At 38.0% G+C, this 42276-nt stretch carries 39 protein-coding genes and 3 pseudogenes; 19 read left to right on the forward strand and 23 right to left on the reverse strand.

The window, feature by feature from the left end; genetic code table 11:
* The first annotated feature begins 393 nt into the window (after positions 1-393).
* Positions 394-2178, forward strand: a complete 1785-nt coding sequence (locus J7J00_RS17085; protein ID WP_214792580.1) for a laminin G domain-containing metallophosphoesterase family protein — start codon at positions 394-396, stop codon at positions 2176-2178.
* A 175-nt stretch (positions 2179-2353) separates the two neighbouring features.
* On the opposite strand, the gene J7J00_RS17090 is transcribed toward J7J00_RS17085, so the two are convergent.
* Positions 2354-3250, reverse strand: coding sequence for a DMT family transporter (locus J7J00_RS17090; RefSeq protein WP_214792585.1), 897 nt, complete (start codon positions 3248-3250; stop codon positions 2354-2356).
* A gap of 417 nt (positions 3251-3667) precedes the next feature.
* On the opposite strand from J7J00_RS17090, the gene J7J00_RS17095 reads away from it, so the two are divergent.
* Complete coding sequence (locus J7J00_RS17095) at positions 3668-3826, forward strand: hypothetical protein (protein ID WP_214792588.1); 159 nt, start codon at positions 3668-3670, stop codon at positions 3824-3826.
* Positions 3827-3890: 64 nt separating this feature from the next.
* Here J7J00_RS17095 and J7J00_RS17100 read toward each other — a convergent pair whose 3' ends face one another.
* The 6 genes from J7J00_RS17100 to gloA2 form a co-directional block, all read right to left on the reverse strand.
* Entirely contained in the window at positions 3891-4715 is an 825-nt protein-coding gene (locus J7J00_RS17100) for an ABC transporter permease (protein WP_214792591.1), read from the reverse strand.
* Positions 4716-4735: 20 nt separating this feature from the next.
* Positions 4736-5551, reverse strand: a complete 816-nt coding sequence (locus tag J7J00_RS17105) for an ABC transporter ATP-binding protein (RefSeq protein WP_214792594.1) — start codon at positions 5549-5551, stop codon at positions 4736-4738.
* Between the two features lie 27 nt (positions 5552-5578).
* Positions 5579-6640, reverse strand: coding sequence for an ABC transporter substrate-binding protein (locus J7J00_RS17110; RefSeq protein ID WP_214792597.1), 1062 nt, complete (start codon positions 6638-6640; stop codon positions 5579-5581).
* Positions 6641-7005: 365 nt separating this feature from the next.
* Positions 7006-7698: a DUF1796 family putative cysteine peptidase gene (locus tag J7J00_RS17115; protein WP_309487194.1), complete on the reverse strand. Its 693-nt coding sequence runs from the start codon at positions 7696-7698 to the stop codon at positions 7006-7008.
* Positions 7699-7750: 52 nt separating this feature from the next.
* Positions 7751-7912: a hypothetical protein gene (locus tag J7J00_RS17120; RefSeq protein ID WP_214792603.1), complete on the reverse strand. Its 162-nt coding sequence runs from the start codon at positions 7910-7912 to the stop codon at positions 7751-7753.
* Between the two features lie 422 nt (positions 7913-8334).
* Positions 8335-8721, reverse strand: a complete 387-nt coding sequence (gloA2, locus tag J7J00_RS17125) for an SMU1112c/YaeR family gloxylase I-like metalloprotein (RefSeq protein WP_214792606.1) — start codon at positions 8719-8721, stop codon at positions 8335-8337.
* Between the two features lie 573 nt (positions 8722-9294).
* Here gloA2 and J7J00_RS28185 point away from each other — a divergent pair.
* From J7J00_RS28185 to yyaC, 3 genes are all read left to right on the forward strand, one after another.
* Positions 9295-9468, forward strand: coding sequence for a hypothetical protein (locus J7J00_RS28185; RefSeq protein WP_286201428.1), 174 nt, complete (start codon positions 9295-9297; stop codon positions 9466-9468).
* Positions 9469-9503: 35 nt separating this feature from the next.
* Positions 9504-10337 carry a tyrosine recombinase XerS gene (gene xerS / locus J7J00_RS17130; RefSeq protein WP_286201429.1) on the forward strand — a complete coding sequence of 278 codons (834 nt, stop codon included), beginning with the start codon at positions 9504-9506 and terminating at the stop codon, positions 10335-10337.
* A 531-nt stretch (positions 10338-10868) separates the two neighbouring features.
* Positions 10869-11402 carry a spore protease YyaC gene (yyaC, locus tag J7J00_RS17135; RefSeq protein ID WP_214792610.1) on the forward strand — a complete coding sequence of 178 codons (534 nt, stop codon included), beginning with the start codon at positions 10869-10871 and terminating at the stop codon, positions 11400-11402.
* Positions 11403-11495: 93 nt separating this feature from the next.
* On the opposite strand, the gene J7J00_RS17140 is transcribed toward yyaC, so the two are convergent.
* Both J7J00_RS17140 and J7J00_RS17145 read right to left on the reverse strand, forming a co-directional pair.
* Positions 11496-12806 (reverse strand): CitMHS family transporter, encoded by a 1311-nt coding sequence (locus tag J7J00_RS17140; protein ID WP_214792670.1) that lies wholly within the window; start codon positions 12804-12806, stop codon positions 11496-11498.
* Between the two features lie 249 nt (positions 12807-13055).
* Positions 13056-13919 carry a LysR family transcriptional regulator gene (locus J7J00_RS17145; RefSeq protein WP_034313052.1) on the reverse strand — a complete coding sequence of 288 codons (864 nt, stop codon included), beginning with the start codon at positions 13917-13919 and terminating at the stop codon, positions 13056-13058.
* Between the two features lie 147 nt (positions 13920-14066).
* Here J7J00_RS17145 and J7J00_RS17150 point away from each other — a divergent pair, with 147 nt between their 5' ends.
* A complete protein-coding gene (locus tag J7J00_RS17150; RefSeq protein ID WP_214792614.1) occupies positions 14067-15194 on the forward strand; it encodes a 2-methylaconitate cis-trans isomerase PrpF family protein in 1128 nt (375 codons plus the stop codon).
* 57 nt (positions 15195-15251) lie between these two features.
* Positions 15252-15398, forward strand: a complete 147-nt coding sequence (locus J7J00_RS17155; RefSeq protein WP_164468794.1) for a hypothetical protein — start codon at positions 15252-15254, stop codon at positions 15396-15398.
* 154 nt (positions 15399-15552) lie between these two features.
* Here the strand turns inward: J7J00_RS17155 and tcuA are convergent, their stop codons facing one another.
* Positions 15553-17064, reverse strand: coding sequence for an FAD-dependent tricarballylate dehydrogenase TcuA (gene tcuA / locus J7J00_RS17160; RefSeq protein ID WP_214792617.1), 1512 nt, complete (start codon positions 17062-17064; stop codon positions 15553-15555).
* 247 nt (positions 17065-17311) lie between these two features.
* Here tcuA and J7J00_RS17165 point away from each other — a divergent pair, with 247 nt between their 5' ends.
* The 3 genes from J7J00_RS17165 to J7J00_RS17175 all read left to right on the forward strand — a co-directional run bounded on the left by J7J00_RS17165 (position 17312) and on the right by J7J00_RS17175 (position 21065).
* Positions 17312-18172 carry a LysR family transcriptional regulator gene (locus tag J7J00_RS17165; RefSeq protein ID WP_214792620.1) on the forward strand — a complete coding sequence of 287 codons (861 nt, stop codon included), beginning with the start codon at positions 17312-17314 and terminating at the stop codon, positions 18170-18172.
* Between the two features lie 47 nt (positions 18173-18219).
* A complete protein-coding gene (locus J7J00_RS17170) occupies positions 18220-19344 on the forward strand; it encodes an AbrB family transcriptional regulator (RefSeq protein WP_214792623.1) in 1125 nt (374 codons plus the stop codon).
* A gap of 398 nt (positions 19345-19742) precedes the next feature.
* Positions 19743-21065, forward strand: a complete 1323-nt coding sequence (locus J7J00_RS17175; RefSeq protein WP_214792626.1) for a CitMHS family transporter — start codon at positions 19743-19745, stop codon at positions 21063-21065.
* Positions 21066-21144: 79 nt separating this feature from the next.
* Here J7J00_RS17175 and J7J00_RS28190 read toward each other — a convergent pair whose 3' ends face one another.
* Both J7J00_RS28190 and J7J00_RS28195 read right to left on the reverse strand, forming a co-directional pair.
* The gene (locus tag J7J00_RS28190) at positions 21145-21450 is read right to left on the reverse strand and encodes a hypothetical protein (protein WP_286201430.1); all 306 of its coding nucleotides are present in this window, start codon (positions 21448-21450) and stop codon (positions 21145-21147) included.
* 79 nt (positions 21451-21529) lie between these two features.
* Entirely contained in the window at positions 21530-21664 is a 135-nt protein-coding gene (locus J7J00_RS28195; RefSeq protein ID WP_286201431.1) for a hypothetical protein, read from the reverse strand.
* Between the two features lie 936 nt (positions 21665-22600).
* Between J7J00_RS28195 and J7J00_RS17185 the strand changes: the two genes are divergently transcribed.
* From J7J00_RS17185 to J7J00_RS28910, 4 genes are all read left to right on the forward strand, one after another.
* Positions 22601-25006 (forward strand): M14 family metallopeptidase, encoded by a 2406-nt coding sequence (locus J7J00_RS17185; RefSeq protein WP_214792629.1) that lies wholly within the window; start codon positions 22601-22603, stop codon positions 25004-25006.
* Positions 25007-25727: 721 nt separating this feature from the next.
* Positions 25728-25883: a hypothetical protein gene (locus J7J00_RS17190; protein WP_214792632.1), complete on the forward strand. Its 156-nt coding sequence runs from the start codon at positions 25728-25730 to the stop codon at positions 25881-25883.
* A gap of 24 nt (positions 25884-25907) precedes the next feature.
* Positions 25908-26156 carry a site-specific integrase gene (locus J7J00_RS17195; RefSeq protein WP_214792635.1) on the forward strand — a complete coding sequence of 83 codons (249 nt, stop codon included), beginning with the start codon at positions 25908-25910 and terminating at the stop codon, positions 26154-26156.
* A gap of 99 nt (positions 26157-26255) precedes the next feature.
* On the forward strand, positions 26256-26450 hold the full coding sequence (locus J7J00_RS28910) for a tyrosine-type recombinase/integrase (protein WP_214792676.1): 195 nt from the start codon (positions 26256-26258) through the stop codon (positions 26448-26450).
* 642 nt (positions 26451-27092) lie between these two features.
* Here the strand turns inward: J7J00_RS28910 and J7J00_RS17205 are convergent.
* The 3 genes from J7J00_RS17205 to J7J00_RS17215 are packed head-to-tail and all read right to left on the reverse strand — an operon-like array spanning position 27093 to position 30759.
* A complete protein-coding gene (locus tag J7J00_RS17205) occupies positions 27093-28169 on the reverse strand; it encodes a Ger(x)C family spore germination protein (protein WP_214792638.1) in 1077 nt (358 codons plus the stop codon).
* Positions 28166-29260, reverse strand: a complete 1095-nt coding sequence (locus J7J00_RS17210) for a GerAB/ArcD/ProY family transporter (RefSeq protein ID WP_214792641.1) — start codon at positions 29258-29260, stop codon at positions 28166-28168. Before J7J00_RS17210 ends, J7J00_RS17205 begins: the two co-directional genes overlap by 4 nt.
* Positions 29261-29280: 20 nt before the next feature.
* The gene (locus J7J00_RS17215; protein WP_214792644.1) at positions 29281-30759 is read right to left on the reverse strand and encodes a spore germination protein; all 1479 of its coding nucleotides are present in this window, start codon (positions 30757-30759) and stop codon (positions 29281-29283) included.
* 136 nt (positions 30760-30895) lie between these two features.
* Here J7J00_RS17215 and J7J00_RS17220 point away from each other — a divergent pair, with 136 nt between their 5' ends.
* Entirely contained in the window at positions 30896-31036 is a 141-nt protein-coding gene (locus J7J00_RS17220) for a universal stress protein (protein WP_214792647.1), read from the forward strand.
* 376 nt (positions 31037-31412) lie between these two features.
* The gene (locus J7J00_RS17225; protein WP_214792650.1) at positions 31413-31652 is read left to right on the forward strand and encodes a hypothetical protein; all 240 of its coding nucleotides are present in this window, start codon (positions 31413-31415) and stop codon (positions 31650-31652) included.
* Between the two features lie 686 nt (positions 31653-32338).
* On the opposite strand, the gene J7J00_RS17230 is transcribed toward J7J00_RS17225, so the two are convergent.
* The 5 genes from J7J00_RS17230 to J7J00_RS17250 all read right to left on the reverse strand — a co-directional run bounded on the left by J7J00_RS17230 (position 32339) and on the right by J7J00_RS17250 (position 37550).
* On the reverse strand, positions 32339-33955 hold the full coding sequence (locus J7J00_RS17230; RefSeq protein WP_214792654.1) for an FMN-binding glutamate synthase family protein: 1617 nt from the start codon (positions 33953-33955) through the stop codon (positions 32339-32341).
* Between the two features lie 39 nt (positions 33956-33994).
* Positions 33995-34624: an NAD(P)H-binding protein gene (locus J7J00_RS17235; protein ID WP_214792658.1), complete on the reverse strand. Its 630-nt coding sequence runs from the start codon at positions 34622-34624 to the stop codon at positions 33995-33997.
* Positions 34625-34967: 343 nt separating this feature from the next.
* A complete protein-coding gene (locus tag J7J00_RS17240) occupies positions 34968-35204 on the reverse strand; it encodes a hypothetical protein (protein ID WP_214792679.1) in 237 nt (78 codons plus the stop codon).
* A 456-nt stretch (positions 35205-35660) separates the two neighbouring features.
* Positions 35661-36470: a nucleoside hydrolase gene (locus J7J00_RS17245; RefSeq protein ID WP_309487195.1), complete on the reverse strand. Its 810-nt coding sequence runs from the start codon at positions 36468-36470 to the stop codon at positions 35661-35663.
* A gap of 435 nt (positions 36471-36905) precedes the next feature.
* Entirely contained in the window at positions 36906-37550 is a 645-nt protein-coding gene (locus tag J7J00_RS17250; protein ID WP_214792661.1) for a YczE/YyaS/YitT family protein, read from the reverse strand.
* 63 nt (positions 37551-37613) lie between these two features.
* Between J7J00_RS17250 and J7J00_RS28915 the strand changes: the two are divergent.
* A pseudogene (locus tag J7J00_RS28915) lies at positions 37614-37742 on the forward strand (winged helix-turn-helix transcriptional regulator); the annotation flags it as partial.
* 293 nt (positions 37743-38035) lie between these two features.
* Here J7J00_RS28915 and J7J00_RS17255 read toward each other — a convergent pair.
* Positions 38036-38233, reverse strand: coding sequence for an IDEAL domain-containing protein (locus tag J7J00_RS17255; RefSeq protein ID WP_148359007.1), 198 nt, complete (start codon positions 38231-38233; stop codon positions 38036-38038).
* Positions 38234-38247: 14 nt separating this feature from the next.
* On the opposite strand from J7J00_RS17255, the gene J7J00_RS28920 reads away from it, so the two are divergent.
* Entirely contained in the window at positions 38248-38415 is a 168-nt protein-coding gene (locus J7J00_RS28920; RefSeq protein WP_214792664.1) for a helix-turn-helix domain-containing protein, read from the forward strand.
* A gap of 295 nt (positions 38416-38710) precedes the next feature.
* Here J7J00_RS28920 and J7J00_RS17265 read toward each other — a convergent pair.
* Positions 38711-39910: pseudogene (locus tag J7J00_RS17265) on the reverse strand (IS110 family RNA-guided transposase).
* 359 nt (positions 39911-40269) lie between these two features.
* On the opposite strand from J7J00_RS17265, the pseudogene J7J00_RS17270 reads away from it, so the two are divergent.
* Positions 40270-41549, forward strand: a pseudogene (locus J7J00_RS17270) (IS110 family RNA-guided transposase).
* 445 nt (positions 41550-41994) lie between these two features.
* On the opposite strand, the gene J7J00_RS17275 reads toward J7J00_RS17270, so the two are convergent.
* Complete coding sequence (locus J7J00_RS17275) at positions 41995-42189, reverse strand: DUF6366 family protein (protein ID WP_214792667.1); 195 nt, start codon at positions 42187-42189, stop codon at positions 41995-41997.
* Between the last annotated feature and the right edge of the window lie 87 nt (positions 42190-42276).

The following is a 42276-nucleotide window of genomic DNA, read 5'->3' on the forward strand; positions in this document are numbered from 1 at the left end:
AGTTTGTCTACAGTCTGAAGACAGCTTATGGCTGTCTCTTTTTTTGCTTTTTCTTCGTTTTGTCCAATAACTCCAATTACCAGTATGCTTGTTTTCCTACCTCCCCATCTGAAGTTCAAATTACTGCAAACAAAACCCTTCATATTGATTTAGATCTCTTTTGACAATTAGTTGTCAAAAGAGATTGTACACATCAGGACTTATCTCCTAATGTCTTTTAAAAGAATAAGTCTTTTTTACCCATCCTTAATAAGTTATCGAGAAGATAAGCAAACTATACCATATTGCAGCTATACGGAATCTACCTAGGCTTAGTTCGCTACAAATTAATCCAGGTAGTTAAAAAGGATAAATGTATATCGCTTAATCAAAATTTAATGGGGTGAATGTTTTATGAGAATGAAAAAAGCAATAATAGGTCTCTCACTCTTATGTATGATTGTTCCTGGTATTGCCAAATCGGCTGATTCCGTTGCTGAAAATAATCGAAGCAATATCGTAGCAAATTGGAAATTCACAAAACAACATGTTAAAAGCGGTTCAATCGATAAAGGTAATTTAATTATAGAAGATACAAGCAAACATGGAAACGATTTAGAGTTAGTGACGATAGGTGATCCTGCCTCACCTGAATTAAAGAATATGATTCAATGGTCTGAAGAAGATTATCATGATCAAGAAAAAGTGGATAGCTTGAAGTTCGCTAACTATGAAAACGCCCCTTCAGGAAGGTATTTCAAAACCAAAAGGAATGCACCTATCAATTCGGAGAAATTCGATAAGGGTTTTACCATTGAAGCGATTTTTAAGTTGCCAAGTGATTCCAAGAGTGCCATGGGGCTTTTTTCTAGACAAGGACAGGCGGCCGATCTTAATAAAATGGAAGGCGAGAGAAAAATTCTTTCTGCTTTAACTGTATCCAGTGATCAAAAAATCCACTGGACAAGTCATCCATCTAATTTAAATTATAATGTAAGCAATTGGTCTCGATCTTTAAACGCTGATGAATGGTACCATTTGGCAGTTGTTAATGATGGTAACACGACGACTTTAACTTTGAATGGCATAAGTGATTACGGAAAATCAGAAAAAGTAATAGGTATTGCAGCAGTTAATGGTAAAGGCTGGAACATCGGAGCATCTGAGTGGGGAAATAAGTTTAATGCACTATTCAAAGGGAATATCCAGGAATTACGAATTGCTAGGAAGGCTTTAACCGAAAAAGAATGGCTTGTGCAGGATGCCCGTGACGATGAACCATTCGAAGGATCAAACAAAGCTTTACCCTTTCTAAAGAATAAAAAGAATTATAATTTTCTTTTTGTACCAGATACCCAGAAATATTCAAGCCAAAATCCAGAGATATTTAATAGCCAAATGAACTGGATTTCCAATAACACCAAGAAGAACAATATCATCATGAATACATTTGTTGGGGACATTGTCGATAGTGATTTAGAAAAACAATGGCAGAATTCCCTCGGGGCCATTTCCCTTTTGGATAAAAAGGACGTTCCATATATGATGGCGGCAGGGAATCATGACTATGCGGCCGGAGACCCTTTCTTAACACATTATGGGCCGCAGCGTTTTTTGAATAAAAAATACTATAAGGGGTCGTCTCACTCTGGGTATAGCTCATATGCAATCGCTAAGGCAGGGAGTTATGAATACTTAGTTTTAATAGTGGATATGAAAAATCTGCATAAAGACCTGGAATGGTCAAAAAAGGTTCTAGATCAGCATCAAGATAAACCGACAATCCTCGTCTCACATGATATTATATTTCCGAAGGTTAAGGATGATAAAACCATCGCCGTCGAGTCGTCTAATGGCCGACTGATTTGGGATGAACTTGTAAAGGACCATAATCAAGTGTTCATGACGGTTAATGGCCATTATTTTGGGATAGCACATCGGGTAAAACAAAATTCAGCAGGAAATGATGTCATTCAAATGCTGGTCAATTACCAAACGAATTATCGAGGGGGTAATGGCTGGCTAAGACTTGTAGAATTTGATGAAAAGAAAAATGTATTGGTATTCCGAACCTATTCGCCCTTTGTCGACGAAATGTCTAAAAAAGAAAAATCCTATATCGATTATAAATTTTTAACAGGTGAAAATAATTCATTTAAATTGGATTGGGACTTTAAAAATAGATTTAATTTTAAGTAATTAAAAGAGGAGGAAAAAAACAATTCCCCAGGTGTAACTGATTGATCTCAGCAACCTGGGTGAATTCCTTTATTGGGTGCCCTCCTATGTGTTGAGTCGTTCAAGAAGGATAAACGTTCATTCTTCATGATGAATTTAAAATGCTGCGATTTTTACCAGTTGGTTTAAACAACTATCATGCTGCTTTTTTCATTACTGATTTATACTTTCCGAACCCATTAACGACAAGAACCCCTAATATCGCAATTCCGCCGCCAATGACTGAAAGAGTACTAGGCACTTCCCGCAGCCAAACCCAAGCGGCGAAAATGGCAATCACAGGTTCAAGGTATAACAAACTGGAAACGGAACTGGCTTTTCCTAATGATAGTGCGACTGCCCAAGTTACATAACCGATGGCTGCAGGGAAAATACCAACAAAAATCGCTGATAAATGACCTTCCATTGTAGCATGTTGAATTTCTTGAAATAGACCAGGAAAAAATATGAAAAAGGGTATTGTACCGATCCATGTGAAATAGGCTGTCAATTCAATCGGATTATAGCGGCTAAACAGTGGCTTTTGGAAAACAAAAAACACTGCAGAAGCAATAGCAGACATCAGCACTAAAAAGGCACCTTCAGAAATATTCAGGGAAGGGCCTGCAGTACCTAATGTTATGAAGGTGATCCCTATGAATCCTATACCTAAACCAATCCATCCGAATAGGCCGAGGCGTTCTTTTAAAACGATCGCAGCAATGATCGCGATGAAGACAGGTGCTGAACCAATCAGCATTCCAGCCGTTCCCGCCGAAACGGTTTGTTCCCCGAATGTAACCCCAATATGATAAATACTAATACCAATAAATGCAAGGATCGATATCCTCAGCAAATCCTCTTTTTTCGGGAGTCGAAATTTCACCCCAGGCCATAGAGCATAAAGGACAAAAATCCCTGATGCTATAAGATAACGAACAAGTACCAAATGGCCGGCTGAATACCCGCCATGTAAGCTTGCACGAATAGCAGCGAATGTAGATCCCCAAATAATAACTGTAATAGATGCCAATAAAAACGCCTTAGTGTTCAAAACCTATTCCTCCCAACCATTCACTATAAACTGAAGGTATCATGGATACGTGAGAACTTCAATAAAATTCTATCTCGCTGTGAAGTGGCACAGTAAAATAACGAATCAGAATACATTCTGAGATGTAATCATCGCTGAAGAAATTCTATTCCATATGGGATTGGGTTGGAAATCTTCATTTAAAGATGGATTAGGTTTGAAAAGCATGCTAAACCAAAAAGTTCTATCTAAAAGTTAAAACAAAGTTTATTGGAGCGGATGTGCGAGACTCTTGCGGGAAAAGCGTGTCCAGGGGAGACCCCGCAACCGAGGGCGGACCGCCTGCGGAAAGGGAGTTCCTGGAGGCAACGTTCAAATTGTACAAACCCTAAAAACTGGGTTCTACCTAAATTTTTAAACAAGACTGGATTATCCTTAATGTTTTTTCACTGTAATCCTTATTGGATTGATGAATTTGCGACACTCCTGCCGAATTACTGGCTAGCCGAGACACCGCAGCCGCTTGCGGCAAGGAGGCTTGGCAGACAGTCGGCGGAAAGGGAGCGGATTTCTGAAATCAACTGGAACGTTTTTTAATAAAAAAACTGTAGCCAAACTCGATTTTCATTGAGTTTGGCTACAGTCTGCATAATTAATTTAATTATCTATTCTCTGGTTTCCAAGATGAAAAGCGTCTTTCAATAATGCCTAATAATGAAGTAAGAATGATTCCCGTAATCGTAATGACCAACACTCCAACAAACATACGATCTGTTTGTAGATTTTGACCATTGCTTGTCAATTGATATCCGATACCAGCTGTCGAAGCGAATAATTCACCTACAACTACAGCAATTAATCCTTGACCAATACCTAAGCGAATACCGTTTAAAAGGAATGGTACCGTCGAAGGCAAAGCGATTGTTTTAAAAATTTGAAATTCACTTGCACTAAATGTTCTTGCTGCTTTTATTAAGTTTTGATCTAATGTTAGCATAGCTTTTTGAGCGCTCATCACTATTGGAAAGAAGGCCATCAAAAAGACTATAACAATTTTTGATGCTGGTCCTATTCCGAATGCAATTATGATCACTGGTAAAAGGGCGACTTTAGGGGTTACATATAATCCTGAAATGAAAGGGTTAACGACTGCATTAAAGTTAGAATTCCAGCCCGATAACACACCAATTGGAATTCCAAAAAGTATGGCTAAAACAAAGCCTGCAATAAATTCGTAACCACTTACTTTCATATTTTCCCAAAAAGAAGCTTCTTGGACCATTATAACTGCCGCTTGGGCAATTTCAATTGGTGAGCTAATGAACAATGGATTTATCCATTCATTTTGAGAAGCTACTTCCCAAAGCAACAGAAATATAAAAACAGAAGCAACACTGATAAAAAATGACTTCTTTTCTTTTTTTATTTTCTTCGCCTTTTTTATCTTTTGCTTTGATTGTGTAAGTTGGATAGTACCCTTCGTCATATTATTCTCCTTTCCCTTTATTATTTTTCTTTATTATCGAAACCTTGTTTTGAAGACTCCTGTTCAATAATGGACCATATATGATCTACAAACTCTAAAAATTCCGGGCTACGCTTCACGCGGAGATCTCTAGGTCTAGGTATATCAACATCCACAACCTCCACTACACGTCCTGGTCTTGCCCCAAAAACAAAAACTCTATCAGCTAAAAATACCGCTTCATCAATTTGGTGTGTAATAAAAAGACTTGTCTTTTTTGTCTCATCCCATATTCTAAGTAACTCACCTTGCATAAATTCCCTGGTTTGTGCGTCTAATGCCGAAAATGGTTCATCCAGTAATAGTAATGACGGGTTTACCGTTAATGCTCGAGCCAAGTTTACCCTTTGCTGCATCCCTCCTGACAATTCGTGGGGATAATGATTTTCATAACCTTTTAAACCGACCATTTCAATAAATTCTTTGGCCTCTTTCTTTTTCTCTGCGGTTACTTGCTTTTGCAGTTCAACTCCATAGAGAACATTTTCCAAAACTGTTCTCCAAGGTAATAGACTAGGGTTTTGAAAGACCATTGCCCTGTCCTTGCCGGGACCATCAATTTTTTGCTGATCTAATAGAATTTCTCCCTTACTCGGCTTCAGTAATCCAACTACAGTATTTAAAAAAGTGGTTTTTCCACAGCCGCTCGGCCCTACAATACATATAAATTCACCCTCTTTGATATTTAAGTTTATATTCTGCAGGGCAATCACTTCTGCACCAGTTTTATTGTTTACGTAAGTAACATCCAAAAAACGAGTGGACAATTTGAACTTTTCAAGTTGTGCATTTTCCATCTTGACTATCATCTACTTTCTAGCTAATTATTTTTTAAAAGCTTCTTCTATATAACTATTTGTCCAAATAACATCTTCAGTAGTATCCTGTTTAGTAGAAACGCCTGACAACTTGCCAAATTCAACTAATGGATCCTGGGCATTATCCCAAGCTTCTTGATTCATTTCTCCATAGCCTTTAAAAGTGTTTTTCAATCCTATAATTGATTCCTCTAGAATATCAACATCAATTCCATCAAAATAAGATACGATTGATTCGGCTGCCTCTCTTGGATGATTACGTGTGAATTCCATACCTTTCCCTATTGCCCGAACTACTTTCAAAGATGTTTCGTGATTTTCTTCTAAATATACTTTTTTAGCAAAAACAGCTTCCCAGACCATATTCCCATACATTGGCTCTTCACTTGTATTAATTACAATTTCACCAACATCTTTACTTTCCGCTTGTAAACCCATTGGAGGTGATGCTATTCCCCCGTCAACAATCCCCTCCTGCATACCGCCAATCTTCGATCCATCTCCTGCTAATTTGACGGCTTTAAGAGTTATGGGATCAACACCATGCATTTGCATTAAATATCGGGTGTATACGTCTCCAGAATCGCCAACAAGGTTTGTACCAATAGTTGCGCCGTTCAATGAAGCAACTCTATCTTCAAGTGAAGATTCTTTAGAAACATTCTTTTTCTTTTGATATTGTTTAGAGAGAGTAATTTGATAGGTTAGCGCTGAATTTAAAGATTGAATCGCCATTAAATCTTCACCTTTGTCAAGAGGAGTGAACATACTTCGAGGACCTGATACCGCAAACTGAGCTTCTCCTGATAATACAGAAGCGATTACTTGTGCTCCTCCACCACCAGATACAATCTCAGCTTCAATTCCTTCTTTTTCAAAAAATCCTTGCTCAATGGCTACATACAAAGGGGCAACTGACAATAACCGTGCAGGTTCCGTAAAAGTAAGCTTTACCGCTTTCCCTCCTGAACTCCCCTTATTTTCTGTAGTAGTTTCGTCACTTGAACTGCATCCAGATACTATAAACACCAAACAAAGCAGAACGAACGCCAATTTATTCTTAAACATATTACTTACCTCCTAAATCAGATATATTTTTAGTTAATTGAAAATTGTCCATACAAAGATATTACTATTCCTCCTTATTTTTGTTTTATATACCAAACATAATTTCATATACATATCAATTCTAAATCAGCTGTCCTGGTATGGTCAATTGTAATTTTGGAAAATTTAGATAATTCAACGGATTACTGAACAAAAAAAACACTCTTTTAGAATCATGAGTGTCCTTTAACTCTTAAGATAAAATTTTCTGCTTCAGTAAAAATAACTCTTCTGTTTCATCCTTCAAAAAACGAAAAAGACTAAGTTGTCAGTCCATTAATGCCTCACCAAATTTAAAAGTTTGAATAAAAGAAGCAAAATCAATACTAAGAATATGTTTTCGTTAAGGTCAGTCCATTATAAACATAATCCCACATAGAATCATCATTAGGACCATCGCTTGGTACTTGCATTGTACAAATGCCTTTGATTCCCCAGTCGACTTCATTAACACCTTTTAACCCTGCTATTGGATCAAGGAAGAGGATATTGAAATTCCCCGGTATCATTTCGGATAAGACGGATTGTAATTCAATTGCATCGCGAACGGTAACTGGCCCCCATCTTACAAATAAGACGGATTTGCTATTTGAAATTTTTTCAATAAACTTATTTATTCGGTAATTAAGTTTTTCTTTGTACGCAGGGTAAAGATGAGTCCAATCTTGATTAGGTATTATCGGAAAATCATGGACTGAAATAATATTATAATAGGTATCTAGGATAAAATGCGCGTTTTGTTGCTTACCGCCTTCTCCAGAAAAAACCACATCTCCATCATCAAGATAAGAAGCGATGCCATCTACCTGCTTCATTTTGTTTACATTCATAAATCCGGCAAATCTGTTCTTCAATAATCTGCTTACATCCGGGAGTGAGTTAGAAACGACCCAATCAAGTGGAAATGAAAACCGCCTTAAATTATGCCTCCTTAAATTAAGGGAAGGTCCACACCAACTGCCAAGACTAATGATTACATCATAAGATCCTTTTATATCTTGTAATTTCAATTCAGTCATCCTCTCTACTAATTTCCCTATTTCATCAAATCCTTATGGTAGGTAACTAATTTTATTTCCAGTCTTTTTCACTTTGTTCTGGAATTATATAGACAATCCAGCCATAACGAATTTTCAGTTCGTCAGCCATTATTTCGGCAGTTTCTTTATCAGGAAATGTACCTGTTATTAAGCGGAAACGGTTATTTTCCGCGTTAATTATTTTTTCTTTCATTGCTTGTACCTCCTTTTTTATATCTTATGAAGCTTCCTGGAAATCTGTATAGTACTTAATAGATTACTAACAGCCCTTTTTATGTCCATGAAAAATCAAAGAAGCCCTACTTTGATAAAGTGGACTTGTTGGGAGCATAAGGAATTATGGGAAATGCAAACTAAATTAACGGAGAAGTGAATGACTAATCTAAATACTGTTCCCGTTCCACCTTTTATTGTAGGGTCAATAACCTTTTTAAATAGTGCTGGAATCGTGAATCTACCGAATGACACTAGTGTAGCGATATTGTATTTCAACCTCTTTTCAGCTATTGAATTTAACCAAATTAACAAGAGTTTTCTTCCCTTCCCAAAGTTTTACCCCTCAAAAAACTTCATGCCCTAAAGCTTCAAGCATTTTCCTTACTAAGCTTGTAATTGCTACTTTTCATATATTTCAAGAGGCAAATCATCCGGATCGAAAAAAAAAGTAAACCTTTTTCCTGTTAACTCATCAACACGGATAGGTTCGACTGGAATGTTTTCTTTTTCTAAATCTTCAATCGCTTGATTAATATCATCCACTTCAAAGGCAAGATGCCTAAGCCCTCTTGCTTCAGGATAACTTGGACGATTGGGGCTATCAGGAAAAGAGAACAATTCCAGCTGATATTCCCCTCCAACCATTAGATCCAATTTATACGATTTCCTTTCTGTCCGATATGTTTCATTCTCGATATCACACCCTAAAATATTCACATAGAAGTTTTTTGATTTTTCATAATCGGAACAAATAATTGCTACATGATGTATTTTTTTTACCTTCATTTGTTTCCTCCCTAAGAACATTGGTTAGTTTTAAAATTTATTTTAACAAAGTTATCCATTGATAAAAACTTAGATTTCAGCGCTTCCTTCGGAATCTACTGCACCATACTGGTACATCCATTTCCCTTTCACCTGGATATAGGTCTTTACACTCGTACATTCAGATTAATTGCAGCACATTAGAAAATAAAAACTGATATACATTTCAAACACTTCAACCTTTTTCCTAGCGAAAAAAGCGATACAGTGCCGAGAACAAATTCCCTTCAAAAAGTAATAACAAAATCATGTTTGGATTTTAACCGAACGCTAATTTAAAAAGACTAATACAGATCTATATCGTACTCGAAAAAGAGATGAATATATATTGCATTTGTTGAATGTATGGTCGGGTTATTTTTAGTTGGTTTAGTTTATTAAAAGATAAAAGGAGAGTACATATTATACAAGGCTAATATGTGCTCTCCTAAGGGAGAGACAATGATAAAAAACATTAAACTATGCCCTATACCAGACAACAAGTTCATTAACAGGAACAGCTGGTTAAGTCCATGCCTTTCTAAATCGTTTAATATGTCGATAATAAATTGGATACCCGGTCAGCATCCACTCTTTAATTACGTTCTTGATAATAAATTATTTTTGGAGTGGTTGAAAGCTGAAGGCATTGCTGAGCAGGAGCATATTAAGGATATTCCTCTGTCGGTGCTGGAAAAGTTAAAATTAGTCGAGGCCAACCCTTTATAAAATTTTTGGAACGGAGAAATATCCCTATCAATAAGATGGAAACAAAAAAAGCGGAAAAGGTGTCAGTCAATCGGAAAATTTCTACATTACGTTCCCTTTTCAAGTATTTAACGACTCAGACAGAAAACGGTGACGGCGAACCTTACTTCTATCGAAATGTCATGTTGAAAATTGAAGTGAATAAAGTGAAAGAGACATTGGGAGCGCGTGCTTCCAGAATATCGACAAAGATTTCCCACAATGATGAGGATGCTCGGTTTCTTGAATTCGTGAAGCATGACTATGAAAAGGAGCTACCTGAAAAGTCCAGAAAACTCATATATTTTAAAAGGGACAAGGAACGTGATTTTGCGATCTTATCCCTCTTCTTAGGAAGCGGTATCCGGGTGAATGAGTTATCCAACTTAGGGCTACGAGACTTGGATTTCGAAGAAAAACAAATACACGTTTTACGTAAGGGTGGTAAAAAGGATGTAGTAGCAGTCTCTCCTCCTTCTATGCAAGACATAAAAGATTACCTAGCTGTGAGAACGGAACGTTATAGAGGCTCAAATGATGATACGGCTTATGTTTTTTTGACTAGGATGAATGATGGAGCCACCCCTCTTTCCAACCGTGCCATTGAAGCTCTAGTAAAGAAATATACGAAGACCTTTAAGTCCAATAAATCGATGTCGCCATACAAATTGAGGCATACCTATGGGACGAACTTAATGGAGCATTCAGGTGACATCCATTTGCTGATGACTCAACTTGGTCATACTTCAACCACAACGGCTGCCCTATATACAAACCCTGAGCAGGAGAAGGCTAAAAAGGCTGCGAAACTGATGGGAGAGAGAAGAACCAATTATCGCGAAAAGGATTAAATGAAATGGAGGAAATTCTCTAGTCTTCTCTTTTTTTAGTATGTGTGTAGAAATGAAAACATAAGATATCATAAGATACCATCTATCCTTCTGCCACTTGGTAAGGTCGATAAATGCCTGTAAGAATTTCTAAGAATAGCTCATTACAAAGGGCGTATGTTAAACTAAAAAAAGTATAATAAAAAAGGAGCCTTAACCCCCTCCTACTCTCTAAATCAATTATATAGGTTCCTAGAACGCTGATTATGTTAATTAACTTTGTATATGGTGTACTTGGTTGTAGTTTTAAAATAAAGTCGTTCCGTTTTCTAGTTGTAAACCTACTCCCACTTCCTCGCCAAATAAATTAAAGGGCATGTTTTGAATTACTGCCATTTTTCAGAGTGTTAAATACTAATAATTAAAAAAGAACTATCATTCTCAAGCATATGCTTATATTTACATGCATGATATCTTTTTTGTTCGTATATATAATCGAACAAAGGGGAATTAAGATGAGTCTAATTTACAAGAAGAGGAGCAATTTGTTCTGTGGAACCAAAAGGCGAAGAAATAAACTGCTTAGCATTAAAAGTCAAAGAGATTATTCAATCTTCAGGATGTCAAAATGAAGATGTAATCTTTCTGTGCATTGGTTCAGATCGATCAGTAGGGGATTCATTAGGCCCTTTAGTCGGGACAATGCTTAAAGAACATACGGTGCCTTATCGTGTTTACGGTACTTTGGAAAATCCCGTTCATGCATTTAATTTAAAAGACACGTTGAAAAAAATTAAAAAACAATTCAAAAAGCCTCTTATTTTTAGTGTGGATGCTTGTTTAGGGGATCAAAACCAGGTCGGTTATGTTTTCTTGAAGGATGGACCTCTTGTCCCGGGGAAAGCTTTAAAAAAAGTATTGCCGGAAGTGGGAGATTATCATATTACAGGAATGGTCAATTATATAGATCCGCTGCCAACCATGCAATTTTTAAATGACACTCGTCTATACACGGTTATGAACCTTGCGAAAACAATCGTAAAAATAATTACTCAAGCTACTGGCGAGACTTCTGGAATTAAATAAAAGAATGGGCTGTGCCAAAACCACTAATAATAAGTGGTTTTGGCACAGCCCTACTTTGTTTAAGTTCGAAGAATTTATTAGATAACATTATACTTAAATAATAGCCCCTGTCAAGATAGCAACAATGATAAGGATTAATGAACAAATTAGAGCCCATTTAAATGCATACCGCTGTAGTTCCCCGATATCTGTCTTTACCATCCCTACTAGTAAAAGAGTCGATGCCACGAGTGGACTTAAGAAATGTACAGGCTGGCCCAGTACTGAAGCTCTGGCAATTTCTAAAGGACTCACTCCATAAGCTTCTCCTGCTTCGGCAAGAATTGGCAAAACACCAAAGTAGTAAGCATCATTGGATAAAACGAACGTAAATGGCATGCTGGTGAACGCAACGACCATCGGTAAAAAAGAGCCTAAAGAATCCGGAATGATGGCCACTAATGAATTTGCAATGGCGTCTACCATTTTCGTTCCGGAAAAGATCCCTGTGAAAATACCAGCCGCAAATACTAATGTGACTACGGTTATAGCGTTTCCTGCATGTGACACGATTCGCTCTTTTTGCTGTTCTAGATTAGGGTAATTAATGATTGAAGCAAGCACAAACCCGATTAGAAACAACACAGGTACCGGTACGAAGCCCATTACAAGAACGACCATAACTGTGAGCGTCAACAAAAGATTTACCCATATTAATTTAGGGCGCTTTAAATCGTCTTGTATGGCGGAAGCTACCGCTGCTTCAGCAAGAGCTCCTTTCATTTCAGGTACAGCTTTGATATGAACAACACCAAGCCTTTTGCGCTCTTTTTTCCCAAGTACATAAGCGGTAAAAAGAATAGCTGCAATACCTGCGAATAGTGTTGGGATAATCGGGACAAAGAATTCATTTGCATCGAGACCTAAAGATGCTATTGCTCTTGTTGCAGGTCCTCCCCAAGGAGTCATACCACTCATAATACTGACAGCCAGCATAGAAATAGTGGCAAGAATAAGTGGATTCATACCAAGTCGTAAGTAAAGAGGCAGCATAGCGGAAATCGTAATCATATGAGTCGTGGTACCATCACCATCTAAGGCAACGGTCATTGCGATTACTGCTGTTCCTATCGCTATTTTAACCGGATCCCCTTTTACGGCTTTTAACATAGTTTTAATAAGTGGATCAAATAATCCAGCGTCAATCAGAACTCCGAAAAACAAAATAGCGAACAATAGCAAAGCGGCTGAAGGTGCGACAACCTTTATTCCATCGAGCATCATATCTCCGAGCTCTGGACCAAATCCGCCAATTAATGCAAAGATAATTGGAATGACCACAAGAGAAGTAACAGGTGATAACCGTTTAGACATGATTAAATAAGTAAAGACAATGACCATTGAAATTCCAAGTAACGTAAGAATATGAATCCCCTCCTATTAAAGAAACCGCTTACAAATCAAATAAAAAGTTTGAATAGTTAAAAAATATTACATAATATTTTCTGTTTCCCAGTTGCTTTGTTTTCTATTTTTAGAATAGTTCATATCATTAAATAAGTGAAATACATATTTTTTGTACTTTTTCGAAAAAAAAACTTATAATCCATTTTATTAAATTAAGAAATCGAAAAAGCACAATGAAATTTTCAATAATTTCATTGTGCTTTTTCGTTAAAGATTGGAATTTTTATTCAAGAAATCAATAAAGTTTTTGACAGTAGAGAGTTTTAAAGAATCCTGGTTATACATTAACCATGTATTTCTTAACACCGGCTTCCCATTTTTGTAGGATAACCCGTATGTATGCAAGTTATCTGAAGGCTGCAGGCATATTTCCGGCAGAATAGAAACACCAAGATCATTTTTGACCATCTCTTTGCACGTCTCCTGCCGATCTGTTTCCATAGTTACAAATGGTGGCTCCGGGAATCTATCATGCCACCAGCCATTTATTAAGTTTTTTAAAGAACTGTCGGTTTTATAATTTATGAATGGAAGTTCTGGCAAATTATCCAAGTCTACCTCTTTCTTAGAAATTAAACAAAGTCTTTCTTTATGCAGTAGCGATTTGATTCCATACCATTCATAGTTTCCACGCAGAATGCCTAATTGAACACTAGATGAATCCAGAAGATGCATGATTTCTGTACTCCAGCCTGTATTCACATTAAATTGTACATGAGGATATTGTGTTGAAAACTTTTTCAATATTTCTGGTAGTTTATATTGGGCAAAGTTGCTGGAAACGCCAAGCCTTAACGTTCCTCTTACCTCATTTTTCATATTCAGCATATAATCTTTCGTTTTTTGCAACTTTTTCACCATTTCTTCCGCATAGCCCGCTAAATGTATCCCTTCGGAAGTAAACTCAATGCCTCCTTTTATTTTGAAAAATAAGTTCGTGCTAAATTCTTTTTCTAAATTTTTAAGCCGGTACGTTAACGCCGGCTGCGATATATATAAACGCTCTGCGGCACGGCTAATGTTTTTTTCTTCATATAGTACCCTTATCGCAATCCAATCTTTTTCGTCCACTTAACCATCTCCCACTTTTTGATTATAAGTTTTTTTATCATTTTTATTAAAAAAATATGTATTTTACTTATGAATGAACTTATCATACTATATTTTCAAAGGAACAGGTAGTGCTATAAATATTGGTTGAGAAAAGGTGGTTATACAATGAAAGTACCAGTAGTTGTAATGCGCGGCGGAACAAGTAAAGGTGTGTTCCTTAACTTTGAACATATGCCTTCGAATCGCTCACACTGGGAAGGTTTCTTACTTGACGTGATGGGCAGTCCGGATCGGAGACAGATTGATGGTCTTGGAGGAGCGAATTCATTGACAAGTAAAGCAGCGATTATCAAAAAATCGGATTCACCAGAATTCGATGTGGAATATACATTTGCGCAGATCAGCATCGATAATCAAATGGTTGATTTTAAAGGAAATTGTGGTAATATTTCATCTGCTGTAGGACCTTACACAATTGAGCACGGATTAGTTCCGGCAAAGGAACCTGTTACAACGGTGAGGATTTTTAACACGAATACACAGAAATTGATAATTGCAGAAGTAGAGGTTGAAAATGGACAAGTGAAAAAAGAAGGCAGCTGCTCAATTCCAGGCGTGCCTGGTAAAGGATCACCTATCTATCTTTCTTTTACTCGTGCTGAAGGAGCAGTTACAGGAAAACTTTTCCCTACAGGAAATCCGATTGACATGATTAAAACGAAGGATCGACTGATTCAAGTTTCAATCATTGATGTTGCCAATCCACTTGTTTTTGTAAAGGCACAGGATATTGGTCTAAACGGAAGCGAATTGCCCACTGATTATTCACAGGAAAAATTAAATGAACTAGAAGAAATCCGGTCGATTGCAGCTGAAATGTGTCAATTTTCCGATAAGAAATCAGCAACTGTCAAATCTCCTGCTGTGCCTAAAATGACCCTGATTGCTCCTCCTATGGATTACGTCGATCTAAACGGAGCAGTAAGAAAAGCGTCAGAGATGGATTTGATGATCAGAATGATGTCGATGCAAAAGCCCCATCAAGCGCTTGCTATTACAGGAGCCATCTGTGCAACTGCAGGAGCTTACTTACAGGAAACGATTTTATCTGAGATGGTGAACATTAAACAGGAAATTTTTCGATTAGCCCACCCGGCGGGGATAATGGAAACAAAAGTTGATTTTTTGGCAGGACACATACGCGCTATTAAAGTGGTACGCACAGCGAGAATCATTTTAGAGGGATACGTGTACACGAAAAAAAATTACGAGCTTTCCTATCAATTAGCTTGATTTGAATTGATTTGCAAATTACAGCAAAAAAATCATCTATCACTTGGAGGCTTTTCAATGTGGGTCATCACTGTCTTTTTAAAAGGAAATATTAAAATTTTTGAATTTGACACAGAAAAAGAAGCGAAGGAACTATTTAAAAATATGAAAGGCACTAAAATTCTTTCCGAAATAGTTTACTTCAATGATCCTTGTTTTGTATAAGTGAGTTTTAATCAATGCATAAAGACTTTTAATATTTGAAGTACCAAACAGCCAAGAACTTTTTTAAGCCTTGGCTGTTTTTCATTCTTCTATTTAATGTATCCCTAGAATTTTTGAACACATTTTTATCTAATTAACTATGCAAGAAAAAGACTCAATGATTATTGATCGCTTCAACCTTTTCTTGAATATAGTGGGCTGCGGATGAACCAGCTAATTTCCCAAAGACTGCTCCAGACATTAACCCGGATCCACCAGGATAGTTTTCATAAAAAATCCCCCCAATCATTTCACCAGCCGCAAAGAGACCTTTTATCGGTTGTTCTTCTTTGTTTAACACATGACCCGTAGCATCTACATGCAAACCACCGAACGAGAAGGTGATTCCGCACGTTACAGGGAAAGCATAGAATGGCCCTTGCTCAATTCGAAGTGCCCAGTTGGATTTAGGAGGGGTAATTCCTTTCGTTCCTTTGCCATCTTTCTCTGCGGGTCTATACTCGCCATCTTGAACGGCACTGTTATATTCTTCGATCGTTTTAAGGAATTGTGTTTGATTGACCGGCAGTAAACTTGCCAACTCTCCAAGTGTATCTGCTTTATAAATAGTCGCTTCTTCAAGGTCATATTCTTTACGCAGCATCGGGCGTACCTGTGCATCATAAATTTGATATGCCACATGTCCAGGCTGTTTTAATACCCCACGGCCGTATTTGGCATAGGTGTAATTTCGCAAATCTGCTCCTTCATCAACAAAACGTTTCCCTTCATTATTAAGCATGACGCTGTACGGATAAGAATGCTTTTTAAAAATATCTCCTGGCTTCGTGAAGTCTCCTACTTTTGGAGCGTTATAATCTGTCCCAATCGAATGACATCCAGACCACTGCCCAAATTTTTGAGCCCCGATTGCCATAGCCATGGAAATGCCGTCTCCTGTGTTGAACTCGGTTCCACGAACAATTGCCGCTTCCCATTCTTCACCAATATTTTCACATCTCATTTTCTTATTGGCTTCAAAGCCGCCACAAGCTAAAATCACACCGGATGTCTGAACTGTTACCATTGTATGATCTTTCTCAACAACGACACCGGATATTGTGTTATTCTCTGATACAAGCTCCACAGCACGTGAATCGTACCAAACGTCAATGCCAATTTCTTCTGTCCGCGCAAAGAGCTGTCTCATTAAACCAACGCCTTTATCTTCCGTTTTGATAGGCAGTCCTCCCCAGAAATTGCGCTTGCCATCTTGTACGAAAGATTGATTTTCATAATTCAATTCAAATTTTATTCCCTGATCACGCATCCACGCAATTGTTTCATAAGATTTAGTAACCAGCTGTTTTGCTAATTCAGGATTACTCTGTCCACCTGTTACTCGCATTAAATCATCTAAATAATCAGATTCAGTGTATTCAGGCATAACAATTAACTCGGCTTCTGCGTCTGTTAATTCAGGTATTACTTTTCTGATTGCGTCTAAATTATTATAGGCAACACGTATGGCTCCATCTGTGAAGAAAGAGTTTCCTCCACGCTTTTCCAATGGTCCTCGTTCTAATACAAGAACTCTAGCTCCGCCCTCTTTTGCTGAGATTGCGGCACATAAAGCTGCGTTTCCTGCCCCTACTACAACTACATCATAATTTTGTGTATTTACCATTTTTACCCCTCCTGTTAAGTAGTGATAACTCTTAATGTAAATAATAAGTGAAAATAATGAATAAAAATAATATTGTTTTTTTATTCATTGCCATAAAAAAAATTTATGAAAAAATGCAGTAAACGCGAACTATAGTGAGTCTATTGCTTTACATTCATTAGTTGTATTATACTTTTAGAAATCAAATAAATTATTATTATTTATAATTACCCATAAATATTTTTTATGGTTAAAGGAGAAAAATTTTATGGATGAAAAAGACTGGCTTATTTTAATTACTCTCTACGAAGAAAGAAATATAACAAAGGCGGCACAACGACTATTTATTTCTCAGCCAGCTTTATCCTATCGTATAAAACAGCTGGAAAAAGAGTTCAAAACAAATTTAATCTCTAGAGGCAAAAGAGGTGTCGAGTTTACAGTTGAAGGGGAATACCTCGTTCAATATTCGAAAAATATGCGTAAGCAATTAGGAGCTGCAAAAGAACATATTTCAAATTTGGATAAAAAAGTGAAAGGAACTTTGCGATTGGGTGTATCTGGCTTGTTTGCCCGTTATAAACTACCAGTATTATTAAAAGAATTTCTAACCATATATCCAGAGGTTGAAATTAGTTTGAAAACTGGATGGAGTTCTCAAATTCATCAAATGCTTCAAAAAGAAGAAGCACACCTCGGGATAGTTAGAGGCCCTTACAAATGGCAGGAAAATAAAGTGTTATTTCAAGAAGAAAAGATTTGTATTGCCTCCAGTAAAAAAATTGATTTAAAAGAACTTCCTTTTCTTCCTAGAGTTAATTATCAGACAGACCAATCGTTAAGGAATACTATTGAAAACTGGTGGCAGGAAACATTTGCGGTACCACCTAAGATTTCAATGGAGGTAGATCGGATTGAAACATGTAAAGAACTGGTTCTTAATGGTTTAGGATATGCCATTTTACCAGAAATCTGTATTAAACCTGAGGAACCACTGTATACTTTCCCCATTGTATTAAGCGATAATAGCTATTTGCTTAGAGAAACTTGGGTTTTTTATCGGGATGTGACTATGGATTTGGCACAAGTAAAAGCATTTATTGATTTTCTTAATGATTCTAAACAATAGAAATAAGACGAATCGAAATAAAACTAGTACAAAGGAAGAGAATTAATATGAAAAAGTGGGATTTAAATAATGCTAGCAAGACAATCCAATTTTCAGCTGCACTTCTAACTGCTTTTATTGGAGGCAGCCTTTTCTCTCTTATCAGGTTGCCAATCCCCTGGCTTCTAGGTCCAATGGCAGCCCTATTAATTGCATCACGTTTCAAAAACGTTAAATTAATTTGGCCCGTTTCGATGAGAAATACTGGATTAATTATTGTAGGTTATTCAATTGGCATCTCTTTTACCAAGAGCTCACTGTCTGACATGATTAGTCACCTTCCCTCAATGTTGATCCTTACAACCTTAATTGTCCTTGTATGTGTATGTTCAGCTTTTGTTATGTCAAAATACTCCGGCGTTGACTATCCTACCTCCTTAACAAGTAGTATACCTGGAGGTTTGTCACAAATTGTTGTGTTTGCAGAAGAAATGAAAGGCATTGATATTACGACAGTAACCTTTTTCCATGTTACAAGAGTGATAATGGTTGTTTTCTTAGTTCCCCTTTTAATTTTCAGTCCTATTTTTGCAGCGAAAAGTACCAATGACTCATCTAAAATAATGGATAACGTTATTCCAGAGTGGAGTGATTTATTTCCTCTTATCTTTCTGTTCGCGCTTATTTGTTTCCTCGCAGCAAGAATAGGTAAAATATTCAAATTACCAGCTCCTTACTTTTTAGGACCAGTAATCGCTGTTGCTGCAGTAGGCCTTTTTGGTTTGCAGGGACCACCACTTCCTCCTTCACTTCTTGATATATCTCAATTTATGGTTGGCGGTTATATTGGTTTACTATTAAAACCGGAACAACTTGACAACAAAAGAAAAACCTTATTATTGGCTTTGATGAACGGACTAATTTTGATCTGCGCAACAATGTTTTTTAGTTTTCTACTGACCCAGTATTATGATTTATCGACTATTACGGGTTTTTTAAGTTTAGCCCCTGGTGGAATGGATCAAATGGGAATCATTGCACAAGAAGTAAATGCTGATGTATCTACTGTTACCAGCTATCAACTATTTCGGATGGCTTTTATTTATGCCGCAGTGCCTCCATTACTAAGATTGGTATTAAAATTAAGTTTAAGAAAAAAAGACAAGAACAGTAACGTTAAAACTAAATGTTAAATAAAAAAGGAGAGAGCTGTGCTCAAGGACACTGAAAAAGTCTGATTTATAAAGAAATGAAGGTTATCATCCACAATATTTAGATGATGACCTTCTTTTTAAATACTAAAAATAGCATTAAATTTTTAAAAGTTTCTTTATTGTATCAATTATCCCTTGGCTTTCTTTGCTCTCCTCCCCAATCTTTTTTTAAAAATAAATTATTTTGATACCAATACAAAAAAAATATGTATTTAACTTATTGTTCTCCCTGTATTACCTTTAATAAAGAAAAGCGCATCTGCATAGTGTAAAACTTATTAATCTACCAGTTAATTTTTCTGAAGAGTCACAAAATAATTCTTAGTCATCCAGAGATCAATTGAAAGCGCATTCAAAATTTGGGAGGGGATTTAATAATGTTTCTTACAATTTTAGGCATCTCCATGGTTACCGTTTTTACCTATTTAATTATGTCCAAACGTTTATCACCCATTGTTGCTTTAACTTTAGTTCCGATCGTGTTTGCAGGAGTTGGTGGTTTTGGAAGTAAAATTGGCACTATGATGATGGAAGGCATTAAGCTAGTCGCTCCTTCTGCTGCTCTATTATTATTCGCCATATTATTTTTTGGTATTATGATAGACACAGGCTTATTTGACCCATTGATCAAAAAATTATTAAAAGTTGTCAAGGGAGATCCTGTCAAAGTTTCGGTAGGTACCACAATTCTTGCATTACTCGTTGCCCTAGATGGAGATGGAACAACAACGTATATCATTACTGTTTCAGCTATGTATCCACTTTATAAACGAATCGGTATGAATCCATTGGTTTTAGCCACAGTAGCCATGCTAGCTTTAAGTGTTATGAGTGGAATGACCCCCTGGGGTGGACCTGCTACACGGGCAATCGCAGTATTGGGGCTTGATGCATCCGAATTTTTCGTTCCACTTATTCCAACCATGATCTGTGGTGCTCTTTGGGTTATTTTCGTCGCATTTATTTTAGGGACAAAAGAACGTAAAAGACTGGGTGTAATACACATAGAAGAGTTAAATATTGAAATAGCTGCTACTGTAGAAAATGAAGCCACTGAGATAGTCTCACACATTGACATTAAACGTCCTCATTTATTGTGGGTTAACTTATTCATTGTAGTAGGCATTATGGTTATTCTTATTATGGGATTAGTACCTTCCCCTATTTTATTTTTGGTCGGTTTCGCTATTGCTTTAATGATTAACTACCCCAATCTGGAAATGCAAAAAAGACGCATCTTAGCACATTCTGGAAACGCCTTAATTGTTGTTCTGTTAGTTTTTGCTGCAGGAGTATTTGCAGGAATCTTTTCCGGTACAAAAATGGTTGATGCTATTGCTAATGGACTGGTTTCGATAATACCTGCTTCATTAGGTCAATTTTTTCCTGTCATTGTTGGCATTACAAGTATGCCATTCACTTTCGTTTTATCGAATGATGCCTATTATTTCGGAGTTCTCCCTATTCTTGCAGAAGCAGCTTCAGCCTATGGAATTAGTCCGTTAGAAATTGCTCGGGCTTCTATATTGGGACAACCCGCTCATTTAATGAGTCCGCTTGTTGCATCAACCATTCTATTAGCTGGTATGGTTGAAAAAGACCTTGGAGAATATCAGAAATTTGCATACAAATGGGCCATCTTGACATCGTTAATCTTAACTGTTTTAGCTATAATTAGCGGTGCTATTTCTTTTATGTAAATTATAAAAGTCCTTGCATACTTGTTTGCAAGGACTTTTGTGGCATTTTTCAGCAAGATAATTTGATACAACTTTATTGTCAGATAAAGTTCCATAATTGTATAACACGTGCTTTAGGAACCTTGCTTGAATGGAATTTCTGAAATAAGACGATATCCTGCCTAGATTGATAATACTCAAATCGTTTTGGACGTTGGGTTTCAGATGGTTTCAGTAAACCGTCCGCTTCTTCATAAGCTGTTTCAGATATGACATAGATTGTCCTCCCATCCCCAAAGGGTACCACCTTTGCTTTTATAGCCCCCTCTTGAATATACTTATAGACACTTTGAACAAAAAATCCGAGTTTCCTTGTTACTTCAGTTGGCCTCATACCTTTAGGCATACTTTTGCCATCATTTCTCACTTAAATGGAGTAGATGTCTATCAGATTATGAAGAGTCTGGGCCACGAGCAGCTTTCCACTACAGAAATTTATTTGGAGAAGGTATTTGAAAATGTAGAAAATCATTGGTTACTTTATAACCATACTTACCAAGGATTCCATGATCAATTATTACAATATCTCCAATTTCAGCGTATTCTTTGCTATGTGTCATAGTTCACCTCCTTAATGTGGTGGATTGGATTTGTTGTATTCTTCGTCATATAACACGCCCAATCATTAAATGTAATAATCCCTGGTAGGGTAGGGTAATACTAGTTTTTAAAAAAAGAGAATATATGGTAATCCACTAGAGTTCAATAGATTCTCATACATTCTCATGTAATAGACTATATTCGGTTTTTAAATAGCAGATTCTGCTTCTGTGCGGTTGTTACTTGCTTGTAGCGCTTTTACCATAGTAATAGCTTCCATTTCCATGGTTTCATTTTTACGTTCAATTGCTGAATGTGATTTTTTATACTATGAGATTTTTATTTATGGCGGCAGTTTTTGCAGACTTTGATGGTTTGGTTTGTTTCAGTTTTGTGCGGGTAGAGAAGCTTTACTCCTGTTCTTTCACACAGTGGGCATGTCCCTCTGCCATTTGAAGGCAAGTAGCTGATTGTTTTTCCTCGGTTTCTTTTTGCCATTCCCCATCATTCCTATTCATCATAATTCTTGTTTCTTTATTAAATGTTGGACTGGCACAAAGGTTGATAGGCATTTAATGGTTTTTAACATTAGAGCCGCAATTCACATGAAATATATTACAACTTTCCTTTTACAAAATTAAACAAACAGCAACAATATTAAACAATATTAAACAATAAAAACAGTTGATTACCAATATACAGTTTATGGGTATTATAATGGAATAAAATCTAGTAATTTTGTACTCCTAAAATTACTAGATTTCGAGCGGCACAGTACTTTTTAAATAGGAAAAACAGCCTAAAATTTCATCTTCTAAAATAAAGTATTATATTTTCTCAATAAAATTTTTGTAGAGCGGATTTTTAACTGCCCCTGATTTTACGACAAGATATTAAGTACATTCAATTTACAATAAGCTTGTATTAAAATTTCTAGCATTTTGGGGGTGCAGTTTTTGACAAAACAGAAAAAGCAGAAATGGAAAAGGAATTTAGTGGTGATGACTGCCATAACCGGACTAGGGTTCTCTACATTTTATACAGGCCTAAGTATTCCGGTTGCAGCGGTCGAACAACCTGACCAGCAGATTCCTAAGGAAGAATCGGTCTCAATTGTTCAACTTGTAGTACCAAATGATAAGGCAAAGGACAAGCTTCTTGAGCTTGGAATTGACCTTACCCACAGAATCGAAGCACACGACGGAGTCTATGAAGTGGATGCCGTTGTCACACCAACAGAAATTGCCATGTTAAAGACCTTTGGCATCAATGTAAAAGAGACCCTGATCACCGAAAATCAATGGAACACACGCGTGGCAGAGCGGCAATCTACTGTCCAGCTGCAAGCCAGTCTGGCAGCTTCCGAGGATACACTTAAAGTCCTTAGGGCAAACCATTTTACCAATCAATCAGGCACCTTCCTATATCTCGAAGTAAAATCAAGCGCCGGTGCGACTGCTAGCACAGCACTTAAAGCAACTTGGACCGAGAACGGTGAGGAAAAATCTGCTACACTTTCTAGATTGGTAGATTACGGTGAATATTTATATCACTATTTGCTTTTACCAGTTAGCGCCATTCCTTCATCTGTTAAAATTGAAAGTAATCTTGGAGGAACAGCAACGAGCACCATTACTGAATGGTTAGGGAAAGAGCCGAAACATCCAAAAACAGATTATGTTACGGATTTTGTTGACCACTATATGGCACCAAATGAATTATATGAACGTGCCGAAAAACTTTCAAAAGAATTCCCGAACTTGGTAGAAATCATTGATCTGCCAAATAAAACAAATGGTTACAGACGTCTTGCCCAAGCAACTATCGGCGGCACGACCAATCTCGCAGTTGTTGTTTCCTCAAAAGTATGGGGGCATGAAGGCGGGAATGATGAATCGGTAGAATTCAAGAATCCGGGAACCAATAATGCACCACTAAAAGTGACTGTGGATGGTACCAAGATTTTAGTAGCTTTAGCTACTGATTCGTCAGGAAAGGCAACAAGTACTGCCGCACAAGTGGTTAAAGCACTGAATGAGAATGCTAGCCAACTTGTCACTGCGACTACATACCGCGGTAATACTGGTGCTGGTGTTGTCGCACCAACTACAAATGCTGCGATATTAACTGACGGCTTGAAAGCTGGGCCAGACGTTTCCCGTGATCCTTTTACAGTAAAAGCGATCCGAATCGGCAAGCATCGTGACGGTTCTAAACCAGGTATTCTTGGATATGCTCAGGAGCATGCCCGTGAATGGGTGACCCCACTCGTAACAATCGAAACGGCGGAAAGACTACTGCGAAACTATAGTCAAGATAGTGAGACAAGAAAGCTTGTCGATAATCTTGATATATTCCTTGTACCTTCAGTAAACCCTGATGGTGCTAATTACAGCTTCAATGATTACAATATGCAGCGTAAGAATATGACCAATCACTGTGGTCCCACTGCCTCTGATCCTGGGTACCGTAATAATTGGGGAGTTGACCTTAACCGCAACCATTCTGTTGGTTCCGTTTTTGATGGCTATATTGGCGGAGGTACAAGTTGTACGGGAGAAACTTACGCTGGACCAGCTGAAAACTCTGAGCCTGAAGGAAGAAACCTTGTCTGGCTTGCTGACAAAAACCCAAATATTAAGTTTGCAATGAATATTCATAGTTATGGCGGCTACTTCATGTGGTCCCCTGGTGCTTACGATTCAAAACGTACAACACTGCCACGCCCATCAGCTGGTGAAGAAGCGTTTTACTGGGCAGCTTCTGATAACATCTTAAATGATATTCAAGACCACCGCGGAACGGTCATTCTACCTAGCCGTACAGGTCCAATTCCTGACGTACTATACTCTGCTGCAGGTAACTCTGCGGACTACCTATGGTATGAAAAGGGGATTTATGCCTGGAACTTCGAAGTAGGGGCAGATTTATGGAATAAGGATACAAAAAGATGGCAGGCAGTTGGATTCCAGCCAGCCTTTGTAGAAGGTCATGAAGAAGCAATGGAATTTGCCAATGGGTTGATTGGCTTAATTAAAGTAGCCTACAACAGTGCAAAAGACCATCAGCCGCCTTCCTCAAAAGCTACACCTGGAAACGGTAAATACACAGGTCCGGTTGATGTTAAGATTGAAACAAGTGAGCCAGCCACCATTTATTATACTCTTGACGGCAGCCGCCCAACCTTCCAATCAGCTAAAATTAAATTAAGCGGCACCCGTGAATTTGCAGAAACATTAAAAATTGAAAAGACTACAACCATCAATTATTTCACTGTGGACGCCGCAGGAAACATTGAGAAAAACTACAATCCACTTGGTAATGGGAAAAACTATAATTCTGTAACGCTTACAATAAAATAACGGTTTGCAAGGGGTTGGCCTTACGGGGTCAACTCCTTTTTCATTGGTACCTTTGAACTGATAGACTTTCTATTATATTGGGCCTTCTTTTTATATTTCAGCCTCTTTAATAGGTGGCCATAAAATCAACAAACCTCTAGCAAATGCTTCTGCTATTCCAATCCCGTTGTCACATAGCTTAATAGGATTAATGGCGATAACCCTAGTACAAATTATCGCACTTTTCAACTGTAATTATATAGAAATACTATGGTTTCCAAATTTTTAAAACAGGCTCCTTCGTATTCGTAACCTTCCCCTTTTCTTCCAGATATCTATATGTCGCCTTTAGATTGTGATACCAAACATCGATCCCTGTTTCACCCTCATATCTCGGTTCATATCCTTGGCAACCTTATATAAATATCCCGGTAAGAAAATGTCCAGTCAACAACACTCTCCTCACACAGCTGGGAATAGCGAATGCAAGCTTGCAAATCTCCTTCTTCGATAGCGGGAGAAAGGCTTTCCATTTCTTCATGCCTTTTAACTCTATCTTGCCACTCTTGGCGTCAAGATTAGTAGCGTAAGAGCCCGAGAAAAGGAAAAGAAGCATTTTACCTCTGTTTGGGGACCTTATCCAATCAGCCGCATTACTTAGAAAATGTATGAAGAAAGGATTCTGGAATTAAACGAAAAATACAGCCAAAATTATATGGATGGTATTCATACTTGTGGAAAAATGATTTTTCGGAAAGCATTAACTCAAGGACTGATAAAAAAAAATCCTACTGAGGATTTCAAAATGCCTAAAAAGCAACAAAGTGTTGAAGAACTGGAGAAAGCAGAAGAGGATATTGTCTTTCTTGAAAAAGAGGAGCTTGCCCATTTTCTTTAATTATCCTATACAGACGGGCTTGAAATGGATCATCTTGTCTTCACGGTACTTTCCTATACCGGATTACGAATAGGTGAATTATTGGCCTTAAAATGGGGGGATTTTAATGAAAAGCAAGGTTCTATTAGAGTTACTAAAACTCTTTATAACCCTAACAATCATTTTGAAAAATATCAGCTTTTAACGCCAAAGACAAAGGGCTCTGTCCGAACAATCAGGATTGATGAAATGCTGATCAACATGTTAAAGAAGCATCGGCTTAAACAAAATTAAATTAAAAAACAGACTTGTTTACCAAGATAACGGATTTATTTTCGCTCGAGAGAATGGGCATCCACAATTAAAAAAAGTTATTGAGACCCGGCTAAGAACATTACTCCACACTCATTTAGACATACGCACACTTCATTATTGATTGAAGCTGGAGTTGGCATTGAAGAAATACAACAGCGACTTGGACATACAGATATTAATACTACAATGAATATCTATGCTCACATGACCGCCAATATGGAAGAAAAGGCCTCCCAACAGTTTAGCAAACTGATGAAAGACCTTCTCCTATAGTTAGCTTTTTTGTCACAGGTTGCCGTGTTTTTAAAAAAAACGAGGACAAGAATAGCATATTATCATTTTAGACGTTGATATAACAAGGTTTTAACCCCTTATTACATCATGCCGCTCATTAATCAAGATAAATAATAATAAAAAAAATAGATTTATAGATTCATTGATATTAAAGGTTTTTTATCTTTCACTTAAAATAATTTAATACAAAAGAGAAAAAGACTATGAGCAAAATTATGAGCATTTTCATGAGCAGGGTAAGGAACTTTTCCTTACCCTGCTCCATATTAAAGGCTTTTTGTAAGGACTTAACTAAAATGTGTCCATGAAACTATACTAACTCCATTATGTTGATCGAGTATCAAATAAAAAATCGAGTGCATGACTTATACTCAAATACATTTACTCTTTAATAAATTCACTTCCTTTTATTTTGAACAATCATTTCCTTGGAATCGTTCATTGTTATACCGCCTAGTATATTATGTTTAGGCTCTTTATTTAGAGCTCATATTCTTCTTGCTTTTTCTGCAAAATATAGTCCAATTACTTGAAGTAAATTGAAAGGGAGGGAAAAAGAGGAGCGCCTCAATGGGACGATTTTAGCTCCTTTTGGGTCACTCCCTTTTTTGACGTCACTTTCTATTCGGTGATGCCGGTGTCCACAATACGAACCTTCATATCAAATTCAACAGGAACGGTTGGGTAGCGGCCTTTCCATGCTTCTTTATCAAAGTTCCGAAAATGACTCCGGACTTTTTCGCCGATTCCGAGCGGATCAATCTTTAGCCCCTGAAATTTTCTCATCATTTTTTCCGCTCTTTTCGTCGTCTCTTTGCTCCATTCCTGCTCCACTTCTTTCATGGTGATCCCTTTCTTCAACACGCTGGAAGCATCTTTAACCTCTCCTATCACCGAGACATGAACCGACACCCGCGGATTGTCTTGACTGCCGGACACTTTATATTTCACTTTGGATCGAATATTTTCAGTAGCAATGTACTTTTTATTTTTGAAGCTTATTTCATATGTGCCTGTTTTAGTCTTTTCGTAAAAGAGTTTAAATACATAACTGTCCTTATTGGAAAGCGCTCCTACGTAGAGATCATCCTTAAAAAGAGCGAGACCTTTATATTGAATATGATCGTCTTTTTTCCCGATAATAGGTAGAAAAGGATCTTGATCGAACCCGTCATATTGATCCAGGAAAGCATGAACAGTTGGCTGAGGAATAATATCTTTCAGATTTCTCTCCATGAAATCGGAAAGATATTCAGCAGATGTCGGCGCATTAGGATACTCAAAAGTTAACAGCTCCTCTACGCTGCCGTCGACGACCGCCATGTAAACATCTCTGCCAATATCGGTAGAGCGTCCAAGCGGATCAGTAAGCTCGGCGACTCCGTGTTTTGCCAGCTCTTTACTAATCAAAAAATTTTGCAAACGTCCCGTGCCGAGCTTTCTTTGGGCCTCCATCTGCTGCTTTTGTAAGATGTCTAGAATGGTATGTCCGACCGCCGTAAAGAAGGCATTGAGCGGCTTAACATCCATCCCCGCAGGATAAAAAGGAGCTGCGGCTGTTCCCTTCATCCGGTCCCCGTCCACATAGTCATAACCAATAGCGGAAACGTGCTGGATATCTTCAAGTATCTTTGTTTCAAGGGAATAATTGAACAGCAAGATGAGCGTAAAGATGCTCCAAAAGAGGTACTTTTTCATGACGTTCGCCTCATTTTACTTTTAATCATTTGGTAAAAGAAGAGAAATGGAATGTAGGCATAAATGACGTAAAGACTCACGAAGCCCAATATTGTATTTAGCTGCTCGATCTGCTCGCGGTTTTTCAAGAGAACAGCCACCACAGCTGTCATGATGAGTACTACAATAAGGCTATGTTTTTGCTTCACGGTAAACAGCTGCTTCAGTCCTCTAGTGCCGGCCCAAATAAGCAAACAAACACTATTAAGAACGTTAAACAGCCAAAGGGAGAGCCCCATAAACTCAAACCTTTCAAGAAAAGGAAAATCAGCAATTTTCCAAAAAGTTAATGTCGGCCAAATCGACTCAAGTAATTGAGCCTTAGTAAAGTACATAAGGGAAACGATCATTATTACTAAATAACTAAAAGTACTGAACGCCGCTCCATAATGTACCCACTTTTGCGAGCGTGGAGCATTTTTTATAAAAGGGTAAAAGAAAAAAAGTGTTTCAAATCCCGTTAAACTATACGTCATCTTTTTAGAGGCGGATAAGAACTCAACTGCGGTATGATCCAAAATAGGCAAAAGATGAGAAAACTGCACGTGCCGTAAAGGGAACTCTAACATTATAAAAAATATAGGAGTCGTTAAGATGAAACTGAGGAAGCAAATCCCAACAACGACTCGAAAGCCTCCGATTACATACACATAAACGAGCGAAGAGAGAATCAGGGCCATATACCAAGTTTCCAATTGCGGAAAGATCCAGACTTGAATCAATTCGATATAATTACGGAACACAGAGACAGCTAAAGTCAGCAAATAAACAATCAAAGCCAAACTGAGGAGCCCTCCAAGCCCTTTTCCAAACAGTTCCTTGTGGATAACAGTAATATCATTCGTTCCTTTATTTAATATTTGATAAATCATCCACAAGACAATGTGAATCGAAAGACCGGCGATTATAACAGCAATCCAGGCATCATTGCCCACGGCTTTAACAATATACCGTTGAAAGCTGAAAACGCCCAAGCCAAATTGCGCCGCGACGATAAGATAAAAAACAAAGAAAGGAGAGACTTTCCGGCTCTCCGGCGGTAAGGGCAGCATACAGCACCTCCATATGCAAATTAGTCGTCAATATCCCATTCTTTTTTTTGCGGAGCCTCCTGCTGAAATCTCACACGGTCTTTTGCTCTTATTTGGAGGGGACGTAGTGCTTGCTTGCTGAACGGCAGTCGAATAATAGAGTCTTTGAAATCCTCAACGCGCAAAGGATAGATCGGCTCAAGAAAAGGACGACCGAGAGAAGTCAGCTTTAATAAATGAGACATAAGAAAAGCAAAGCAGACGGCGACTCCGACAAGGCCTAGCAGCTGGGCTAGCAGGATAAATGGAAAGCGAATCAGGCGGATCGCGTTGCTGAGCTGGTAGATAGGCGTAGTGAAAGAAGCAAGCGCCCCTGTGGCCACGACAATAAGCAGTACATTACTTGTCAAACCTGCTTGAACAGCCGCTGTTCCGAGCACAATCCCGCCTACAATCCCAATCGTTTGGCCAATCTTTGTCGGCAGCCGGGCGCCTGCCTCCCGCAAAAGCTCAATCGCCAATTCAAGGAGAATAGCTTCCAAAAAGGGTGGGAACGGAATACTTCCCCTTGATGTAATCAGCAAGCTCAGTACATCCCGGGGGATCATTTCATAATGATAAGTTAAAACGGCTACATAAGTCGATGAGGCTAAAACAGAGAAAATAACCGCAAGGAGCCGGAGAAGCCGGAAAGCGGATGCGACATTCCAAATGGAAAGATAGTCTTCAAATGCCGCGAAATATGTAATTAATGATACGGGACCTGATATCGCAGTGGGCGATCCGTCCGAAAAGATGGCAACTTTCCCTTCAGCTAGTACTGCGGCAAGCCGATCAGGCCTCTCTGTGTCGAGTAACTGTGGGAATGGCGAGTTTTTATTATCGGCGATCATTTGGCTGAGAAACGAACTGTCTACAACTTCATCGTATTCAATCCCTTGAATCCGCTGGATGACCGTATTCACGTTTTCCGGGTCAGCGATTCCTTTCACGTAGACGACCGCGACCCGGGTTTTTGATAACTTTCCGACCATCAGTTCTTTTACCTGCAGCTCGAGAATCGGAAGGCGTTTACGCACGAGATTTATATTTGTATCGAGTGATTCAACAAAAGCTTCCTTCGGGCCAACCACAGAGTATTCCGTTTCCGGAGTGGCTACTTGCCGCTTTTCGACGGCTAGTGCCGGAACAGCCAGACAGGCAGGCTGCCCTTCTTTCTTGTAAAAAATCAAATTTCCGGTCATTAATTTATCTTGAATATCCGGTATATTGTCCGTAATAGAAAGATTCTCGATTGATAGCTTTTCTTTTATTTCTCCTAAAGTATAAAGCTTATCTTCTTTAACTGTAGGGAGTATATCGTGGTGAATAATCTCTGGTTTAACTAAAGTTTTAAAATAGGCAATGAAAAAGGGAGAGTTTTCATGAAGCCTGAAAGTAAGAAAGTCTGCTGACTCTCCGCACGCTGTTAAAAGCTTGGCAAGCTCGCTTTTTTGAAAAGCTGAATCTGTTTTCCGCATTGGAAATTTAACCTCCCTTTGATATTGCTCTGGGGAAAAGTAAATTCAATAATTTTAATATGGGTATAGCAAACAAAACTTATACACTTATCAATGTTGAATAACAATAAGGGAGAGTTGCCTAGGTAAACTACACATGAAAAGAAGATATGTATTTTATAAAAAAATCTTAGTAGCATTTGATGGCTCAACGACTTCGTCTCATGCCCTTCATCATGCAGCTAAATTAGTCAAAAAGGTTGTATCTGAAAAGTTAGACAGTATAAAATACCCCTAATGAAAAGGTATCATAGGAAATACCTCCAGACCCAATTTAACCCTTGACAATGTAAGCGCTTTCTTTTATGATGATAATAGGTTGGATGGCATGCGTGGCCGTCATAGTATATGGCGTAGGTGGGGCCAATACCGGATACAGTACATAGAAGTAAACCCCTATTTTATGAAACTGTTAAGCTTCTTACGAGGTAAAAATAGTACTTCATAAATCATGTTAAGTGCGCTCTTTGTCCCCTTTTTCACATACAAACCCCTAAATTGGTTAAATTCAGAGTGTTCCTTGGAAGCTTCCCTTTAAATCAATTATGTTTTTTTACAAAAAAAATCTTTCAATGTTTGCTAATTTTTTGTATTGTCGAATGAGGAGATGACTTATGGTAAAAGAAAAAAGTTCCCTTTACGATAAATTACCGTTAGGACTATTGGCTGGGTTTTATTTTGAAATAAATAAGAACATTGAAAAAGGGATCTTGTCTGATGCCATGTATCATGAAATTAAATTAATAGAACAAGCAGCATTAAGAGGGGGGATCTCATTTGAATACCTACATGATAAGGGTTCCCGGATAATTGAAGATGAGAAACTACTAAGAGAAACAACCATGCAACGCTAAATCGTAGAATAAGAAGTCCAATTTTTTTCTAGTAATTTTCGGAAATGTAAGCGTTTTCCTGTTATAATAACAATAGATTGGATGGCATGTGTCGCTGTCATAGTATCTGGCGTAGGCGGTCCGATATCGGAAGAGGACTTAGAGAAAATTCCTTTTTTAGCTGAAAAAAATTACATAAACAATAAAAGTGAAAGATAAACCCATTGGCTCTCAAGGGGTTTATTTTGATGTAACTGCTAATGGGATGTGCCTTTTTTTAAAAAAGTCCGATAAACTAAGAGAGTAACTCTTAGTTTATCGGTATTAGACTGTTTGATTTCTCTTTTTTTCACTGGTTTCATTAAGATATATGATATTAGTAGCAAGCAGCCATAAAGCAAAATTGACCCCGTACCAACTTTATAGGCTGATACAAGGGCACTGGGATGCTGTACTAAGCCCATTTGAATGTGTTTATCACTTTGTAACTTACCAGGACAATAAAACTCCCCCTGCACCAGGCAACTAATAACAGAGATAGACAACATTTAGGGGCATGAAACTATCCCACCGAATAAGCCGAATTCTATCTTTCATTTACCACAATAGCGGAATTCATGAATTCCGATAGATGGTTTCCCTATAATAAAAATAAAATCCCACAAAGCTATTTCGTTTTTCTTCAATCTCTATTTATAAACAACCATCTATTTCTCCACTTTTTCCTTATCTCTTAACTTCTCTACTTTTTCGGGAGTGAGGGTGATGTCCCGGACAGGGGAAACTCTTCCCCATTCATCCTTGTGAACGATGTGTTTTCGTTCAAATTTGGTCGGGGTATCAATACCTGCGGCCGCTGCAAGGTTAAACAGCCCCTCACGGAGGGAGGTCACGTAATTGGCGACTCGGTATTGTTTTTCCTCAATAACTAGCCCTTCCTGCAACTTTGAATCAGTCGTGGCTACGCCGGCGGGGCAGTGGTTCGTATGGCAGATTTCAGCCATGATGCAGCCAACGCTAATCATAAAACCGCGGGCAATATTGACTAAATCTGCCCCCATCGCTAAAGCGATAGCCACTTTATCTGGAGAAGTCAGCTTGCCGGATGCAATCAGCTTGACCCTGTTACGTACACCATATTTTTTTAACATCTCATCTACAAGTGGCAATGCTGACATAATTGGGAGTCCGACTGCATCTGCAAGCTCCTGATAGGTAGCCCCTGTTCCGCCTTCTCCGCCATCCACTGTGATAAAATCCGGCCCTTTACCTGTATCTCTCATGGTTTTCGTCATTTCCTCAAGTTCATCAAGATCCCCCACAACAATTTTGATACCGATAGGCTTTCCGCATACCTCCCTCATTCTTTCCACAAATTCGAACAATTCTTTAAAATTCTTGAATTCATAGAACCGGTTAGGGCTGTTGATCGTTTGGCCAGGCTCTACCAGGCGGATTTGAGCAATTTCTTCTGTCACTTTTTGTCCTTCAATGTGCCCACCTCTGATTTTGGCACCTTGTGCCAGCTTAATTTCAAATGCCTTAACTTGCTCGATTTCACTTTTCTTCTTGAATTCTTCCCAGGAGAACTCCCCACCTGGTGTCCGTACTCCAAACAAGCCAGGACCGATCTGCATCATGATGTCAGGATTTCCGGAGAGATGGTATTTGGACAGACCGCCTTCACCAGTATTCATCCATGTTCCTCCTGCAAGCCCTAATCCTCTAGACAATGCCGTGATGGCATTCTCGCCGAGTGCACCGTAGCTCATTGCAGATTGTCCTACGAGCCCTTTTAATTTAAAGGGGTACCGGCATGTATCCTCTCCGATGATGACAGCGTCCTCATCTCGTAAAAAGTACGGTTCTATTTGTCTGTCTTCCCGCTTCTCCTTTCGGGTCAATAGTCCTTCTTCACCTACTTCATATACCTTTGTATTGATTTTTTGGCTATTATCTATTCTCAATTCTTCCCGGAGATTGGGAAACATGCTATTTCGAATATAGTATCCAGCTTCATTGAAGTCACGTTCCGATCCAAATCCGATTAGCCGCTCCTTATATTTACCTGCTTTTACAACATCCTCGAATTCCTTTCTTGAGAAAGGGGTGCCTTCATTATTATTTTCAAATAAATACTGCCTAAGTTCAGGTCCTATTTGCTCTGTCATGTATCTAATTCTGCCGATTAGGGGGAAATTCCTCAGGATTGAGTGTTGTTTTTGTGTGTCATCCTTACGGTAAAAGTACGCTGCGGCCGCAGCTGTCCCTAAAACGGCAGATCCTTTTAAAACTGTAGGAAGGTATTTTTTCAACTTAGACATACTATCACCCTTTGCTTCATATTTGGTTAATCGAGCTATCTATAATCTTTTGAGTGCTTCATGAATCAAAATTTCTCCAGAAGTTACATTGAACGTTTTATTAAATACTTCTTTAGTATCCAGCGCTTCGACCAATACCGAAGCAATATCCTCTTTTGGAATCTCGCCTTTGTCATGCACGAGTGATGATCCAGCTTCTACCTTACCTATTCCCGGCTTATCAACAGGCATGCTTGTCCGTATAACCGTATATGTAAACTTTTCCTGTCTTAATAGCTCCTCTGAGTGGTACTTGACACCGATTGTACAAGCATCTCGGCTCTCCATTTCATTTGCTCGCATGCCGCTCATCAGGATAAAGCGCTTCACCCCATGTTTCTTAGCAGCATCAAATGAGTCTATTACTGACTGATGGTCAACCAGTATTGGTTTGCCCTCCCCAGTCCGAGGGCTGGCGTTACCCAAGTAGATTATTGCTTCACAGCCCGAAAAAGCACTGGGAAAATCCCTATTTTCCAAAGAAACCACATCTGATGCTCCAAGTTTAACCATTTCCTCTACTTTATTTTCGGATCCCACCAGTGCTACCGGGTTATGGTACCTGTCTGCTAGCTGTTTTACAACGTGCTCTCCGGTCATATCCTCTGTTCCTATTACTAGTACTCTCATTTTAATACCTCCCTGCTAGTTTCATAATATTTATTTACCACTTTAAAGTTTAATGAAACAATTAAGCTTCTTCTGCCGTATCATTTAATTTAACGATCCCTGTTCATTATTATTTCAACTGATTTTCTTTTCTTGTTTACACTTTATTTGTTTCTAAAGTACACCATCTTATGTTCTTCATTGGTCCTCATACCTCCAGATACGACTTTTCCATTATTTCTCACTTGGGTGAAGTTGATGTCTATCAGATTTTGAAGAGTCTGGGTCATGAGCAGCTTTCCACTGCAGAAATAAAGTTGGAGAAAATTTCAAAAAGGAAGTCTATGCGATCCATTTGTGAAAATCAGATGTGTTTGGAGAGTATATATAATGGAAGGAATTCGCCATTTTCATAGAAGTTTTTGCTGAATCTTATTGGCGCACTCTTAAAAGTTCCATTTTCGAAGATGGTTAATCCTGCGTGATAACCAACAACCCCTGCTGAATCCATTGGCAGCAGTTGAATGCCAAATATATTATCTAAATCGTCAAGCATACCGGATTCTACAATACTCTTTTTGAGATTGATTTCGGATAGCACTCCCTTTTAGGATTGTACGTCCCTTCAACTACAATTGACTGTAAATTTCAAATATTTAAAAAACCTCTATTTAATATGTAGAGATGAACACATATCAAATCTTTATAAGTATGTCACTATATAAGGACGAAAATAAGCAAATAAACTAAAATGTTAAAATGCTTCTTTTATTTATAGATAAGTAAAAAAATGGAATTCTCTGGGATTTCCAATCCCGTTGTCCTGTGGATGATCCCAATTTTTCGTACGTTAGTTCATCTTTCAATAGCCTTCTTCTTTTGTTTAAGTAATTCTTTGTATAAGTAACCTTTCCCATTATCCGAGGGATTTTTTCAACTTAAACTCAAATCTACAAAAATAAAGAATCATAATTACAAAAGGCCGCCAATTGGCGGCCTTTTGGAGATTCCATAGCTTTAGTTCAAAACGAATTTAAATAAAGTTACCTTGGTTGAGCTAGTATTTTTTAAGTGCTTCGATCATTAGGTCCCAAAAACCTTCTACATCAAGTTCTAATCCAAACTTAGCATTAACTTTTCTACCAGTAACCCCATGTAGATTGATTAACGTTGTTCCTGCAGTAAACTCCCCTTTAGTTTCCACTGTAATATTTACATCTTTCATCTTAAACAACCCTGGTGCAATGCAATATGCAACAGTTAATACATCGTGTACCGGTGCTCCATCAAAACCAAACATTGCTTTATAGGTTGATGCAAAAAACACTAATAATTCACCAACTACCTTAGCAACATTGTTATCAATTTTGTCCACTTGATCGATAACTTCTTGTGTTGCTAAGGCTTGGTGTGTTATATCTAGTCCCATAACTACTATTGGAATACCACTATCAAATACTTTTTTTGCAGCTTCTGGATCAGCCCAAATATTAAATTCAGCAGTTGGGGTCCAATTACCAAATGTTCCTCCACCCATTAGAACTATCTCTTCAATATGATCCTTAATTTCTGGTGCTTTCGATAAAGCTATCGCAATATTTGTTAGTGGTCCAGTTGGAAGAATTGTTACAGGCTCATTTGACTCTTTTATCAGTCTTAAGATTGTATCCGCTCCATGCTCCTCACTCCAGCTACGAGATGGATCGGGAAATTCTGGACCATCCAAACCTGAATCACCATGAATACCAGGTGCAGTTTCACGTACTCTAATCAGTGGCTCACTTGCCCCTTTTGAAACAACAACATCCGTTAGTGAAACTAAATCACAAATTTTTAATGCTTTTATCTGGGATCTGTTATTTTTGATTACATAAAAACAACCTCCATTTTTTCCAAAGGTTGTTCTGTTTAACTATTGACTAAAATGAAATAAACTCCAAATGCAGGGGGGGCTGATCCAATGTACCACACCGCATTAGTGATTTTTTATATGCAGGTTAAGTCGAAGCCCGATCGATTTTCTATCCATATTTGATGCTTTTCCCCACTGGCAGTTTATTCTACATAAAATCTTTGATGATTTCTTATCTGGTCGTTGCGCCAGCCAAGCCTTTATTATTCACGAAGATAGGTATTTGTTCTTAACTAATCTACCTAACTATTTTGATTGCTCAACTAAGAAGGCTTAGCCTTTTTTATAAAAGCGTTTTTCTGGGTCTATTTTTGTATGCCCAAATTTACATTTTGAGTGGATTAAGAGCACGAAAAGGATGTTGACCGTAAAGGGCATCCTCCTTCCAATTTATAATGGAATCTCAAATTGTCCCTTTTGCTTTCGCTCCAGACCAGCGATATAGGAACGCATCAGCTTCATGGAAAACTGAAAGATCGGGCTTTGAATAAAGGTATATGCAAACGTCATAATAAACACTGGACCGCCTAGGATGAACCCGATAATCAAGATGAGGCTCTCGACAACGATTCTTGCCCGACTGACCGATAACCCGGTTTTTTCCGAAACGGAAAGCATGAAACCATCCCGAGGACCTGCCCCGATTCCCGCAGCCACATAGATTCCTCCGCCAATGCCGGATATGATGATACCCATCAACAAGATGAGTAGATTCAACCATAATTGCTCCGTTTCATGAGGAAGAATGTTGAGATGCAAGAAAAAATCCATAATTGGACCTATTGACAAGGCATTTAGAAAGGTACCAATACTAATATACTTCCTATCAACTACGAAGGCGATCAGCACAAGTACTAAACCACATATGACACTCCACGTCCCAATCGTGAACCCGAACCGCTGGAACAGGGCGACGTTTAATACCTCCCATGGATGCAGCCCCAAGGATTGAACATTTACCGCAATTGCATTCCCTAATCCAAAGAAAGTTAAACCAAGAAAAAAAATAAAATACCGTAATAGCCGAAATGCCATCTCTTCACCTCTTCATCTTATATTCATATACTTTAGATGAAGATAACTAAAAGAACAAGATGATTTATCAAAATTCAAATGTTGTTACCCGGTATTTCAAAAGCAATACTGACACGACAGGTGAGAGAATTTGAAGAAGACCAAATAATCACAGAGAAGTATATTTAAAAAGTCCCTCCAAAAGTAGAATACTGGATATAAACCTTTAGGGCAAAACTCTATCGCCCTTACTTTTTGACTGAGAAGTAACTATAAATTCTACATAAAGATTAGTTTTATTAATCATGAGTTTTGGAACAAATAATATTATTTATGAAATGTGTGCTTTATTAATTTTGTTCAGCCATCGGGCCAGATAATTGAATAACACTCTTAGAGAAAGAAGAGAAATCAAATAAACGCCAATCCCTTATAGATATGGGATTGGCGTTTTGACGTACTTCTTAAAGTTACAAATGTGTTAAGTTCATTTTATAAACAACATTTTAAGAAATGTTTTTCAATTCCTCTGTTAATCGGAGGAATTCTTCTTTGTTTTGATCCTGTAATGACTGGTCAATCTCTTTTCGGATTTGCTCTTTTCGGAAATTAAGAAGGGCTTTGTTTATCACCATTTCAGCAAATTCAGAATCCTTGACGTTTATTTCAGGTTGTGGTGGTGTATTAGCCAAATTCTTTTCCATAGGAAACCAACTCCTTGACCTTTTTTTTATTATACCTTGAGTTTTCAGATTATTCAAATAATAACCCGAGTAGTTCCAATGAAATAATCCGTTTGCTCAATGAAAATGAATCAGTGAAAAACATAAGTGAAAAAACAGGTGTAACAAGAATGACTATCTATAATATAAGAAAGAAAATATGAATTTGTGTAATTGTACTATTGTGTAGTTGTGTTAGAGTTACAAAGTACATATAAAAGCCTACATCCCTATTATTATCAAGACCTAAATTAAAAAAAGATTTATAAATTAAAGGTCATAACATATTATATATGACTAATATGTTATGACCTTTGTTATCCATCTAACCAGCTAATAGGATGTCAATATCTTTCTCTAAAAATTTCATTTTCCTTATGATATACTATTTTTGGCCATGCCAAATAACCCTCCAAAACCCTTTTGGAAGGATTTTTCTCTGTTTCACAAAACCGTTAATCAGGCTAAATCTAGGAACGTTTCTTTTCTGTTTAATAAAGCATAAATCCAATAAAGCAACTTATTCATACAGGTAACGATTGACACTTTGCAGGTTTTCCTTCTGATTTTTTCTTATCATAGAATGTTTTAAGCTTTTTGTTCCTTGAACTTCTTATGCCGCAAAGTACGGCAAGATACAGAGAATGACCTAGTCTGCTCGAACCTCTTTTAGTAATACGATTAATGGTTGCCGTAAACTCACCCGAAGAGTGAACACTTGGATCTACTCCAGCGAAGGCAACCAGTTTTTTCGGATGATTAAACCGATCGATTTCACCAATTTCAGAGATAATCGTGGCTACGATTTTTTCTCCTATACCGGGAATCGATTGGATGATCTTATATTCTTCCATTTCATTTGCCAGGGCTACTATACGATCTTCCAAATCAGAAAGGTGTCCCTGGTAATGAAAAAACAACTCAATATACATACGAAGATTGATTACATGACTTTCATACACGTTTTTTTGAAATGGATTTCGAGATGCGGAATCCATTATTTTTTTTGCTTTTTCCCATGCCCATTCACCCGATCTGCTAGTACAGAACTCCATTACACTCTCTGCTAGTTTACTTTCCCCGGCTTTTAATACAGCCTCTGAAGTAGGGTATTCCTTTAACATCAATTGAAACCTTTGAAAATAAATCGCCAAAAACCTTTCGGTATTCAGGAAACAGTTGATCTAAAATGGTGTGAAACTGAAGTTTAGCTTCCACATACATGTTCGTTACGATTTCCTGTTGTCTTGACAAATTCCGAAGGTCTAAAAGCCGAATTCCTCTAATTTTATGAGATTCAAAATCCTCTTTGTAATACAGCACACACAACTGGTACGCATCGATTGCGTCTGTTTTTACCTTTCGTAAACTAGACTTCTTTGCCTGATAAGAAATAATCGGATTTAGTAAGATATATAGAACTCCTTGTTCCTCCAAGTATTGAATAACAGGAGTATGGTAATGCCCTGTAGATTCTAAACTGACCATAGGCATCTGCCCTGTCACCTCTTCAATTTCTTTTAGAAAGTCTAAAAAATGATCTAGTTCCTCTTTGATATGCTTCATTGAAAAACTCTTCCCATACGGTTTAGATTGATCTAAAAATGCCTGAACTTGGCTCTCTCCTTTTGCCACATCCAGACCAACAACTGGATTCATTGTTTTTTTCCTCCTCTACTTATTAACCAGTACCCCTAGTCCTCCATGTAGTGTCATAGCTTCGCTTGTTATACGAGATCTACGTCCCAACCAGCCTCAAACATGTTTCTACAAGTAGGGGGCGGACAGTTTAGTTCACGGGATCAAGTCCCACGCACCCGTACGTCCTACCCTGGCTACTGATATAATAGATTCTATTAAAAAAAGGTCAACCAGTAAAAACTGGCTAACCTTATAATACGAACGCACCCGTTAGCATTCCTGTAGAGCGTTAAATATCGGCTTTGAAAAAAACAGAGCCCCTCAGTATGATGAGAGTACACACAAACCAAAACTCATCTTAAGGAGGAAGCTCTACTATGAACTTTAAAATGCAAAACAAACAAACAAAATCAACTAATTGAAAGAATCACGAATCGTCATCTTGTTGTAGGAATTGATATTGCACAACAATTTCATGTTGCTCGAGCAGTTAACTATCGAGGAATTGTGGTCGGTCATCCTCTAACCTTTGAAAATAACGATGAGGGGTTTAATAAATTTCTAAGTTTGATCAAAGAACTTAAACGAATAAACCGTTTAGACACTGCCATCGTGGGCATGGAACCTACCGGTCATTACTGGTTAAATCTATCAAAATGGTTATTTGAACAAAACATTGAAGTTGTTACCGTAAATCCGCACCTTGTTAAAAGGAATAAAGAGAACCGAGATAATACCCAATCTAAGAGCGATAAAAAGGACGCTCTCGTCATCGCTGATGTAGTGAAAAATGGCTATTATACATTGATTCATCATTGCCCAGAATCCATAGAAAAACTTCGAGTCCTTATGTCTAACAGGGACATGATCGTTAAACGGCTTGTCAGCTCAATCAACCAAATAAATCGCTGGGTAGATATCGTCTTTCCTGAACTACGACAAGTCTTCAAAGATGTAACAGCTAAGGGAGCTATCGCAACCCTTCGCTTATTTCCCATTCCATTCGAACTACGTTCGTTACAGCCTCAAGATATCATTATGGGATGGAAATCAGTGATGAAAAGACATGCAGGTGTTCCAAAGGCTCATTCACTGATCGACTTAGCGAACAAATCGGTTGGTACAAAAAAAAGCTCTTGATGCTTATAAACTTCATTTGAAGCAATTGCTTGAGGAATACGCTCTTGCGACCGTCCAACTTGAAGCAGTTGAACAGGAAGTCACAAACATACTCATGAAAATTCCTTATGCTGAAAAAATACTAGCGATTAAAGGAATTAGCACGATTACACTGGCTGGTATTCTTGGAGAATCGGGTGATTTAAGTGGTTTCGCTCATGGCAATGCTTTATTACGTCACGCAGGACTGCACCTTTCCGAGGCAAGCTCTGGAAAATGGAAAGGTCAAATTGTATTATCCAAACGTGGTAGGTCCCGACTTAGACGTTTCCTATTTCTTGCGACGATGAGTCTGATTATGAATAACCCAGAGTTCCAAGCCATTCACGCCACAAATGTTAAGGTGAAAAAAACAAAGAAAATGAAGTCTGTCATGAAGTTATGCGGTAAAATCGCCAGAGTTTTAGTGGGAATGGCCAGAAGTGGATCTGACTATTCCCCAGAAAAAGTTTACCCGATCACTCCAGAAGCAGCATGAAACTTACCTTTTGATATTGTCATTCACGAGCATTGGCTTATTCGTAGGAATTCAAAGAAAGCACGAGTACTGGATGTAATGAACAAAAGGGCAATGACCCGTTCCGTTAGCAAAACCGGCTTCCACCCCTTGGATAGGCGTGACGAAGGAATGAAAGGGCATATGAATATGACCCGTTGAGACATGGGAGGGAAAACCTCCAAGGGCAGCCTGGAAAATGCGTGCAGTATATGTAATAATATGGGATTTCTAATAGATCCCCTATTTCAATCTGCCCTCATCTTATCAAAACGGTCCTATCTCTTTCGTTCATCTAAAGCAACCTATACCATGTGGTTTGAAATCCTGCGAATAAGCGAGTATTCGTGAGCATTATCTATTAAACTGAGGGAGTTCATTAAGGAAAAGGCTGCCGCAGCCCCCCCTTGTTAAACTCAAGCATCCGTTACTTGAAGAAGATTGATACAATAATAAAGCCAATTATGATTACAAGAATAAGAATTCCCGTACCTTTCCAACCTAAGCTACCAACTAAATCAGCAAGACCTCCACCGTGAACACTACTAGAAGGATTTCTTTTCAATTCTTCTTGTCTTAATTTTTCTCTTCTTCTTTCAGGAGTTTCTTTATCTTCACTCATTTGTACACCCCCTGTAAATTAAACGATCATCCCTTTTAGATTTTACCACAAATAACCATTATCCTTGTTGAACTATCCTGCCCCGTT

This window comes from Bacillus sp. ISL-4 (assembly GCF_018613275.1).
Taxonomy (GTDB): Bacteria; Bacillota; Bacilli; order Bacillales; family DSM-1321; genus Peribacillus; species Peribacillus simplex_E.

Bases quoted from the DNA above. Each gene is read 5' to 3' on its own strand.
- J7J00_RS17275 (WP_214792667.1), bottom strand. From the start codon at position 42,189: ATGAGTGAAGATAAAGAAACTCCTGAAAGAAGAAGAGAAAAATTAAGA.
- J7J00_RS17250 (WP_214792661.1), bottom strand. From the start codon at position 37,550: ATGGCATTTCGGCTATTACGGTATTTTATTTTTTTTCTTGGTTTAACT.
- J7J00_RS17170 (WP_214792623.1), top strand. From the start codon at position 18,220: ATGAAAAAGTGGGATTTAAATAATGCTAGCAAGACAATCCAATTTTCA.
- J7J00_RS17195 (WP_214792635.1), top strand. From the start codon at position 25,908: ATGGATCATCTTGTCTTCACGGTACTTTCCTATACCGGATTACGAATA.
- J7J00_RS17100 (WP_214792591.1), bottom strand. From the start codon at position 4,715: ATGACGAAGGGTACTATCCAACTTACACAATCAAAGCAAAAGATAAAA.
- xerS (WP_286201429.1), top strand. From the start codon at position 9,504: ATGGAAACAAAAAAAGCGGAAAAGGTGTCAGTCAATCGGAAAATTTCT.
- J7J00_RS17095 (WP_214792588.1), top strand. From the start codon at position 3,668: ATGTTTTTTCACTGTAATCCTTATTGGATTGATGAATTTGCGACACTC.
- J7J00_RS17120 (WP_214792603.1), bottom strand. From the start codon at position 7,912: ATGAAAGAAAAAATAATTAACGCGGAAAATAACCGTTTCCGCTTAATA.
- J7J00_RS17255 (WP_148359007.1), bottom strand. From the start codon at position 38,233: ATGGAAAAGAATTTGGCTAATACACCACCACAACCTGAAATAAACGTC.
- J7J00_RS17220 (WP_214792647.1), top strand. From the start codon at position 30,896: ATGAAAAGAAGATATGTATTTTATAAAAAAATCTTAGTAGCATTTGAT.
- J7J00_RS17150 (WP_214792614.1), top strand. From the start codon at position 14,067: ATGAAAGTACCAGTAGTTGTAATGCGCGGCGGAACAAGTAAAGGTGTG.
- J7J00_RS17155 (WP_164468794.1), top strand. From the start codon at position 15,252: ATGTGGGTCATCACTGTCTTTTTAAAAGGAAATATTAAAATTTTTGAA.
- J7J00_RS28195 (WP_286201431.1), bottom strand. From the start codon at position 21,664: ATGACACATAGCAAAGAATACGCTGAAATTGGAGATATTGTAATAATT.
- tcuA (WP_214792617.1), bottom strand. From the start codon at position 17,064: ATGGTAAATACACAAAATTATGATGTAGTTGTAGTAGGGGCAGGAAAC.
- J7J00_RS17230 (WP_214792654.1), bottom strand. From the start codon at position 33,955: ATGTCTAAGTTGAAAAAATACCTTCCTACAGTTTTAAAAGGATCTGCC.
- J7J00_RS28185 (WP_286201428.1), top strand. From the start codon at position 9,295: ATGTCGATAATAAATTGGATACCCGGTCAGCATCCACTCTTTAATTAC.
- J7J00_RS17115 (WP_309487194.1), bottom strand. From the start codon at position 7,698: ATGACTGAATTGAAATTACAAGATATAAAAGGATCTTATGATGTAATC.
- J7J00_RS28190 (WP_286201430.1), bottom strand. From the start codon at position 21,450: ATGCCTAAAGGTATGAGGCCAACTGAAGTAACAAGGAAACTCGGATTT.
- J7J00_RS17225 (WP_214792650.1), top strand. From the start codon at position 31,413: ATGGTAAAAGAAAAAAGTTCCCTTTACGATAAATTACCGTTAGGACTA.
- J7J00_RS17110 (WP_214792597.1), bottom strand. From the start codon at position 6,640: ATGTTTAAGAATAAATTGGCGTTCGTTCTGCTTTGTTTGGTGTTTATA.
- J7J00_RS17165 (WP_214792620.1), top strand. From the start codon at position 17,312: ATGGATGAAAAAGACTGGCTTATTTTAATTACTCTCTACGAAGAAAGA.
- J7J00_RS17085 (WP_214792580.1), top strand. From the start codon at position 394: ATGAGAATGAAAAAAGCAATAATAGGTCTCTCACTCTTATGTATGATT.
- J7J00_RS17105 (WP_214792594.1), bottom strand. From the start codon at position 5,551: ATGGAAAATGCACAACTTGAAAAGTTCAAATTGTCCACTCGTTTTTTG.
- J7J00_RS17205 (WP_214792638.1), bottom strand. From the start codon at position 28,169: ATGAAAAAGTACCTCTTTTGGAGCATCTTTACGCTCATCTTGCTGTTC.
- J7J00_RS17215 (WP_214792644.1), bottom strand. From the start codon at position 30,759: ATGCGGAAAACAGATTCAGCTTTTCAAAAAAGCGAGCTTGCCAAGCTT.
- J7J00_RS17175 (WP_214792626.1), top strand. From the start codon at position 19,743: ATGTTTCTTACAATTTTAGGCATCTCCATGGTTACCGTTTTTACCTAT.
- gloA2 (WP_214792606.1), bottom strand. From the start codon at position 8,721: ATGAAGGTAAAAAAAATACATCATGTAGCAATTATTTGTTCCGATTAT.
- J7J00_RS17235 (WP_214792658.1), bottom strand. From the start codon at position 34,624: ATGAGAGTACTAGTAATAGGAACAGAGGATATGACCGGAGAGCACGTT.
- J7J00_RS17190 (WP_214792632.1), top strand. From the start codon at position 25,728: ATGATTTTTCGGAAAGCATTAACTCAAGGACTGATAAAAAAAAATCCT.
- J7J00_RS17210 (WP_214792641.1), bottom strand. From the start codon at position 29,260: ATGCTGCCCTTACCGCCGGAGAGCCGGAAAGTCTCTCCTTTCTTTGTT.